Annotated in this window: 61 protein-coding genes (1 of these 61 running past the window's edge); 44 read left to right on the top strand and 17 right to left on the bottom strand. The window is 70.2% G+C overall.

Annotated features, from left to right (window positions below; genetic code table 11):
* The 3 genes from FVE25_RS51720 to FVE25_RS51730 all read right to left on the bottom strand — a co-directional run.
* Positions 1 to 689 (bottom strand): helix-turn-helix domain-containing protein (locus FVE25_RS51720; RefSeq protein ID WP_157254791.1); only part of this gene is annotated, 689 nt, incomplete at its 3' end.
* A gap of 501 nt (positions 690 to 1,190) precedes the next feature.
* Entirely contained in the window at positions 1,191 to 1,844 is a 654-nt protein-coding gene (locus tag FVE25_RS51725; protein WP_157254792.1) for a nuclease-related domain-containing protein, read from the bottom strand.
* A 44-nt stretch (positions 1,845 to 1,888) separates the two neighbouring features.
* The gene (locus FVE25_RS51730) at positions 1,889 to 2,380 is read right to left on the bottom strand and encodes a hypothetical protein (RefSeq protein ID WP_157254793.1); all 492 of its coding nucleotides are present in this window, start codon (positions 2,378 to 2,380) and stop codon (positions 1,889 to 1,891) included.
* A gap of 179 nt (positions 2,381 to 2,559) precedes the next feature.
* Between FVE25_RS51730 and FVE25_RS51735 the strand changes: the two genes are divergently transcribed.
* On the top strand, positions 2,560 to 2,946 hold the full coding sequence (locus FVE25_RS51735; RefSeq protein WP_157254794.1) for a hypothetical protein: 387 nt from the start codon (positions 2,560 to 2,562) through the stop codon (positions 2,944 to 2,946).
* Between the two features lie 357 nt (positions 2,947 to 3,303).
* On the opposite strand, the gene FVE25_RS51740 is transcribed toward FVE25_RS51735, so the two are convergent.
* Entirely contained in the window at positions 3,304 to 4,878 is a 1,575-nt protein-coding gene (locus FVE25_RS51740) for a hypothetical protein (RefSeq protein WP_157254795.1), read from the bottom strand.
* 229 nt (positions 4,879 to 5,107) lie between these two features.
* Here FVE25_RS51740 and FVE25_RS51745 point away from each other — a divergent pair, with 229 nt between their 5' ends.
* The 3 genes from FVE25_RS51745 (at position 5,108) to FVE25_RS51755 (ending at position 6,908) form a co-directional block, all read left to right on the top strand.
* Positions 5,108 to 5,323, top strand: a complete 216-nt coding sequence (locus tag FVE25_RS51745; protein WP_157254796.1) for a hypothetical protein — start codon at positions 5,108 to 5,110, stop codon at positions 5,321 to 5,323.
* Positions 5,324 to 5,404: 81 nt separating this feature from the next.
* A complete protein-coding gene (locus FVE25_RS51750; protein ID WP_157254797.1) occupies positions 5,405 to 5,911 on the top strand; it encodes an RNA polymerase sigma factor in 507 nt (168 codons plus the stop codon).
* Entirely contained in the window at positions 5,904 to 6,908 is a 1,005-nt protein-coding gene (locus tag FVE25_RS51755; protein WP_157254798.1) for a lysozyme family protein, read from the top strand. The genes FVE25_RS51750 and FVE25_RS51755 overlap by 8 nt, the downstream gene beginning before the upstream one ends.
* 61 nt (positions 6,909 to 6,969) lie before the next feature.
* On the opposite strand, the gene FVE25_RS51760 is transcribed toward FVE25_RS51755, so the two are convergent.
* Genes FVE25_RS51760 through FVE25_RS51795 form a run of 8 tightly spaced genes read right to left on the bottom strand, consistent with a single transcriptional unit; the run spans position 6,970 to position 15,147 of the window.
* Positions 6,970 to 7,404, bottom strand: a complete 435-nt coding sequence (locus tag FVE25_RS51760; RefSeq protein WP_246268813.1) for a DUF4913 domain-containing protein — start codon at positions 7,402 to 7,404, stop codon at positions 6,970 to 6,972.
* The gene (locus FVE25_RS51765) at positions 7,388 to 9,178 is read right to left on the bottom strand and encodes a type IV secretory system conjugative DNA transfer family protein (protein WP_157254799.1); all 1,791 of its coding nucleotides are present in this window, start codon (positions 9,176 to 9,178) and stop codon (positions 7,388 to 7,390) included. The genes FVE25_RS51760 and FVE25_RS51765 overlap by 17 nt, the downstream gene beginning before the upstream one ends.
* Positions 9,175 to 10,704, bottom strand: coding sequence for an ATP/GTP-binding protein (locus FVE25_RS51770; protein WP_181019988.1), 1,530 nt, complete (start codon positions 10,702 to 10,704; stop codon positions 9,175 to 9,177). The genes FVE25_RS51765 and FVE25_RS51770 overlap by 4 nt, the downstream gene beginning before the upstream one ends.
* Positions 10,701 to 12,191, bottom strand: coding sequence for an SCO6880 family protein (locus FVE25_RS51775; RefSeq protein ID WP_157254800.1), 1,491 nt, complete (start codon positions 12,189 to 12,191; stop codon positions 10,701 to 10,703). The genes FVE25_RS51770 and FVE25_RS51775 overlap by 4 nt, the downstream gene beginning before the upstream one ends.
* Positions 12,178 to 13,512: a hypothetical protein gene (locus FVE25_RS51780; protein WP_157254801.1), complete on the bottom strand. Its 1,335-nt coding sequence runs from the start codon at positions 13,510 to 13,512 to the stop codon at positions 12,178 to 12,180. The genes FVE25_RS51775 and FVE25_RS51780 overlap by 14 nt, the downstream gene beginning before the upstream one ends.
* Entirely contained in the window at positions 13,509 to 14,282 is a 774-nt protein-coding gene (locus FVE25_RS51785) for a DUF8175 domain-containg protein (protein WP_157254802.1), read from the bottom strand. The genes FVE25_RS51780 and FVE25_RS51785 overlap by 4 nt, the downstream gene beginning before the upstream one ends.
* Positions 14,279 to 14,584, bottom strand: coding sequence for a hypothetical protein (locus FVE25_RS51790; protein WP_219826026.1), 306 nt, complete (start codon positions 14,582 to 14,584; stop codon positions 14,279 to 14,281). The genes FVE25_RS51785 and FVE25_RS51790 overlap by 4 nt, the downstream gene beginning before the upstream one ends.
* Complete coding sequence (locus FVE25_RS51795) at positions 14,581 to 15,147, bottom strand: DUF6668 family protein (protein ID WP_157254803.1); 567 nt, start codon at positions 15,145 to 15,147, stop codon at positions 14,581 to 14,583. The genes FVE25_RS51790 and FVE25_RS51795 overlap by 4 nt, the downstream gene beginning before the upstream one ends.
* Before the next feature lie 310 nt (positions 15,148 to 15,457).
* On the opposite strand from FVE25_RS51795, the gene FVE25_RS51800 reads away from it, so the two are divergent.
* From FVE25_RS51800 to FVE25_RS51815, 4 genes are all read left to right on the top strand, one after another.
* Positions 15,458 to 16,444, top strand: coding sequence for a C40 family peptidase (locus FVE25_RS51800; protein ID WP_157254804.1), 987 nt, complete (start codon positions 15,458 to 15,460; stop codon positions 16,442 to 16,444).
* Positions 16,441 to 17,007, top strand: coding sequence for a hypothetical protein (locus FVE25_RS56755; RefSeq protein ID WP_157254805.1), 567 nt, complete (start codon positions 16,441 to 16,443; stop codon positions 17,005 to 17,007). The genes FVE25_RS51800 and FVE25_RS56755 overlap by 4 nt, the downstream gene beginning before the upstream one ends.
* 1,025 nt (positions 17,008 to 18,032) lie before the next feature.
* Positions 18,033 to 18,905: a ParA family protein gene (locus FVE25_RS51810; protein ID WP_246268826.1), complete on the top strand. Its 873-nt coding sequence runs from the start codon at positions 18,033 to 18,035 to the stop codon at positions 18,903 to 18,905.
* Entirely contained in the window at positions 18,902 to 19,819 is a 918-nt protein-coding gene (locus FVE25_RS51815) for a hypothetical protein (protein ID WP_157254806.1), read from the top strand. The genes FVE25_RS51810 and FVE25_RS51815 overlap by 4 nt, the downstream gene beginning before the upstream one ends.
* A gap of 124 nt (positions 19,820 to 19,943) precedes the next feature.
* Here the strand turns inward: FVE25_RS51815 and FVE25_RS57300 are convergent, their stop codons facing one another.
* From FVE25_RS57300 to FVE25_RS51830, 3 genes are read right to left on the bottom strand one after another with little or no spacing between them, the layout of a single operon-like run.
* The gene (locus FVE25_RS57300) at positions 19,944 to 20,243 is read right to left on the bottom strand and encodes a DUF4326 domain-containing protein (protein ID WP_219826027.1); all 300 of its coding nucleotides are present in this window, start codon (positions 20,241 to 20,243) and stop codon (positions 19,944 to 19,946) included.
* The gene (locus tag FVE25_RS51825; protein ID WP_157254807.1) at positions 20,191 to 20,895 is read right to left on the bottom strand and encodes a M48 family metalloprotease; all 705 of its coding nucleotides are present in this window, start codon (positions 20,893 to 20,895) and stop codon (positions 20,191 to 20,193) included. Before FVE25_RS51825 ends, FVE25_RS57300 begins: the two co-directional genes overlap by 53 nt.
* Before the next feature lie 14 nt (positions 20,896 to 20,909).
* Positions 20,910 to 24,029 (bottom strand): ParB/RepB/Spo0J family partition protein, encoded by a 3,120-nt coding sequence (locus FVE25_RS51830; RefSeq protein WP_157254808.1) that lies wholly within the window; start codon positions 24,027 to 24,029, stop codon positions 20,910 to 20,912.
* A gap of 61 nt (positions 24,030 to 24,090) precedes the next feature.
* Between FVE25_RS51830 and FVE25_RS51835 the strand changes: the two genes are divergently transcribed.
* Positions 24,091 to 24,291, top strand: coding sequence for a type II toxin-antitoxin system prevent-host-death family antitoxin (locus FVE25_RS51835; protein ID WP_157254809.1), 201 nt, complete (start codon positions 24,091 to 24,093; stop codon positions 24,289 to 24,291).
* A gap of 91 nt (positions 24,292 to 24,382) precedes the next feature.
* Here FVE25_RS51835 and FVE25_RS51840 read toward each other — a convergent pair whose 3' ends face one another.
* Complete coding sequence (locus tag FVE25_RS51840; RefSeq protein WP_157254810.1) at positions 24,383 to 24,934, bottom strand: hypothetical protein; 552 nt, start codon at positions 24,932 to 24,934, stop codon at positions 24,383 to 24,385.
* A 547-nt stretch (positions 24,935 to 25,481) separates the two neighbouring features.
* On the opposite strand from FVE25_RS51840, the gene FVE25_RS51845 reads away from it, so the two are divergent.
* From FVE25_RS51845 to FVE25_RS51855, 3 genes are read left to right on the top strand one after another with little or no spacing between them, the layout of a single operon-like run.
* On the top strand, positions 25,482 to 25,859 hold the full coding sequence (locus tag FVE25_RS51845; protein WP_157254811.1) for a hypothetical protein: 378 nt from the start codon (positions 25,482 to 25,484) through the stop codon (positions 25,857 to 25,859).
* On the top strand, positions 25,852 to 26,409 hold the full coding sequence (locus FVE25_RS51850) for a DUF6879 family protein (protein WP_157254812.1): 558 nt from the start codon (positions 25,852 to 25,854) through the stop codon (positions 26,407 to 26,409). Before FVE25_RS51845 ends, FVE25_RS51850 begins: the two co-directional genes overlap by 8 nt.
* 8 nt (positions 26,410 to 26,417) lie before the next feature.
* Positions 26,418 to 27,224, top strand: a complete 807-nt coding sequence (locus tag FVE25_RS51855) for a helix-turn-helix domain-containing protein (RefSeq protein ID WP_219826028.1) — start codon at positions 26,418 to 26,420, stop codon at positions 27,222 to 27,224.
* 213 nt (positions 27,225 to 27,437) lie between these two features.
* Here the strand turns inward: FVE25_RS51855 and FVE25_RS51860 are convergent, their stop codons facing one another.
* The gene (locus FVE25_RS51860) at positions 27,438 to 28,217 is read right to left on the bottom strand and encodes a GntR family transcriptional regulator (protein WP_157254814.1); all 780 of its coding nucleotides are present in this window, start codon (positions 28,215 to 28,217) and stop codon (positions 27,438 to 27,440) included.
* 197 nt (positions 28,218 to 28,414) lie between these two features.
* Between FVE25_RS51860 and FVE25_RS56915 the strand changes: the two genes are divergently transcribed.
* From FVE25_RS56915 to FVE25_RS52020, 32 genes are all read left to right on the top strand, one after another.
* A complete protein-coding gene (locus FVE25_RS56915) occupies positions 28,415 to 28,720 on the top strand; it encodes a helix-turn-helix domain-containing protein (RefSeq protein ID WP_343046197.1) in 306 nt (101 codons plus the stop codon).
* Positions 28,717 to 29,124: an SsgA family sporulation/cell division regulator gene (locus FVE25_RS51870; RefSeq protein ID WP_157254815.1), complete on the top strand. Its 408-nt coding sequence runs from the start codon at positions 28,717 to 28,719 to the stop codon at positions 29,122 to 29,124. Before FVE25_RS56915 ends, FVE25_RS51870 begins: the two co-directional genes overlap by 4 nt.
* Entirely contained in the window at positions 29,121 to 29,414 is a 294-nt protein-coding gene (locus tag FVE25_RS51875) for a hypothetical protein (RefSeq protein ID WP_181019989.1), read from the top strand. The genes FVE25_RS51870 and FVE25_RS51875 overlap by 4 nt, the downstream gene beginning before the upstream one ends.
* Positions 29,411 to 29,851: an ATP-binding protein gene (locus FVE25_RS51880; protein ID WP_157254816.1), complete on the top strand. Its 441-nt coding sequence runs from the start codon at positions 29,411 to 29,413 to the stop codon at positions 29,849 to 29,851. Before FVE25_RS51875 ends, FVE25_RS51880 begins: the two co-directional genes overlap by 4 nt.
* Positions 29,848 to 31,056 carry a coiled-coil domain-containing protein gene (locus tag FVE25_RS51885; protein ID WP_157254817.1) on the top strand — a complete coding sequence of 403 codons (1,209 nt, stop codon included), beginning with the start codon at positions 29,848 to 29,850 and terminating at the stop codon, positions 31,054 to 31,056. The genes FVE25_RS51880 and FVE25_RS51885 overlap by 4 nt, the downstream gene beginning before the upstream one ends.
* A gap of 214 nt (positions 31,057 to 31,270) precedes the next feature.
* Positions 31,271 to 31,516, top strand: coding sequence for a hypothetical protein (locus tag FVE25_RS51890; RefSeq protein WP_157254818.1), 246 nt, complete (start codon positions 31,271 to 31,273; stop codon positions 31,514 to 31,516).
* A 504-nt stretch (positions 31,517 to 32,020) separates the two neighbouring features.
* A complete protein-coding gene (locus FVE25_RS51895; RefSeq protein ID WP_157254819.1) occupies positions 32,021 to 32,323 on the top strand; it encodes a hypothetical protein in 303 nt (100 codons plus the stop codon).
* A 163-nt stretch (positions 32,324 to 32,486) separates the two neighbouring features.
* Positions 32,487 to 32,720 carry a hypothetical protein gene (locus FVE25_RS51900; protein WP_157254820.1) on the top strand — a complete coding sequence of 78 codons (234 nt, stop codon included), beginning with the start codon at positions 32,487 to 32,489 and terminating at the stop codon, positions 32,718 to 32,720.
* Positions 32,717 to 32,989 carry a hypothetical protein gene (locus FVE25_RS51905; RefSeq protein ID WP_157254821.1) on the top strand — a complete coding sequence of 91 codons (273 nt, stop codon included), beginning with the start codon at positions 32,717 to 32,719 and terminating at the stop codon, positions 32,987 to 32,989. Before FVE25_RS51900 ends, FVE25_RS51905 begins: the two co-directional genes overlap by 4 nt.
* Positions 32,986 to 33,366 carry a hypothetical protein gene (locus FVE25_RS51910; protein WP_157254822.1) on the top strand — a complete coding sequence of 127 codons (381 nt, stop codon included), beginning with the start codon at positions 32,986 to 32,988 and terminating at the stop codon, positions 33,364 to 33,366. The genes FVE25_RS51905 and FVE25_RS51910 overlap by 4 nt, the downstream gene beginning before the upstream one ends.
* Positions 33,363 to 33,764 carry a hypothetical protein gene (locus tag FVE25_RS51915; RefSeq protein ID WP_157254823.1) on the top strand — a complete coding sequence of 134 codons (402 nt, stop codon included), beginning with the start codon at positions 33,363 to 33,365 and terminating at the stop codon, positions 33,762 to 33,764. Before FVE25_RS51910 ends, FVE25_RS51915 begins: the two co-directional genes overlap by 4 nt.
* Before the next feature lie 2 nt (positions 33,765 to 33,766).
* Entirely contained in the window at positions 33,767 to 35,974 is a 2,208-nt protein-coding gene (locus tag FVE25_RS51920; RefSeq protein WP_157254824.1) for an FtsK/SpoIIIE domain-containing protein, read from the top strand.
* Positions 35,975 to 36,334: 360 nt separating this feature from the next.
* Positions 36,335 to 37,069 carry a hypothetical protein gene (locus FVE25_RS51925; RefSeq protein WP_157254825.1) on the top strand — a complete coding sequence of 245 codons (735 nt, stop codon included), beginning with the start codon at positions 36,335 to 36,337 and terminating at the stop codon, positions 37,067 to 37,069.
* A gap of 75 nt (positions 37,070 to 37,144) precedes the next feature.
* On the top strand, positions 37,145 to 39,682 hold the full coding sequence (locus FVE25_RS51930; RefSeq protein ID WP_157254826.1) for a DNA translocase FtsK: 2,538 nt from the start codon (positions 37,145 to 37,147) through the stop codon (positions 39,680 to 39,682).
* 167 nt (positions 39,683 to 39,849) lie between these two features.
* The gene (locus FVE25_RS51935; protein WP_157254827.1) at positions 39,850 to 40,914 is read left to right on the top strand and encodes a hypothetical protein; all 1,065 of its coding nucleotides are present in this window, start codon (positions 39,850 to 39,852) and stop codon (positions 40,912 to 40,914) included.
* 95 nt (positions 40,915 to 41,009) lie between these two features.
* Positions 41,010 to 41,663, top strand: coding sequence for a Pycsar system effector family protein (locus tag FVE25_RS51940; RefSeq protein WP_157254828.1), 654 nt, complete (start codon positions 41,010 to 41,012; stop codon positions 41,661 to 41,663).
* A 16-nt stretch (positions 41,664 to 41,679) separates the two neighbouring features.
* Complete coding sequence (locus FVE25_RS51945) at positions 41,680 to 42,480, top strand: hypothetical protein (RefSeq protein ID WP_157254829.1); 801 nt, start codon at positions 41,680 to 41,682, stop codon at positions 42,478 to 42,480.
* The gene (locus FVE25_RS51950) at positions 42,477 to 43,697 is read left to right on the top strand and encodes a ParB/RepB/Spo0J family partition protein (RefSeq protein WP_157254830.1); all 1,221 of its coding nucleotides are present in this window, start codon (positions 42,477 to 42,479) and stop codon (positions 43,695 to 43,697) included. Before FVE25_RS51945 ends, FVE25_RS51950 begins: the two co-directional genes overlap by 4 nt.
* On the top strand, positions 43,694 to 44,365 hold the full coding sequence (locus FVE25_RS51955; protein WP_157254831.1) for an RNA polymerase sigma factor: 672 nt from the start codon (positions 43,694 to 43,696) through the stop codon (positions 44,363 to 44,365). Before FVE25_RS51950 ends, FVE25_RS51955 begins: the two co-directional genes overlap by 4 nt.
* Positions 44,365 to 44,841, top strand: coding sequence for an ASCH domain-containing protein (locus FVE25_RS51960; protein WP_157254832.1), 477 nt, complete (start codon positions 44,365 to 44,367; stop codon positions 44,839 to 44,841). The genes FVE25_RS51955 and FVE25_RS51960 overlap by 1 nt, the downstream gene beginning before the upstream one ends.
* On the top strand, positions 44,834 to 45,346 hold the full coding sequence (locus tag FVE25_RS51965) for a hypothetical protein (protein ID WP_157254833.1): 513 nt from the start codon (positions 44,834 to 44,836) through the stop codon (positions 45,344 to 45,346). Before FVE25_RS51960 ends, FVE25_RS51965 begins: the two co-directional genes overlap by 8 nt.
* A gap of 8 nt (positions 45,347 to 45,354) precedes the next feature.
* Entirely contained in the window at positions 45,355 to 45,813 is a 459-nt protein-coding gene (locus FVE25_RS51970) for an RRQRL motif-containing zinc-binding protein (RefSeq protein ID WP_219826029.1), read from the top strand.
* A complete protein-coding gene (locus FVE25_RS54785) occupies positions 45,813 to 46,778 on the top strand; it encodes an NUDIX domain-containing protein (protein ID WP_219826030.1) in 966 nt (321 codons plus the stop codon). The genes FVE25_RS51970 and FVE25_RS54785 overlap by 1 nt, the downstream gene beginning before the upstream one ends.
* Positions 46,779 to 46,836: 58 nt before the next feature.
* The gene (locus tag FVE25_RS51980) at positions 46,837 to 47,190 is read left to right on the top strand and encodes a hypothetical protein (RefSeq protein ID WP_157254834.1); all 354 of its coding nucleotides are present in this window, start codon (positions 46,837 to 46,839) and stop codon (positions 47,188 to 47,190) included.
* A complete protein-coding gene (locus tag FVE25_RS51985; protein WP_157254835.1) occupies positions 47,187 to 48,083 on the top strand; it encodes a DUF5131 family protein in 897 nt (298 codons plus the stop codon). Before FVE25_RS51980 ends, FVE25_RS51985 begins: the two co-directional genes overlap by 4 nt.
* 150 nt (positions 48,084 to 48,233) lie before the next feature.
* Positions 48,234 to 48,527 (top strand): hypothetical protein, encoded by a 294-nt coding sequence (locus tag FVE25_RS51990; RefSeq protein WP_157254836.1) that lies wholly within the window; start codon positions 48,234 to 48,236, stop codon positions 48,525 to 48,527.
* Positions 48,528 to 49,025: 498 nt separating this feature from the next.
* Entirely contained in the window at positions 49,026 to 50,936 is a 1,911-nt protein-coding gene (locus FVE25_RS51995; protein ID WP_157254837.1) for a hypothetical protein, read from the top strand.
* A 229-nt stretch (positions 50,937 to 51,165) separates the two neighbouring features.
* Positions 51,166 to 51,882 (top strand): type II toxin-antitoxin system Phd/YefM family antitoxin, encoded by a 717-nt coding sequence (locus tag FVE25_RS52000; protein WP_157254838.1) that lies wholly within the window; start codon positions 51,166 to 51,168, stop codon positions 51,880 to 51,882.
* Positions 51,883 to 52,651: 769 nt separating this feature from the next.
* Positions 52,652 to 53,200, top strand: a complete 549-nt coding sequence (locus FVE25_RS52005) for a hypothetical protein (RefSeq protein ID WP_157254839.1) — start codon at positions 52,652 to 52,654, stop codon at positions 53,198 to 53,200.
* Positions 53,197 to 53,817: a DUF6349 family protein gene (locus FVE25_RS52010; protein ID WP_157254840.1), complete on the top strand. Its 621-nt coding sequence runs from the start codon at positions 53,197 to 53,199 to the stop codon at positions 53,815 to 53,817. The genes FVE25_RS52005 and FVE25_RS52010 overlap by 4 nt, the downstream gene beginning before the upstream one ends.
* Before the next feature lie 94 nt (positions 53,818 to 53,911).
* A complete protein-coding gene (locus FVE25_RS52015) occupies positions 53,912 to 54,283 on the top strand; it encodes a DUF6205 family protein (protein ID WP_157254841.1) in 372 nt (123 codons plus the stop codon).
* A gap of 93 nt (positions 54,284 to 54,376) precedes the next feature.
* On the top strand, positions 54,377 to 54,800 hold the 5' portion of the coding sequence (locus tag FVE25_RS52020) for a hypothetical protein (protein ID WP_157254842.1). Its footprint extends 185 nt past the window's final position; 424 of the gene's 609 nt are visible here — the first part of the coding sequence; it begins with the start codon at positions 54,377 to 54,379; the stop codon falls past the right edge of the window.

The following is a 54,800-nucleotide window of genomic DNA, read 5'->3' on the forward strand; positions in this document are numbered from 1 at the left end:
TCGCCCAGGCTGTAGCAGCCGTGGAAGTAGCGCACGCCCTGGTCGCGCCGGTAGGTGGCCGGCCGGCGTTCGGGTCTTCCTTCGCGCGCCCAGCCCGAGCCGCCGTGTGGTCGGATCGACAGTGGCCCGAACTGGTCGAAGGCAAAACAACGGTTCGGAAAGCGGGTGGTGACCTCTTCGATCCGGTCCAGCTTGGCCTCCCGACGGGGGTCGGTGGACTCCTTCCAGGTCCGGGTGCGCTGGAAGGAGATCTTGTGCTCGCGTAAGTACTGCCGCAGCCGCTCCCGGCCGATCACCACGACGCGGGTCGGGTTGTCGGCCAGGTAGGCGGCCAGTTTGCGGATGCTCCACCGGGTGAAGGGCCGGCCCAGCTTCTCCGGCCGGGTGGCGGCCGTCGCGACGATGAAGTCCTCATCGCCCGAGGTGATGCGGCGGGGACGGCCTCCCGCCCAGTTAGGGTCCAGCGCGGCCAGGCCCCGCTCGTTGAAGGCGTGGATGACATCACGCACGGTGTCCTCATCGGCCGCGACCAACTGGGCGATCGCCGCCACCGGGGTCCCGCTGGATGACGCCATGACGATCAACGCCCGCCGTACCCGGACCGAATCGTGTTTGCCTCGCCGGACCAGCCGCTGCAGCGTCTGCCCTTCATGGTCGGACAACCGCCGCGCCCGCACAGGCTCGGCCATCGTGCTCCTCCTCCATCGATCGCTTCAGTGTCGATACGACAGTGGAGGGCACCCAGGACGGCCAGCGCAAGCAGTACAGCACCGTTCCTCAAGCCGGTGAACCTATGCGGTCACCGCACTAGCCGTGTGGATCCCCGTGATCGCCGCCGCCCTCAACCTCGCCACGACAGCCATCAGATGGGCGGCCAATCGCCGAGGCAAGCCTCGGCATCCGTTCCACATGCGGCGACGTAACCACACTTCATGACCCGTGCCGATAGCTGGCCCGGCCGGGGTTCTCGGACCTCGGGCCCGACCGAGGCGGGTGTGCCGTCCGCCACTACGGCGCCTACCCCGCGCGCCCGCTGGGCGGACGGCACACCCGCGGTGCTGAGGGTTCGGGGGCCTGCGAAATCCCCGAACCCACCAGAGGCCAACCACCAGCCCCGGACGGCCCGCAGAGAGCCCGATGGCAGGAGCGCTCCGGCGGCGCGTTGCCGCTGACCGAGCGTGTTCGGTCGGTCAGTGCTCCTTCCGGCGCGTGCTCAAATGGGCCGCCAGCTTCTCGACGTGAGCCGGGTCGGCAGCAGGCTGCGGGGCCGGAAAGTGCCCGTTGAAGTAGCCGTCGGTGATCGCCCGCATCGGCAGCACCATTCCTCCCTTCTTCATGCTGCCAGCCGCCCGGAGGTCCGGCCGGAGCGAGGGGTGAAGGGACGTGGTGTCGGGGACGATCCATGCCGTCTGACCTGGCATGGCGTCGGTGAGCCGGTAGATGATGCCGGCGCGGGAGTAGGCGCGCCCGTCATCGAGCCACCTCTGCGGCACCATGGTGCCGTCGGTCCTGACCAGGACGCCCTTGCCTGCGAGGTCGAGACCCAGCGTTCCTGCGCCGCACCCTTTGGCATCGATGATGAGCCAGGTGCCGCCGGTGAGCACCACGTGGTCGATGTTCGTGGTGCCGAGGCTGAGCGCATCCAGGTTGGCTCCACGCACCTGGTCAAAGCATTCGAGGTCGTGGAAGAGGTGGAAGTGATCTGGGCGGCTGGTCAGCCACTGCACCAAAGCGCGGGCCACCTGCCGCTCGTGGAAGGCTCCCCGTCGCGCGTTCGAGCCGTACTTGGCGGCGCCTGTGTCATTCAGGCTCCAGCCGGGCGTTCCGTGCACCGTCACGCTCATCGGCAGGCCCCCGCGCCTCGGGAGTGGGTGTGGTGGCCGCGACGCTAATGCCAGGCACCGACAGTTTCGTCGTAGGCGACCAGAGCGCTGGTGAGCAGCCCGGCTCGAGCGCATGCGGCGGCATGGTCGGCCAGCCTGTCGGTGTCGGCCAGGTGCAGCCCGGAACCCACGAGCAAGATCACGGCACCGTACTTGCGGGCATGCTCCCGCCAGCCGAGCGGGGTCGGCAGGTGCAGGTCCCAGACGAATGACTGATTCGGTGGGTCACGGGGCGATCGCACGGTCAGCATGGAGTCGGCGTCGAGTGCGACCCGCCAGGAATGGACGGTCGGCGCGGGAGGCTGCTGAGGATCGAAGACCAGCTCGAAGCCGTCTCGGAGAGTCAACGCGATGATCACGTTGATCTGGTCGCCGACGGTAACGGGAGCGGTGACAGGGGCGGGATCGTCCACCCACAGGAGGGGGAGTTTCCCGGCCGGATATCGGGCGAGCGCGGCCCTCGCCATGATCGTGCGAGGGGCATCGCGTTCCGCCATGGCGCCCATCGTGGCAGCCTGGCCGTCGTCGGGTTGACCAGTCCACCAGATTGGCCGACTGTCGTGGGCATGGCCTGGGGGCTGACCCCCTGGATAGTGTGCGCCGTGGGGTCAGCGTCGGAACTCTGTTCGGGGAGGCGGACATCGTGGGGCATCCGCGAGACGAACAGGATGGATACGTGCCGAGCCTGCACGAGCACTTTCACCTGGTCGGACATGAGGACCGGACGTTCTCCTTCGAGGAGGTCATCGCCGTCCGGAATCGTCTGGCCGGCTGCGCTGTCACCGACCTTGTACGGAGCACCGGTGCCGAGGTGGTCGATTGGACGAAGGTCTCCGTCCTCGCCGCGGCCCTGGCCGAACAGGACCTGCGGTACGGCGATCTGGGCCCGGCGTTCTTGGTTGCGCTCAGCCGTACCAACGGTTCGATCGCCGACGCACGCGAGCAGATGATCACGGCGTTCGGTCGCGCGCCATCACGCTCCTACGCCACCCAGCTGCGCAGAGCCTGGCAGGACGCGGCCGCGCAACGGCGAGACGCGGCAGTCCGCCGGCACCGGCCGTAAATCAGGGATGGCGAGTAGCCGCGGGGGCAGTCTCGGCGGTGACGCGACGAAGGCCTGCCTGCGGATGAAGCTCGTGGGAATTTGTGGTAGCTCACGTAATTCCCCCACGCTTCGCTCGTCATGGACCAGCTTCGGCAAGGCCATGCGGAGATCTGGGAGGCCTGCTGGGAGAGCCCGCAGGGGTACGCGCCGCCCAGCCCCCGTCCCATCCTCGCTGCGGCTTTTCAACCACTCGCTCATCGCACGCATCGCGGAGACCGCGAGCGTTCACCCCGGTGGTCGATAACCGGAGGTGGGGGACGATGATCGCCCAGCGGAAGAATTACGTGAGCGTCGACAGGATTGCGCCGGCAGCCCTCAGCCGGGGTGTCTCCGGGTCGGAAGGAAGCGCCGGAGCGCCGGCCAGCGCGACAGGGCTCGCGCGATCGAGTGCGTCAGCCGACGCTCGCCCACATGAGCGCGCACGTAACTGATCCAGAAGGACGCTACGGTGCGTTCGGCATGTTCCCGGGCGGGCACCGTCGCAGGGTACGGCTCAGCGGCGAGATAACGCCCGCGAACCGGACACATCGCGACACCCGCTGCTCGCAACGCGCAGCTTCGATGCTGCCCATTGGTAAACGTGCCGTCGCCGTCATCCCACTTGATCGGGTCGGCGAACAGGTACTCCAGGTATCCCTGCTCCTCGGGCGACAGCGCAACGGCGGTGCCGGCCAGGGCGGCCCGCCAGTCACCTGCGTGATCCCGCACAGCGGCCGCGGCGATTTCTCCGATCAGCGCCCAGTTCGCCTGATGGTAGCGGCACTCGGCGAAATCCTGTCCCGTCAGGCGAGCGAATACCTCCGCGTGGGCGGCGGGGCCGGGAGCGTCGTAGCGTCTGCCGTCCGGGTAGGTCTCCAGGAGCGCCTTCACACGGGGCAGGTGCGGGCATCTGGACAGATGGTGAGGCCACGGTAGAGACGAGAGCGGAACCAAGCGCAGGCCGTTGATGCCCTCCAACAGCAGACGCCGCTCCTCAGGATCGGTAAAGCGGCGTGGGTACAGCTCGGCCTCGCCGCAGGGCGGCTTCCAGGAGTTCAATACGGCACGGGCCCCGGCCGCCTCACCTGGTGCGTCTGCCGGTTGTGTAGTCGGCTCGATCAGGGGATCCCACGGCGGCTCATTGCCTTCGACATCGACGCTGCCCTCGATCGCAGCCCGCTCCGGGTTGACATAGCCCAGAACGTTGACCGGCTGATCGGCGCGCAGCAGCAACAGCCCGACCATGCCGCGCGTGCGCACCACCATCAGCGAGGTCGCGGCCCAGGCACGATCGGCTATGAGGCTCGGCACGTGCTGCCGGTCGAGCACGCCCACCCATTGCACGCGAGCGAATCCCTCGTCGGCCGTGCGGTCACCTTCCGGAAAGCGCGCGGCCATGATCTCCAAGTAGTCGCCTTCCCGAAGCGCATGTGCGGTCAGCACCACGGCGGCGGCGCGGCGAGATGCCCGCGCCGGGTTGCTCGGATCAGGCCAGGTAATTGGCTGCCGCGCTCCTGCCGACGGGGTCCGTAACCAGGACTCGACCTCCAGCGGCTCCGCGCCACGGAAGAACGAGGCACCCGCGCCCGGCGGCCACCACGGATGCGTGCGGTCGTAGGCATCTCGCTCCGGATCGACCTGGGCGAGGGTGGCTTGATCGCCGCTGTAGAGCACCAGGGGACCCGGCACGCCGTGACACCAGACCGCCACCGGGCCGCGACCATCCCATCGATCAGTGCGGGCCACCCCCTGCGGCAGACACACGCAGGCCTCGACCCGGGCGCTGAAGGCATCATCACCAGCCGCTTGGGCGCCCCATTGATCACAAGCAATCCGTAGGTAGTCACCGGGCTGGAGAGCGTGAGAGTCCTGGCGAGTGATCGGAATCCTTCGGGCCATCAGATCTTCCATGATGCGAGCCATCGCCTCTCGCGTCTACCAACAAAGCCCGAGCCTGCTTCTCAGTGCCTACGTTTGCGCCCACCGTGTTTGGGCGCGCAAGGATCGTCAACCCAACACCCGCCGTACCTGCGCGGTTAACGCCTGGGCGGGCGATCAACTCCTAGTTGATGCACGAGGGGGACATCTCCTCGATGGCCCGAGGCAGGTAGCTGCCCGGCCGACGATGACAGGAGATCGGATGGAAGCGGTTGTGCTCGGCGCCGCGCTTACGGTCGCCGGATATCTGGCGCGATTGCTGTCCGCCTGGCTGCGGGAGCGCGCGATCCAGCAGCGGGTGCAGACAATCGCGGCACTGCCACCTGGCAGCCACTACTCCGACATCCGCGCCGGGGTCAAGATCCAGATCGGGCCGGACCAATCGCTCTCCTCACCAGCCGATCCGGGTGGACGATGAGCAATGCCATCTTGGCTGGCTGGACAGCCCATCAACCATCCAGATGGGCCCGTCCAGCAGACCACGCCGCCCGAGGACACCATGCACTCTGCCGACCCGATACGAGAGGCGCTTGCCGCCTGGTATATAGGCAACCTCGGCGGGCTGGTGCTGTTTGCGATGATGCTGGGCGCCTCGCGGCATGAAGCCGACGATCTGGTGCACAGCGCCTTCGTTGAGGCCCTGCCGTGTTGGGCCGATATCAGCCATCCCGGCGCCTACCTCCGTACCTGTATATCGCGCGCCTATCGGCATGGCCGCAGTCGGTTGCGAGAAGAGCCGGTGGCCCAGCTCCCCAACCTGGCCGCCGAGCCGGATAGCGCCTGGGACGCGGTTGAATTCGACGATCAACAGCGACGGGTCCTGAACGTGATCAGGCAACTGCCCGCCCGGCAACGACAAGTGCTGGCCTGGACACTGGACGGTTACGATCCGCACGAGATCGCCGAGCGACTGGGCATGCGGCCGGGAGCTGTGCGCGCCAACCTGTTCAAGGCCCGCCGAAACCTGGCTACTGCAGTGGCAACCTGGGGAGGCTCCCATGCCTAAGCGCCGACGACCGGCCTCCCGCCCCAACTCCTCCCTTGAGGAACACGACCTGAACCGGCTTCTGGCCGACTTCCACAACAGCGCCCGTGCCGCCATCGAAGTGAACCTCAACCATCAGGAGGGACTACGCGCCCTATTTGAGGCACCGCAGGCCGACCGCGCTCCGGCACCCCGGCTCCGCCCCACCCGCAGCCGGACAGCGGGTGCGTGGTTGCATAAGGTCACCGAGCGCGCTCGCGCCCAGCTACGCCGAATCCCAGTACACCTGCAGCTCAGCCGTCCCCACGAGTCCGACGAGGACGACGTGCTGGTGGTGACCTTGACCCCGGCTGCCATGGACATGCCGCGCTCATCCCGACGCTCTCCGTCATCGGCCCGATGCCGCACCTGGCTGATCGGAGCCGCCGCGGCAAGCCTGATCGCTACCGCGACCGCGATCGTGCTATTGGGGTTGTCTGCCCTGCTGGGGTCGTTCGCCGAACGAGGCACGAAGGTCACCGACCCAGGCACGAAGGTCACCGACCCAGGCACGAAGGTCTGGCTACGAGCTGACGCTGGTATCCCCGACCAGTACCACAATGCGATCATCCGGGCCGGGACCTGGTGTGATATCGATGGGCTCAGCCCCGCCCTGATCGCGGCGATGCTCAAGGCGGAGAGCAACTTCGACCCGGGCCTGAAAGATCCGGGGAAGGACGAGTACGGCATCGCCCGCTGGACCCCGTCGACCCTCATGGCCTATCTCCCCGAAGGAGAACGAAACACGGCGCGTGCCCGCCAGGTCGCCATGATCCCCGATCGAGCCATCCCCGCGATGGGCCAGCTGATGTGCACCTGGGGCAAGCAAGTAAAGGACGTCCCGGGCGATCCCGCGCTGAAACTCGCCGCCGTCTACCGCACCAGTACGGACGTGGTACGACGCGAGAACGGCATTCCACCCGCGCTGGACTCCTACATGAACACCGTGCGGCACTACCTCGCCGCTTACCGCGCATGACTTGTGATCGCAGTGGCGTAGGTGGGACGGAGGTCCAGCCCCGCGCGGCATCTCCTGTAAATCAGGCCTCGCTGAACGCCTCCCCCGCCCACAGTCCCTGGGGAGCGGGCTCGCAGGGCAACGGTGCGATCTCAGTGTGCCGATCAGGCTTGCAGCTGGCGAACGGACCGGCGTCCTTGGACAGCAGGACGGCCAGGTGCGGGTCGGCGTGGTAGATCCACCATTGGGACATGCCGAGGGCGCCCTGGGTGCGCTGGTGCTCCCAGGCGGTCCACAGCGCGGTCAGCCGGGAGATCGCTTCGGCGTGCCGCCACCACCAGGGGCACCAGGTGGCCGCGCCGCCGAGCCGGCGGCAGATGTGCGGGGCCAGGTACCTCGTCACCCAGTCCTCGACGTTGCGGTAGACCAGTGGCGGCGGCTCGGCTGAGGCATCGGCACCGGGGATCCAGCCGTCCTCGTCCTCGATGTCGTTGAGCGGGTCATCCAGCATCGGCATCCCAGTCCTCGAGCTCGTGGCGGGGCAGCTCCTCGGGCGGGGCGTAGCGCTCCAGCGAGGCCCGGATGCGCTCGGCGTGCGGGCCGTGCTGCCAGGGCTGGGTGCGCACCAGGACGGGCCGGGTGCCGGAGGCGAAGACGAGGGCGCGGCCCCGGGACAGCGCGGCCAGGTCGGCCACGTCCAGCACGCGCTCGCTGCGGGTGGCGGCGGTCAGCGAGCGGCCGACGCCCATTCCGCTGCTGCGCTGGACGCTGAGGGAGGTGGTGTCGGCCTCGAAGTCGCCGAGCAGTGCGGCCAGGTCGCCGAGAAACTTGGTGTCGCTGGCGCCGCCGCCGTAGACGCGCACGTTGGCCGCGCTCCACAGCTTGTTCATGCCGTGCTCGCCCCACACCTCCACGCCCTGGGCCCAGGACTGCAGGATGGTCATCAGCACGATGCCGCGGCTGCCGTAGTGGGAGTACAGGTCGGGCAGGTCGCGCCAGCGGCAGACGTTGGCGGCCTCGTCCAGGCAGCCAAGCATCGGCACGCGCAGCCGGCCGCCGGGCGAGCGGCCAGCCTGGTGCTCGGCGGCCTCGAGGGTGGCCATGGTCAGCGCGGTGACCAAGGGTCCGGCGGTCCCCTGGCCTTCACGCGAAAGCAGGTACAAAGTGTCGGTGGAGGTCGCGAAGGCGTGCGGGTCGAACTGCGGACGCCCGCCCCCGCCGGTTCCGGCGCGGTCGTCGGCGTCGGGGGTGACCCAGCGGGTCACCGCCGGGTTGACCAGGCAGCCGATCGCGTTCTTGGCGGTGGCGAAGATCCCGGCCCGCTGCTTGTCCGGGTAGTTGATGGTGCCGGCGACGCTTTCGGCGGGCAGCTCGTGGCCGCCGGCGCGCAGCAGGTCGACCGGGACGGTGTCGGTGGGGTCGGAGGCCCACCGGTACACCGTGGTGATGGGCTCGTTCCCGGACGCGGCCGCCAGCAGCAGGAAGGCCAGCAGCTCCTGGCCAGCGGCGTCGAAGTAGGCATCGGCCCGGCTGCCGGCGGTGCGGGAGTAGGCGGCGAACACCGCGGCCAGCCGTACCGCCTTGTCGACGTCGGTGACGTACGACAGCGGGTTCCACCACCAGGTCGGCGGCTCGCCGGTCAGGTCCTGGGGGTCGAAGACCAGGATGCGCCCGCCGTCGGCGCGCACGCCGCGGGTGGCGTCGACCACGTCGCGCTTGTTGGAGGTCACCACGACCGGGCCCGGGGCGGTCACGATGGCCGGGATAGCGCGCGCCGTGGTCTTGCCAGTCCTGGGTCCCCACACATCGACATGTAGATCTTCCCAAGATCCATACAAGGGCTGGCCGGTGGAGATGGCGGCGCCGATGGCGATTCCGGGGGAATCACCGGCCACCTTCAGTCGGGTGGCGGTGGCCGCGGCGCCTTGCTCGGTGAGCGCGCTGAGCTCGGCACGGCCTGCCAGGTGACGGGCGGCCGCGTCGACCCGGCTGCGGCTGCTCCGGCTCCGCCGCAGCAGCCAGACAATACATCCCGCGATGACCACCAAAACGGCCGTTTCGGCATATGCCCACCAGGTTGCGGCCGGACCTGGCCAGCGGGTCTTTCCGGTCAGCAGGGCAAGGGTGAAGGTGAACGGGTTGGCCGGTGGCGCGGCGGTGCCGCCGGTGGCCGCGGCCAGCTGCGCGGCGCTCCACAGCAGGCCGACCAGCAGGCACCAGACGGTGGTGAGTGCCAGGGCGATCCACGGGGCGAAGTCGCTCGGGCCGCGGTACTTGCGGGTGCTGCTCACCAGTCCCCCTCGATCCGCGCCGCCTCGATGCCTGCGGCGGAGCCTGTCGGCGCGTTCGCGCCGGCGATGGCCGGTGAGGCCGTGGTCGTGCTCCAGCGCTTGTTGGTGTCGTTGACGGCGAGCTCGGCGTGGGTGAGATCGACGTGGAAGGGGATGCCCGGGCGCCCGCCCACCTTCACCAGGAACTTGCCTCTGCCCGGCGGGTCGCCGTCACGGTCGCGGGCGCTGTCCCAGCTGGGCGGGGTGGACCAGTCCACGATCATGCGTTGCTCGTGCGCGGACATGCGCACTACCTGGGTGAGGGAGGCCATTTCGGCTTCGGGCAGGCCGGCGCAGATGACCATGCCGGCGCGTTCGGCGAAGCCGCGGGCCTTGAGCCGGTCGGCTTCATCCGCCAGGGCGAGCAGGTCGCTCATGGTGTGGGTGATCATTGCCTGGCCGACGCCTCGTTGCCGGTTGAGCCGGGTGAGCGCGTCGACCCGGTCGACCAGGCCGCGCCCGGCCCGCAGCACCCGCCACAGCTCATCCAGGACGACCCAGAAGCGGCGCTGCGGCGCCAGCCCGGCATCGGCCAGGGCGTGGGCGGCCTCGATCGCGCCGAACCCCTCCGACCAGCAGGCGAGCAGGACCGCGGCCTGCAGCTCGGCGTCGGATTCGTCGATGCCGGAGATGTCGATGCAGGATCCGGCGGGGGTGTCGAGGTGGATCGGGGTCGTGGTGGCGCGGGCGAAGGCGTCGCCCAGCGGGCCGTCGAGCAGCCCGAGCAGGGAGGCGTGCAGGGGGTCGACGACCTGCCGGTAGCGCTCGTCGCTGCCGCGGGCCAGGGTGACCGCGCGCACCGGGTCGGGCCCGGCGTCGATCACGTTGATCAGGTCGGGCAGGATCGGCACGCCGTGGTGGCGTTCGTCCAGCACGCGCAGGGCGGCCGACAACACGGTGCGCTCGGTGTCGGCCAGCGGCTGCCCGCGCACGATGGTGACGAGCGCGGAGACGGCGTTGAGGCGGCGGCCGTGGGCGTCGGCCAGCAGCCGGGCACGGTCATGGCCGGACAGGCGGGCGGCGGCGGCGCCGATCTCACCGGGGTCGAGCACGTTGAGCGAGCCGAGGCCGCGGCCGAGTTTGACGATCTGGCCGCCCATCGCGGCGATCAGGTCGGCGTAGTCGGGCTTGAGATCGCCCAGGATGAGCGGGATCACGCCGTATCCGGCCAGGCCGACGACCTGCCGCCGCACCAGGGTGCTCTTCCCCAAGCCCGGACGGCCGAGAACTAGCTCGGATGGATTGTGGATCAGCCTGGCGCGCTGGAACCAGCTGATCGGGTCGCAGCACAGCGCGGTGCCGCTGGTCAGGTCACGGCCGACCGGGACGCCGATCATCGGGGTGCCGGCGCCGACGCCGAACGGCCACATCCCGCAGACTTGCACGCTGGTGCCGCGCCACTCCGGGGGTGCTTCGACGTAGGAGGCGCGGCCGCCGCCGCGGCCGGGGTAGCCGCGCGGGCCGGGCTGGCGCAGGTGCAGGCTCACATCGCCTCCCGGATGGTCTGGGGCACCTGCAGATGGTCGGGCAGCACCAGGCCGAGCGGCAGCGCCGCGGCGAAGGCGGGAGCCTGGGCGCCGTACATGCGGCGCAGCCGGATGCGGGCCGGTGGGGCGAGCACGTCGATCGCGGCGGCGGCCGCGGGCAGGTCCTCAAGGGTGGGGACGGTGGCGGTCACCAGCATCGCGAAGCGGACCAGGCCGGCGCCCTTGGCCTCTTCGCGGGCGGACTGGTCGGCGGCGGCCACCGCGACGCTGTCGCGGGCGGCGGCGTGGGCGCCGCCCAGCCGGAAGCGCGCGTCGCGCCGGTCGCGTTCGACCAGCCGGGCCGCGCTGGCTGGATCGTAGGGGCGATACAGCAGGGCGACGCGTTTGCGGGTGATGTCGCGGTGGGGTGCCAGCAGCTCGGTGAGCACGCCGGACAGCACCTCGCCGCGGGGGGCTTCGGACATGCCCCAGGTGACGGAGATGCCGGAGTCGTGCCGGTAGTGGTCCCAGCTCTCCTGGGCGGCGGCCGGGCCGACCTGTTCCCAGGCCAGGCCGATCGGGTGGCCAGCCGAGCGGGCCGACTCCAGCATCTGGTGGCAGGCCGGGTCGTAGGCGATGCGGATGGCTTCGGCCAGCTCGCTGCTGGTCATCGGGCGGACCGCGCCGGCGCCGGTCATGCTCAGCCCTGCGGTCAGGCCGGGCAGGCGGGTGCCGACCTCGCGGGCCATCGCCTCGGTGCTGCGGCGCCGGCCGCCGCGCGGGGCGGCCGCGTAGGTGACCGCGATCCGGGTGGAGACCTGGGCCGAGCCGGCCGGGTAGGTGCGCACCACGTCGGACAGCACCGCCGCGGCCAGCTCGGGGGCGTCCGGCGACAGGTTGCCGTGGACCTCCCGCTCCAGCCGGGTGCCCAGATCAGGCGCGGTCTCGATGACGACGCTGGCGGCCACCAGCGCCGGCTCGTAGGCCAGCGCCGCCAGCCATTGCCCCCAGTAAGCGACCCAGGTGTCGACCTGGTCGGCGTCGACCAGGGCCGCACCGTCCGCGCTGGCTTCGAACACGGCCGTGTAGTGGCCGGTTGCCGGGACGACGATGAGGCCGAAGTCGCGGCCGTAGCTGTCGGTGGCGTTCACCATGGTGGAGGCGGCGGCAAGGCCGGGCAGCTGGAACTGGCCGGCGTAGCTCAGCCCGAGCGGCCCGGAGCGGTACAGGTGCTGGCCGGCCCGTCGGCCGCGCAGCCACGACAGCCAGGTGGTCACCGTCTGCAGGCCAGTGCGGCCGTTGCGGTCGCGCAGCAGCATCGGCAACAGCGCACACGCGATGCACGCGGCCAGGATCAGGGCGGCCAGCAGCGAGAACATCATGGTGATCACGCACGCCACCAGGCCGCCGAGCAGCAGCAGCGTGCCCACCAGGCCCAGCTGACCGATTCCCGGCGAGGTGGGCTTGCGCCAGTTGCCGTAGGTGCGATCACTGTCAGCGGGAGCCATCGGGTCCTCCTGGGGGCTCGGTGCTGCGGGCGGCTCGCCGGCGCGCGGCGCCGGTGGCCTTGACGGCCGCCTGGCCGGCGGCGATGACCGGCCCGGCGGCCGCGCCCGCCGCGCTGGCGGACGCGGCGCTCTTGCCGGCCGCGCCCGCCGTACCGGCCGTGCCAGAGGCGGTTGGGGTTGGGCGGCGTGAGGCGGCCGCGGAGGGCGCGGTGCCGGAGGCCTGTCCGGTGCCGGGCCCGGACGGTTGCGGGCTGGCGGTGCGCGCGCCGCGGGGCCCGTGGCCCGGGCCGCCTCCACCGGACGGCGGGCCGGAGCCGTGGCGGCCGCCGAGCATGGGCAGCGCACGGGCTCCGGTCGCCACCCCGGCACCCACCGTGGCCGCGCCGCCGCCCCCGCCACCGGTGCCGGCCGCAGTGACCGCCGGGGTCAAAAAGCGCATCAGCGCGGGCAGCGCCACCACCGCCAGCGCGATCATGACCAGGCCGGACATCTGCGCCAGCGCGCTGTTGGGCGTGCCCATCGCGACGAACGCGTAGGCGTAGATGGTCGAGGCGGCCGGCTTGTACAGATCGAAGGCCACCCCCCACACCACCACCCGCACCAGCCAGGTCCGGCCCGAGGCGCTGGTGGCCAGCGCGGCCGCCAGCGGCAACGCTCCGGCCAGCAGCCCGAGCAGGGCGATGCGGGCCAACATCAGCACGATCTGCAGGAGGCACGAGAGGATCGACAGCAACGCCAGGATGATCATGAGGCCGGGGGTGAGGGTCAGCGCCTGGAAGGACGCCAGCCGGGTGATCGCTCCGCTGAAATCGGCGTCGTCCAGCGCCTGGTGAATGATCCAGTGCGAGTAGGCGTCGCCGGCCTCGGTCAGCAGCGACAGCACCGCGGTGCCGCAGCCGGTCACCACCGCCAGCGTCAGCAGCCCGGTGGCGGCCTGCGCGGCCGGCTCGGCGCGCCGCTGGATGGCGAGCTTTCCGGCGGCCAGCAGCAGCCCGAGCACCGCCAGCAGGGCGACATACCAGTGGGTGCGCTCCTGCAGCCAGGCCACCGGACCGGAGCTGTCGGACAGGGTGGGCGTGGGGGTAGTGGCCCAGAAGGTGGCCATCATCCCCAAGGCCTTGATCTGTGCCTGCTGGAAAGCTTCGGCCAGCTCGTTGATGACGCTGCCGGCGACGCTGCCGACCGCGCCGCTGATGCCGGCGCAGATCGCGTCCGCGCCCGGCAGGTCGCAGACACCGCCTCCGCCGGGGGTCTGCGGCGGGGGCGGCGTCGGGGTGAGCGCCAGCACACCCCAGGCCGGGGCGGGCAACGGCGTGCTCATACGCCCGCCCAGGGGACGAACCCGGCCAGCGAGCTCAACGCCTGCAGGCTGGGGCTGATGCTGCCGTCCGGCTGCAGCTGCAGCCGCCAATCGGCGCCGTCCCACACCACCGTGACCGTGTTGACCTGCAGGTGCCCGGTGGCCGCGAAGCGGCTGACCAGCTGGATGGTGGCGACCTGCGGGGTGTAGGAGGCGATCGCGTATCCGGCGAGCTGGCCGTAGCCGCCGCCCGTCCGGCTGGTGTCGGCGCGGATGCGCGCCCGCTGGGCCACGTACGCATCCCGGCCGGGTCCGGGGACCACCTGCAGCTCGACCACCTGCCGCCAGTCGTCGGCCAGGACGAAGCGCGTGCACAGCTGCCAGGCGGCGATCAGGGCGCCGGGCGGCGTGTGCGCGAAGCAGCGGGCCACCTCGCCCTCGACACGGTGCGGGCCGTGCAGGCGCGAGGCGGGCTGGGCGACCCCGTGGAACACGCTCCAGGTGACGTCGGCCGGAGGCTGGGCCGGCAACGCTTGCGCCCCGGGGGCGGCGATCGGGCACCGGCCGCCATCAGGCTCGGAGCCAGCCGCCGCAGCAGGGGATGCCGGGGAGGCCGTCGAGGTCGGGCGGGCAGACGGCCGGTTGGCTTCGGAAGCGCGATCGGGCAGCACGAGGGCGACCACGGCCAGGACGACCAGCAGCGCGACGAAGGCCGCGGCCCACCAAAATCCCGGGCTACGCCAGGGCGAGCGCGGCGCGCCGGGCGCGGGATGCCGGACGGACGGGGTCACGTGAGTAGCGCCCCCACCAGGCCGGAGGCCGAGCCGACCAGCACGCAGGAGGCCATCACCCAGGCCAGCCCGGCCGCGTGCTGGCCGCCTTCGCCGCGGTGATGCACGATCGCCATCCGACCCGCTACGCCGAGCACGCCGGCCACACACGCGCCGGTCACGATCCAGGCCGCCCAGCCGAGCGCCGTCAGCAGCTTCTCCGAGCCGGGCGGAGGAGTGCCGGTGCCGGGGTCGGGGATGGCGGGCGCCAGCATCGCGTGGACGTCGCCGAGCAGGGGCAGATGCGCCACTAGGTGGGTCACGAGGATCCTCCGGTGCGGTGGTGGTCGGTGATGTGATTCAGGTCGGTGGCCAGCTGGGCGTAGGCGGCGGGCAGCCGTACCTGGCCAGGTGGGTCGCCGCGGCGCAGTGCCTCGACCCAGGGCAGCTGCCACACGCGGGGCAGGCCGCCGGAGACCAGGGCCAGCAGTTCGCGCAGCGGGCGGGGCAGTCGTCCGGGCGCGTCCGCCACCGCCACCAGCCCGATCAGCTGGACGTCGGGGGGCAGGGACCCGGAGGCCCACTGCCGCGCGGCCACCTGGGCAGCACGCAGGCCCCCGGCGTGCGTGCGCGCGATCAGCACCACCTGGCAGCGCTCCCCGGCGGGCGGGACCGGCCAGTAGCGGCCGGCGTTCCCGCCGCGGCGCACGACATTCGCCAGCGTGCTGCAGCCGGCGCCGCCGTGGCAGCCCAGCCACCACCACGGCGCGAGCCCCACCCCGTCCGGTGTGGGCTGCAGCGGTCGTACCGGCAGTCCCCCGGGGAGATCCGGTACGGCTCCCGGCTGTGGCTGCGAGGGCAACCCGGAGCGCGGTAGCGGGCTCATCGGCCGCTCCGCGGCCGGTCACGCATTTCGCTTCTCAAAAGCATGCCCATGGGAATTTACCGAGCCCGCCTGTTTGGTCCGAATATGTAATTGCCCAGGGCGGTCGGATTACTGGCTAACCTGATCGCTGGGCTGTTGGAGAGGTTAAACCTTACTGCGGGCCGAATCGCACATCCATGCGTCCTGCCAGGAGAAACAGTGCGGCAACAACGCCCGGAAGAATCCCGGTACGGGTGAATGGCGGGGCTGGCGGAATAGCTCTCGCGACGTAGGCGGGACGGGGTAGAAAAAGGGCAAGTCGGAACGATTTATGAAGAGCGCCAAGAAAATCGCGCTGATCGCGGCGGCCGCGTTCATGGCGCTCGTGCTCGCCCTCGTGCTCCTGGCGGGCCTGGGCGGCGGCGGAAACGCTCCCGCCCAGCTGCGCCCAGGCAGCGTGCCTGCCGCCTACCAGATGTGGATCAGCCTGGCCGGGCAGATGTGCCCCCAGGTCAGCGCCCCCCTCATCGCCGCCCAACTGGAGACCGAAAGCGGCTGGCGCCCGAACGCCCGCTCCACCTCCGTCCCTCCGGCGCAGGGCCTGGCACAGTTTCTGCCCTCCACCTGGCGCAGTTACGGCCGCGACGACGACGGCGACGGCCTGCTCAGCCCCGATGACCCCCAGGACGCCATCATGGCCATGGGCCGCTACGACTGCGCCCTGGCCCGCACCGTCGCTCGGGTCCCGGGCGACGTGACCTCGAACATGCTGGCCGCCTACAACGCCGGGCCCGGAGCGGTCCTGCACTATCAGGGCATCCCGCCCTACCCCGAGACCCAGGACTACGTCCGCCGTGTCCTGGCCCGAATCCCGCACTACACCGACACCTCACTCACTGCGGCCGGTGCCACGCGCTTCGGCGGCGCCGTGGTAGCCGCCGCCCAACGCTGGCTCGGTACGCCCTACTCCTGGGGCGGCGGCGGCCCGCACGGCCCCACCCGCGGTGCCACCGGCATCGGCTTCGATTGCAGCGGCCTGGTCCTGCACGCCGTCTGGGTCGCCTCCGGCGGCCGCATCCAACTGCCCCACTTCGCCGCCAGCCAGGTCACCCAGTACGGCACGGCGATCCCCCGCACCCAGCTGCTGCCCGGCGACGTCATCGGCATCGACTGGCGCGACGGCCGCGGCATCGGCCACATCGTCATCTACGCCGGCAGCAGCCAGGTCATCCACGCCCCCCGCACCGGCGACGTCGTCCGCATCGCCCCGCTCACCAACTTCGCCTCGGCCACGTGGACCATCCGGAGATACGCATGAGTCCCTTCGCCTTCCGCACTGCCATGGCCAGGTGGCTGCTCTCTTTCGCCTTGCTCGCCGCCACCGGATGCGCCCAGCACACCTCCCCGGCCCCCGCCGCTTCCCCCACCCGGCCCATTCCCCTGCCGCTGCCCTCAAGCAGACCCGCTGCGGCCGGCACCGACGACACGGCCCCCGACGCCGTCAGCGCCGCAGCCCTCACCGCCATGTGGTCCATCGACACCGCCACAGACCACGACCCTCGCGCCGCCGCCCTGCGCGCCAGCCCCTGGCTCAGCCCTGCGTACTTGGCCGCCCTGCGCTCAGATCCATCCCCAGGTACCGACGCCACCTGGACCACCTGGGCCGCACACCGAGCACGCACCCAGGTGAACCTCGCCCCTGGCCACGACCAGCGCCCCGCCGACACCGCCACCACGGCCTACCGGCAATGGAGCCTCACCATCACACCGGTGGGCCGCGACGGCTGGCGCGGCCCACCAAGCGACCTCACCGCCTTCGCCACCCTGACACGCGAGCACCACGGCGCAACCTGGAAGGTGGCAGCGATCACCGTGTCCTGAACAGCCCCGGGCCCGGCCCCTTAGCGAACCATGGCGTGACAGGTCCTATTGCGCAGCGCGAACTCCGGGCTGCTTGGAGGGAACAACTGATCGCACCGGTCCTGCAGAAGTGACCCGCTCCCCGAGCCGCCCGTCTGGTTGGGCACGGATCGCCGCTTCGAGGCCGATGGGCTCTGCTTGGGCGGCGTCTCCGATCGCGAGCCCGTCGTGCGAGGACGCGTCCTTTCCACCACCGGTTGGGCCCGATCTCGATCCGCCCCGGCCGGCCTGCCGGATGCCCGGCGGCTTCCGGGGCCCGTCCGCCGAGCCGCCGGCGTCGGCATCCGGGCACTCGGTGCGGTGCGAACTGTCGGCGTCGGGGACAACGGACCGGGTGACCAACCCCGGGAAACCGGGGGCGCGGACGACTGGCGCGTTTTGACGGCAGCCTCAACCGGCCTGCTTTCCGGTTTACGCCGATCCTGATCCTGCCCGGCGATCAAAGACACAATCACCCCAGCAGAACACGCGATCGCCGCGATGGTTGCCACCACCAGTCGACCGGCTGGCCGGCGCTGATCGCTCAGACTCGGGGCCAGAGGCGGCGTGCTCATGCCGATCGTCGTGGCCATGGTGTCTGCGAGCGGTGGCGTCTCAGGCGGTGGTGGAATGTCCCTGCTGGAAGTGACATCTCCATTTCCCGGCTGGCTACCTCGGCTACCGCCCATGACCACCCCTCATTCCATTGTGTAGTTGATTCGAAGCAGTGTGTCATGGTCGGTAGCCGGCTGCCGAAGGCATGGAACGCAAAGAATCTGGCCGACAGCGAGAAAGCGCAGGCCGAGCAGTGCGCGCTAGCAGCCGATATGCTTGGAGCTGCCAAGAGTTACAGCAGGGGCCGCCATCAGAATGGCGGCCCCTGCTGCTGTTTGCACCGGGGAGTCGCACCGGCGTATCTCTAGGATTGGGTCGCACGTGCCCGTACGGCACGCCCGACTCTTGGCAGGAGACGTGATGTTGAGATCCCACCTGGGCGGGTGGTCGGCGTGAGCCTTGCCGACGCGACCCTTCCCCCTCCCCCTCCCAAAGGGACGGAACTTCCCACCTGGATGGAGCCGCGGATCCCTGACGGATTCGAGCCGCTGGCGACCCCGGCCCGGTTCTGCTGCGTCATGCAGAAGGGCGGCACCAGCAAGACGACCACCACGGTGTGCCTGGGCTGCGAGCTCGCCCTCCTGGGCCTCCGGGTGCGCATCTGGGACCTGGACCCGCAAGAAGGCAGCGCAACCTCCTGGATGCCGCCCCAGACCAACGTCCAAGGAACGCCGCCCAACCTGCTCCACATGTTCGAGGGCAAAGCGGGACCCGATGAGGTGACGTACCCCACCTCGGTGCCGAACCTGCACATCGTCCCCTCCTACACCAGCCTCAAGCAGGCAGAGATCAACCCAGAGATCGTAGGAGTTGAGCACGCCGTCAACTGGGGGATCGAGAACAGCAGCGAACCGTTCGACGTCGAGATCGCCGACTGCGGACCGAGCCTGGGCAAGCTCACGATCGCCGGCATGATCGCCTGCCCCGAGCTGATCATTCCGTTCAAGCCGTCCGGCCTCGACATGAGGTCCCTCGTCGCGCTGAACCGGACCATCGAGCTGACCAAGCGAGTACAGCCCAACCTGAATCGACGAGCTGTCATCCTCGGCGCAGTGCTGAAGTCCAACCTCACCGACGCCATGTACAAGCGAGTCTGCCTGGACTATCCCGAGTCGCTGGTGATGGGCGTCCGGTCGTCGGTGGCTGCGATGGAAGCACCCACTCCGCAGATCCTGCAGCCCCTCCACGTCTACGCCCCGGAAGCAACAGTCCGACAGGACTACAAGTACCTTGCCCAGATGCTCGTCAGGAGGAAGGCCGCATGAGCGGCAAGAACTTCAATCTGGAATCCACCCTCGGCGACACCGCGGGCCTGATGGACGACCTCCTGCGGGACGAGCTGGACTCCCCGCCGATAGTGCCCGCGCAACCGTCCGCCCAGGCGCCCGCTGGCCAAACGGTGGTCCTCTCCCTGCCCGGCGGAGACCTGACCGCCGCGCCGATGTTCACCGAGGCGACTTCAACTGACCCAGCCGAGCGGCTTTCGCACTACGAGGCGATCATCGATGGGGCGCAGGAAGCAGTGGAGCGGGGCGGCCAGATGCTGCGCCGGTACCTGTCGCTGGCGGCCGGCCAGGCCCTATACCGCATCCACAGCGATCGGCTGGTGACGAACTTCGAAGAGCACGCCAAGCTCCGCTGGGGCTGGTCACGCCAGCACGCCTACCGGGTCATGTACGTCGGGCTGTGCTGCGCGACCTGGCCGGACCTGCAGGTGGATTGGACCACCAAGCAAGCCCTGGTACTCGGCCCGCTTATCCGGGAACACGGCGGCGATCTCGCACGTGCGGTATGGGACAAGGCCGTAGAACTGGACGACATCTCCGAACGCGGCCTGCGCACTGCGAGGGCAATGGTAGGTCTCGGTGCCGACGGGGCCAAGGAGCTCCCGGCCAATGGCGGCGGAGCTGCCACAGCGTCCCCCGCGACCGTGAGGTTGCTGTCCCGGTTCGAGGGTGCCCTGGCGGGCCCGGAGAAGGAATTCGACCTGTCGCGCAAGACGCGACTGCGGGAGATGCGCGATCTCGCGAAGGAGCATCCCGAGGGCGCGGCCCGCCTGGTGCTACGCATGCGCGGCCTCGCCGCGAGGTTGCAGGAAGCCGAGCACGAACTGGCGTCGGACGTCGGCGAGGAGCTGATTGAGGAGATCGCTGCCCGCCTCAAGGACCAAAAGAGTTGATCTTGTCACCCCGGGGTGACAAGATCAACAACAGGTGGGCAGGCTCGGCGAAGATCAATACGGCCACGGTGCGGGCGCGCGAGAGTCGGATCAGTCGCTCCAGCCAGATGTCTCCGTGGCAGTCCTAGCCTGGCTGGCAGCAGCAGGCGAGGTCGCGGCCAGTCAGCTCGCGCCGAGCGGGGGCGACCAGCTCAGGATGCTCATGCAGATAGCACCGGAACACCTCCAGAGCCTCATCTCGGCTGTGGTCCTGAACATGGAAGGGATTGTCCAGGGGCGGATCTGGTGATGCGGCCGGGCGGGATTTGCGGGTGGCGCAAATCTCAGCGATCGTGACTCGCCGGGGCCTGCCCCCGAGCCCGCCGCCAGCGTCATCGACGAGCCTCGACAGCCTGGTCGAGGCTGGAGGCGGTTGCGACGGCACGCAGGCGGGTGTGGCGAGAGGGGTAGCGACTGATGATCCAGCTTGAGATCTTGACCCACACCGGATCGGCGGCTTTGGCCTGCAGCGTGGCGGTGGTGATCGCGTAGCCGTCGGCGCCGATGTGGTTCAGCAGCTGGCACGCCAGCACGTCGGCGCTGATCTCCTCCTGGCGCGCTTGGGCGGCCTCCATCAGAGACGCCAGCGTGGCCAGGCCAGCGAGCGTAGCCCATGGCCACCACCAGGCGAAGGTGATGGCGGTGGGCAGGCTCAGCGCCGCCAAGGCGGCCAGGCATTGGGCGGCGCGCAGCCAAGGCCGCGGCCGGGTCGAGTGTCCGAGGACCTGATGGGCGACCTCGTGCGCCAGCACGCCGTACAGCTCGGGAGCCTCCAGGTCGGCCAGCATGCCGCTGTCGAGCTGAATTCGGGTGGCGCCCGAGCAACGATCGATGTATGAGATGCCGCCCTCGGGCAGCTCAGAGTGCAAAGTGATCAGGACGGGGCCGGCGTGGGCGGCGCCAGGGGCCCGAAGCAGCAACCTGGTCAGCGCGGCTACGCCCTGCAGCTCGGGAGTGCCCGGCCGCGCCGCACCACGGCCGTTGCCCCTTCGGACGGCTGATGCAGGCGGCGAGATGATGATCGACAGGTCGCTCATGCGAGGCTCCCTTCTTAAGCGTCAGGAGGGATGTCCGAGTCGCCGGGCACGGCCGCCGTGCATCGTGGGGCGCACTCATAGACCCAACCCCCGTCGGCGGTCTCGTCGCGTCTGACGTCGCACGACCAGTGGTTGTTGGTGCGGGCGCTGTAGCTGCAGGCGCAGCTCGGGCAGCTCAATCGCGCGCGGGCTTCGAGCCGTTCGCGACTGTCCTTCAGTCGCTGCTGCTCCCACTCGGTGGGCTGGTAGTCGACCTCGTCCATCAGGCGGTCGTAGTAGTCGACGACCTCCTGGTCCCATTGATGGTGCTGGTAGCGCACGTGTTGTTCGCTTGCGGCCACAGTCATCACCAGGGCCAGCCGCAGATGCAGCGCCGGGTCCTTGCGGGCCTGGGCCGCGTACTCGTAGGCGTCGGCGTCTTTGGCGGCCAACTCGATGTAGGGATCGCCCGTCGCCTCGCCCTCGCCGAGCTCTCGGAGCCAGCGGGTGGCCAGTTTGAGGGTGGAGGCGTCGGTGTTGCGCCGCACGACGGAGTCGGCCAGCAGCGACGCGGCCTGGGCCGCGGTGAGCGCGGTCTTCCCGAGCGCGATCTTGGCGGCGAGCCGCATGCCGGCCTCGGTGCGTTGGCGCTGGGCGAGCTTTTGGTCCTTGCTATCGTCGGCTGGGGCGTCGCCGCGTTCGTTGGCCAGCCGGAAGCTCCGCGGCTGATGCTCGGGATCGCTGTGGGCCTGCGGCGTACGGCAGTAGTACTCCGGCCGCCCGCGCCAGCTGACGGTGGCGACCAGGCAACCGGCCTCCTGGTGAGGAATGAGGTACTCCTCGTCGCCGCCCTCGTCGGCGGGGTGAAGCGCGTGCAGGTAGGACCCCTTGGGGAAGGCCGTCAACGGGTCAACGACCTTCAAGCCGGCACCTTCCAGGTGGGCGCGAACCTGCGCGCGCTTCTCCTCCTCTTGCCGCTCCTCGAGGTGGCGGTTGACCACCTGCTTGGCCCGGTAGCCGCCGGTGACCTGCTTGAGAGCTGCTGTGACGCGGTCGGCGTCGTCACCGAGCCGGCTCAGCTCGACCGCATCCGCAGTGGAGATGGCCCCCGCGCTGAGCGCCTCCTGCGCGCGGTCGGGCAACCGCAGCAGAGCCAGGCGCTTGGACACCTGTCCCTGGGCGCAGCCGAGCCGTTGCGCGATCTTGCGCTGCGACCAGCCGCGGCCGGCCAGCTCCTGCATCGCGCGCGCCTCGGCGAGCGGCTCAAGGCCCTGCCGGATTCCGTCGCCGTTCTCCGAGAGCATGACGATCAAGGCCTCATCGCCCGCCAGGTCGTCGCGGATAACGGCCGGCACCCGGGTGAGACCAGCCTCCACCGCGGCTCGGTGGCGCCGGTGTCCGGCCAGGATCACGTGCGTCGCGGCGGCGTCAACAGACGGCCAGTCCGCGGCTGCGTGCGCGGCCGCGGTGACGACCACCAGGGGTTCCAGGACGCCGACCTCGCCGATGGACGCCTGGAGCTCCTCCAGATTGCCCAGACCAGTGCGTGGATTGGCGGGATGGGGGGCGAGGTCAGCCAGCGTCAGCTCGGCCGCGATCATCATTGCGGCGGCAGGAGGGGGTTGATCCTCTCCATCGGTGGCGGCCGTCGGCGCCATGGCGTCGGTCGACGTCTCGGACAAGGAAGCCTCCTGAGATGTTCGCTTGCGGTGGCCGGCGGGCGAGTAGGGCGCCGGGCCGGGTGCTTCGTGAGTGAGCGGTTCGTCGGGCGGGTCCAGGGCGTTGGCGAGATACAGCCGTGAAGGAGGGCGCGGGCTATCCCGCAGGGCGGGCTGAACGGCGCCGGGCTCGGCGGCCGGGTGGCCCAGCCGGATCGAGGTCGCAGCTTCGATCCGGGCGGCCGCGGCGCTCGCCTCGGCCTCGTCATCGAAGGGGCCACACAGCACGACGTCGCCGCTCAGCGTCCACCAGCGGCGCCTGGCCCTCTCGACGGGCAGCAGGATGGGGAAGAACAAGCTGGGGTTGATCGTCTGAATCTCGCCCCCGGGGCGACGAATGCGCAGCCCGTACAACATGGAGTTGCCGGGCACGCCGGCCAGCAACTCGATCGCGTTGACCACCACGCCCTCGCTGCGGACGATCTCGGTGGCGCCGCCGCCGTAGTCGATGAGCAGCTCGTCACCGACAGTGCCGCATTCTGCGAGCTTGCGGACGTGGCGGGTTTCGTGCTCCCAGCCAGCGTCGCTCACCAGCTGGTGGGTCAGGCTGTCTGACGCAGGCAACTCGGCCAGCTGATAGCGGTAGTCGTCTGGGGCGGGGTGCGTGAAGACCTTGTGCCGGACCGCCAGGCGCGCCGCGAGGGCGTCATAGTCGGCGCTGATCGGCACCTCACCCTGCCACAGCCATCCGGCAAGACCGCGCTGCAGGCCCAGGTAGCGAGCAATGGCCCGGCCGGCGACCTGCCCGTCATCAAAGACACGACCAAGCTCCAGGGGCCCGCCGGCCGCTCGCTGCAGGCGCTGCTCGCGGCGTTCCGCCTGGCGGCGCTCCTTGAGGTAGGCCCGATCCTGCGCCACGTCGTACGCGGTCTTGAGAACCTGCTCGCGAGGTATCGGCGCGACGCAGACCTCGACACGGGCACGGCCCTCACGTACGGCTGCGGTAACCGCAGGCAGGTTAAGGTCTGGGTCGCTCATGCCAGCGTGCCTACGGGCCTGGTCTATGGCCTCCAGCGTGACGTACACGACGGTGACCGGGTCGTCGTGCTCGCCGCTATCGACGACGCCACGGCGTACACGGTCACCCTGGATGATCCAAACGACATCGCCGGGCCGGACCAGCGGAGCACGCTCCAGACCCACTGTGCCAACATCGGCGCACAGGCTCATGCTGAGAGAGGCCGCCCGCAGTTCCCGCTCGGCCACCTGCCGACCGGCTCGGTCGGCAGGCCGGCCAGGCGCTGTCGGAGTGCAGTCGTCGTGATGATCTGGCTGGTGCGGCGGCGCGGCCAGAAGGGCGATTCCGGCGGAATCGGCGATGTCCGCGCCGACGGTCCTCTCCCGCCCGAGGGAAGGCTCGCCCTGATCGACCGCCTGGCGGTGAGCAGGCGGCGGCTCTCCGGCGGCCATGCCGCTGCCGATCTTCTCTCGCTCCATCAAAGCTCCCGTTCTTGTGTACACTAATGTACACATGTGAACGCGGGTTAGCATAGGTGTCATGACGGACCGGGAAGGACGCGAGCCCAACGAGATGAGCGTGCGCGACTTGCGTTCTGAGCTAGCGGATGTGCTTAATGACGCCGCCGTGTATGGCCGAATCACCTACGTGACGAATCGAGGACGACGAATCGCAGCGGTGGTTCCCGTTCCGATCGCAGACCAGGCGATTGAGCCCGCTGTGGAGGGCGCTGAAATCTAGTGCGAAGGCGAGCCGGCCAGCAGCTCAGCGGCCTCGCGCACTTGGCGAATCTGGTCGGCCAATGCCTGTTCGGTGTAGTGCGCCTGTGACGTCAAGTCCTCAAGCGCCCTGGCGGAGGTGCTGTCGGCCGCCGCCGACAGGCTATAGGCAACGTCGGCGCCTTCACCTGTTCTGCATACCGCTCCAACGCTCGGACCCGGTCGCTGACGGTCTCAAGCGCCTCCCTGAACGTCCGTGCTGCCGGACTCAGCGCGCCCTCATCAGGCCCGCCCGTAGGAATCGAGAGGTCAGGGTGACGTTGCCGCAGCTGTGACAGTCCGCGAAGCGCTTGGGCGATCTCCCACTCCTGGCGAGGCAGCACGACTTGGTTGTGGATGCTGTCGAGCAGACCGGCCTGGTGAACCTCCGACCCAAAGACTAGGTCGACGGCGGCTTGGGCACGGGCAAGAAGATCGCGCGAACCTGTGTCCAACTCGTCCGGGCCGATGTAGCGGCCGTACGTCCGCCGCAGCAGCTTCTCCTGGGAGCCCTCGCCGATCCGCAGCGCCAAGAGCAGCGAAATCAGCATGGGCAAGAAGGGAACGATCACCAACAGGTAGGCACCCACCAGGGCTGCGTCATGGAGCCAGCCCAACACCTGCATGAACCCATCGAGCCGAGGCGTGAGCCACAGAGCGAAGGGATTCACTGTCCGGTGCGCGACCATGAAGCCAGCGACGCCAGCAACACCACTCAAGATGAATCGGCGAGACCGCCGTCCCGCGGGACCTACTTCCACGTGACCCCGCCATCGCACGCGGCGAACCACCGGTGGACTGGCTGGCGCGGAGCGTGGATTGATTCTCAGTAGGAATCGCCGTTGCGCCTCAGGGAGGTCAGGGTCCACGGCTACCCGAGGAGGTGCAGGAAGGGCTGTCCGGCGGATGTCGGCCATTGCGACTGTCCTCCTTGTCCAGCGCTTGTAAGCAAGGTAACCGCGCCTGAGGTTCGGAGCGAGAGCTTGTTGCTGTGGATGTCGGATCATGCGCGCTCATGCTCTGGCTTTTGCGTGATCCCTTTGGCTAGGAGTTGGGTTCCTAGAGGTGCCTTTGGCATGTTTCAAGATCAACCCAGATCCTATTCAAATTGATCTTGACTGAAAGTGAAAGGGTGCTAATACTCGCAAGTGGAGAAAGGCCTCATCGGAGGGAGTGAGTCCGCTGAACCTGCGCCTGCTTCGCAAGAGCGACTGCGACATCGGCCGCGAGTGCCCGAGTATCAACGCCACCGATCAGAACACACTCATTGTCCAGGGCTACGTCGTCGGTGTGAACGACGTAGCCGCCGCCGGCTTCCTCGTTCGACAAGGGTGGACAGCGGTCGATGTACCGTTGTCGCTCGTTCCTGAGCTCCGCGATGTTGCTGGCTGGCCTCACCTGCATGTCACTGGCCGCGATACCGTCCTGGTCTATGGACCTGAGCTGACCGACGCCGAGGCGTTGGCCGAGCTTTCTATTCCTCCGGGCGAGGCCGCTGTGGAGCTCCCCGTATCCTCGCTGCCGCTGAAGGAGGCGCTGAACCGTGCTTGACGGCAAGGAACTTGCCGCCTACATCGATGAGCGTTTCACCAGCACGCTGTTCCGGTTGGAACAATTGCCGGTGTACGACGTGGCGGCCAACGGCGACGATCTTGCTCGTTACCTGGCGGGTGAGCCTGGCCCTGATATGGGTCGTAAGGGCCCCTGGCTGGACGTTATCCGTGACGAGGTCTCCCGCGGCCTGAACACCTACCGCGTCCACGTGGTGAAGGGCCCGCTGACCGACTACGAGCGGTTCGAGTTCGAGTGGGGTTTCGCCCTCAACGCAGAAGCTGGCGAACACATCCGTATCCTCGACCTGACCGAGGTTGCCCGCCCGGCCCAGCTGATCGATGAGGACTTTTGGCTGATAGGGGAGGATCACGGCGTCCGCATGTACTACAACGACGTCGGGAACTTCGTCGGTGCCAACCCCGTGGTGGACCGCGAAACCATCAGGGCTTACAGAGCCGCTCGGACGGCAGCCTGGAACACGGGCGTCCCGTTCGCCCGATACTGGCGCGACCATCCTCACTATTGGCGGGAGCGCCCAGCAGCATGACCTCGCCCATGTCATTGCCGGATGCCTTGCGGAATCTTCGCCAGGCATCCGGCCTATCCCAGACCGCCGCGGCGGAACGGTCCGGGGTCAACCAGACGAAAATCTCCCGTGCTGAGACAGGCCGGGGGCTCGTCGACAAGGACGAGGTCGCGGCTCTCTGCCGCGTCTATAACGCCTCACCCGGCACTCGCCGCCAGCTGATCGCTATGACCGAGGCACTTGCCGCCAGCCGTACCCCGCGGCGGATGGTGCTGCAACGTGGTGGCTGGGCGATGCAGGAACGTATCGGCAAGCTGGAGAACGCCGCCAAGACGATCCGAAACTTCGCGCCCTCTGCGATCCACGGCCTTCTCCAGATCCCCGCCTACATCGAGGCCCTTTTTGGAGCTTCGCTAAGTCCTGAAAACCTCACGCGCACCGTCCAGGCACGCCTCAACCGACAGCGCGTTCTGGAAAGTGACCGGGAGTTCCACCTCGTGATGGGCGAGGGAGCCCTGCGCTGGTGCATGGGTAGCGCCGCCATCATGGTCGACCAACTTGAGCACCTAATCCATCAATCCGAGCGACCGAACGTTCACGTCGGGATCATCACCTGGACTACACCCACAACCATCCCTGGCCTGCATCCCTTCACCCTCTACGACGACCAGGCCGCCCTGGTGGCCACACAGAACGCCACAGCGGTTATCACTGACCCTCGCGACATCGCCGACTATCGAGGCTATTGGGACGAGCTTCAGCCCTTCGTCTCGTGGGATGACGAGGCCCGCGACGCGGTCCACCACGCAGCTGAGGACTACCGAAGGATCATGTGAACGGAGCATGCCCGTGCATACTCGTTCGACCTCCAAACTATTCATTGTGATCATGAATAAGTGCTGGCGATGAGGTCCTGCAACGATCAAAGATCGTCGACGCTTGCAATCTGCGAGATCGCGTCAACCTGGATCTGCTGTGGTTCGCAACGGAACGGGACCACGGCCAATGGGTGGTCCCGTATCTCCGTTGCACCACAGTTCGAGGTGGAGTTAGTCCGGGATCTCGAAGGTGTAGGACCAGGCGAAGCGGCTGGAGGCGTGAACGCCTCTGGCGTACTCGATTGGGCGACCTTCTGCCGTACGGGTGACCCGGTGAAGCTCGACCACCGGCTCGCCAGCGGGAAGGTCAAGTTTCAGGGCTTCGTCGATCGTGGGCATGCGGGCGAACAGGTCTTCTGTGATCTCGTGAGGCGGGAGGCCCTGGTCGGTGAGCACTTGGAAACCCCCGGAACGGCCGGCAATGCCGGGGCGCGGATCGGTCAGCGGCGTGCCCTCAACATCGGCTTGACGGTAGTACGACGTGATGCTGTGAGTCGGAGCGCCGTCCCTGAATACCACCCGGTCGCGCTCGTACACAAGATCGCCGACCTCAATTTGCAGAGTTGCTGCGGTGCGCTCATCGGCCTCGACCAGGGCAACATCCTGTGTCTGGCTTCCCTGCTGCATGACGGTGGGGCTGTCGACGCGATCGTCGGGATGTGCCTCCACGGTCGTTGTCTGCCAGCGGTGGCGGGCGTAGCGGTCGGGGCCGAGCCGCCGTACGGGGTTGGCCTGGCGAACGTAGGCGCCGGAACCGTGGATGGCGATCACCAGGCCCTCGGCCTTCAGCGCGGCCAGAGCCTTCAGAACGGGGCTCTGAGTAACCCCGTACCGCTCGGCGAGGACGCGGACGGCCGGCAGTTTGAAACCGGGCGGAAGCTGGCCGGACTGAATCTCGGCTCGCAGGTCGTCGGCAATCCGCCGGGAGGGCGGGGTCTGGCTTTGCTTCATGGATCCACCATACGCCATTTGCTGTACAGCACTTCCTTGACGGTGCTCCGAGCGCCGTCTACGGTGAGAAGTGCCATACAGCATCTGCTGTTTAGCACATCACTGCAAGTGTCGAATGTCCGAATCACAAAGAACGGCCTCGGTGCTGCAACACCGAGGCCGTGAACGAGTCGCCTACCTGGAAGGACACACGACTCATGTCCATCATGGACGAACTGGCCGCCTCCGGCGACCGGCTGCTGACCACTGCGGAGGTCGCCGGGGTCTACCGCGTCACGCCGGCCACGATCAACCGCTGGGCGCGGGAGGAACGGCTGAAGGCCGTCCCCACGCCCGGTGGTCACCTGCGCCGCTTCCGTGAGCGCGACATTCGTGCCCTACTTGCCGAAGACGCGCTGAGCGAGATCACCACTGGGTCGGTGTCCGAGGCCGCTCTCACCCTGTTTCCTGAGGGTCTGTCGAGTGACCAGCAAGCCGCCTCCGACAAGGCGATGGTCGTATGAAGACCATCACTCGTGGGTTGGTCCTGTGGACCGAAGACCAGCAGCGACTCAGGGCGATCATCGCCTACCAACCGACGGACCCGTACGCGGTCCGTTTGGCCTTCGTCGAGGGCGGCCCGAACCGGGAGACCGTGGTCTACCGGTTTGCGCGGGACTTGCTCGCTGAGGGCCTGGACCAGGCGGCCGGTGAGTGCGATGTGCTGGTCGCGCCTCACGTGGTGCCGGGCTGGCAGGTGATCACGCTGCGTCCGGGTCCTGACGCGCGGATGACCGTGTACACCGAGACCGGCCCGGTCGAGGAGTTCGTCACCGACATCTACCGGCTCATCCCGATGGGGCGCGAGCGTGAGCTGGTCGATGTCGACCAGGCGCTTGCGACGATTCTCCGGGGGGTGGCGCTGTGACCGCCGTCGTCACCTCCGCGATCAGAAGGCTCGGGCTGAACCGGGACGAGGTCGTGCTGCTCGTGGCCCAGTACGCCGAGCTCGTGGCCGCGGCGCGGGCGAGCGTGGCCGCCGAGGACAGGGGAGAGCCCAATCCGCTGGTGCACGTCAGGCACGCGCTGGCCGGCCACGGCCAGTTGCCGCCGGACGGCATGGCGCCGCTCACGCTGCTGGCTCACCCGGAGGTTCCGGTCCTGGCCGCCTGCCTGTGCGCGGATGGGTGCCCTGGCTGCGAGTGGACGGGGAGATGACGCTCATCGCCGCCGCCCCCGCGGCCGACTCCTTGCAGGCCGACCTCCTGCAGGCCGACGTCCAGCGTGGCTTCACCGGCACGCCGGACCAGGTGGGAGAGGCCCGCGCGTGGGTGCTGGGCCTGCTGCAGGGATGCGACCGGCGCGATGACGTGGCGCTGGCCTTCACCGAGCTCGGCGCCAACGCGGTCCTTCACAGCGCCTCCGGCCGGGACGGCGGCATGTTCACGGTACGGCTGGCGCTGAGCTCGACCGAGGTGGAGCTCAGCGTGGTCGACCAGGGCCCGCTCAGCGTCCCGGCGCAGCGCGAAGCGGATGAGTCCGGCCGCGGCCTGAGCATCGTGCACCAACTGGCCGACGAGTACCGGGAGGAGATCGCCGCCACGGGCCGCACCGCCACGTGCCGGTTCGTGATCACGAGCGGAGAAACGGCATGAGCAGCGCCGATGCCGCCCCGGCGAAGGGGACGAGTGACACCCACGGCCTGGGCGTCTGGGTGGCGATCCTGGTCGCCGGCGCCCTGTCCAGCCTGTTCTTCAACATCCGTGACGCCTTCCTGACCGCCGGGAAGGGGGCAAGGGTCGCGGCTGCAGCCGCCGAGCGGGCCGGCGCGAGCCAGGAGCACATCGACCAGCTCCTGAAGGCCGGCCCGAGGTTCTGGGACTTGGCGGTCCCGCTGATGGTCGCCGTGGTCCCGATCCTGTTCGCCGCGCTGTTGTCGCACACCTTCGGCGACCCGGTGGCAGGGCCCAAGGCCAAGAAGCTGGTCGTCGCGATCTTCATCGCCGCGATGCTGATGTCGCTCAAGGCGCACCTTGAGGTCATCACCCCGTCCGCGGGGCCGGTGGCCGCGCTGGGCATCTGGTTGATCGCCGACACGTCGGCGCTGATCGCCCTCAACATGATCACCAAGACCATCGCCCAGCGCCGCCGGGATGCGACCATCGCCGCCCTGTCGTCGGACATCGAGCGCCAGCGCGCGGCGATGGAAGCGGACATGATCGCCCGCCTGCAGGCGGACATGGCCGAGCGGCGATCGGACATGGCATCGGCCATGCGCTCGGACATCGAGTCGGCCATCGCATCGGACATGGCCGCTCTCCGCTCGGACATGGAGTTGGCCGTGCGCTCGGACATCGCCGCCCTGCGCGCGGACATGGAGGCGGAGCTCCAATCGGACATGGAGGACCGGCAGAGGGACTTGGACCTCCAGGCGGCCCGCCGCGAGCAAGCGCTCGAGGAAGCGTTCGGGCGTCGCCAAGCCGAACTGGAGGAGCAGTTCCAGCGCCGCCGTACCGCCGTTCAGGAAGAGCTGCAGATCCTGAGGCAGGCCGCGAGCCGGCCCCGCCTCAACGGCGGCGGTCCGGGCCGCGCCCACCTGGAGATCGAGGCCGGTGCGGGCGCGGGAAGCGGCTCTGACCTGGGGCCGCCGACCGCGGAGGAGAAGCGGCTCGCCGCGATCGCGCTGCTGAAGGTCGACCCGAGCCTGAGCGGCGCCGAGATCGCCCGGCTGCTGTCGGAGAAGTGGCGGGACCGGCTGGAGAGCCCGCTCGCGGCCAAGACGGGGCAGCGGCTCAGGGCCGCCGCCGAGGAGGCGCTGAGCGACGAGGGCGAGCGCTCCCTGGCAGGTGCCGATGCCTAGCCCCGGCCGACCCGCACATGGGTGCGCGCCCGCCGATTCCGCCGGAATCTGCGGCCCGCGCGCCAGGCATGTGCACCGCACACCCCCTCGCACACCCGCCCGCACACGCACCGCGCACCGCCGAAGGCCCTGATGGTGAGTCTCCCCTGCCAGCGCAGGCGCGGCCCTGGCAGGGGTCCTGACCAGCAGAACCTCATCGAAAAGGGAGACCCAGATGAAGCATTCGAACCATCCGTCCGGCAGTGACGATGCGGCGGGGCCGACGGGGCACGGCCAGACCAGCGTCGCCGACCTGGTGCGCGCGCACCTGCCGGCCGTCGGCGTGAGCGGCTCGGGCAAGCGCGCCGATATCGCCCGCCACGTGTTCACACGCATCGCCGAGCTGGAGGCCGCCGGGGTGCCGTACGAGCTGTTCGTGGGCGACCCCAAGGCCTTCCCGGCCGCGCCCACGACGGCCTGATCTTCCCGATTCCTTCCGCGATTCCTTCCGATGGAGAGCTTCACGATGGCAACGCTGACCTCATCCAGCCCCGGCTGTGAACGCGGCCCGTGTGAACGCGCCGTGGAGCTCGTGGATGCCCGAAGGGATTGCGCCGGCGGTGGGGATCGAGCGCTGCGTGTGGCCGCCGACCGCAGGCACCCCGGCCCGGATGGCGACCCGGATGTCCGCCTGGTGACCGCTCGGCGGAGCGGACAGCACCGGCGGTTGAGCCGCCTCGCTGTCCGGCTGGCTGTCCGACAGGTGGCCCGCCAGATGTCCGCTTGGCTGTCCGGCTCCACGTCCGCCGGACGCCCGCCCGAAGGCTGGCGGGTGTCCGCCCGACCCCAGTCCGGTGTCCGCCCAGGCGCCGGTCCGATGTCCGTCCTTCCTGTCCGTTCTGACGTGTCCGCCCGGCCCCGGTTCCACCCGACGCGGGCGGCACCCATCCATCCCCCGATCAACCCGACCCAAGGAGACACCGCAATGGAGCATCGGAGATTCCGCATCGTCACTGTCGCGCTGGATGACAAAGAGGAGGTGCGCGAGATCACGGCGATCGTCCGCAGCGACACCCACAAGGTGATCACGGAGCTGGTCGGCGACGTCGCCGCCGTGCCGCGGGGCAGCGACGGCGCCGAGCTGACGGTCGCGCTGCCCGTGGAGACCGCGATCAAGCTGTTTCGCACCTGCGGGCAGATGACCGGCCGGGACCCACACCACGAGCACAGCAGCGCGATCTACGACAGCCTCGGCCACATCTACTTCGGCCTGATCGAGGTGGAGTAGAGCCGCGATGCGCCGCCTCAGCCAGGCAAACACCACCGCACATGCACGAGGCGCAGCCGCGCACCGGCCGCACATGCCCGCACATCAACCGACGGTCACCGCACACCGGTACCGCACACCCGTCGCCCACCACCGCACCCGATCCGGAAGGGGGACCACGCGGATGAGAACACCTCAGTTCCTGCCCCTGCTGGCGGCAGCCGCCGCTGCCGGTTTCGCCGGCTGGGTGGTCTTGCTGACCACCACCGAGGGACCGGCAACCGCCATCGCCGCGGTGGCCCTGCTCTGCGCGGCCACCGTCAAAGGGCACTCCTGGTGGTCGAGCCGCCACAACGACCGGCCGGTCGCCAGCCGGGTCGACGCCGGGCTGACGAGCGAGGAGGGGTGGTGGCGATGAGTCGGCTGCTGGCCCCCGGCTGGCCCGAGCGGCTGCTGGAGCACCTGGCCGTCGTGCTGCTGGCGCTGGCGGCCGTGGTGCTGGAGTTCGCCCTGGCTGAGTCGGCGACGCTGAGCGGCCGCGGGCGCGCCGTGCGGCGGCGCTGGCGGCGGGCCGCGAGCGAAGTCACCACGGTGGAGCGTCACCGCGACGGCCGCACCGTCGTCCGTACGGCCACCCAGCAGATCGCCCTGCGCCTGCTGCGCGACGCGATGGGAGAACTGGCATGAACCGGGCCGGCAGAAGCCTGCGCACGCAGGTCAAGGCCTTCGACACGGCCCAGGTCACGGGCAGCCACGAAGGGATGGCCACCTACCTGGACAACACCGAGTCCCTGTCGCGCACGCTCGCCACGATGCTCTCCATGGACGCCGAGCTCGCGGCCACCTGGCTCCGCCACCGCAAGCCCAGCCAGGGCAAACGGCTGGGCTTTCGCGAGCGCTGGCAGCTGTCCAGGAGGATCCGCGGCCACGGCAAGAACGGCGCCGACGCGCTGCTGGAGGCCGCCAAGCACGTGCGCCGGATGAAGGAGCTCCACGAGGACTTCGTGGCCGCCTCCGCACTCGGCAGCGGCGGCGGCAAGCACCGAGGAGAGGAGAGGCCGTGAGCAAGGACATCGACCTGGTCAAGCAGGCCAACACCTTTCAGGAGGCCGAGCTGACCGGCTCTCACCAGGCCTTTCGCGACTACACCGAGGCCGGCCGGGCGATGCTGGCCGACGTCGCCCGGACCATCTTCGAAGACGCCAACGAGATGGCCCGGTGGATGCGCAGGCGCGACGGCAAGGACGGCCGGGCGTACGTGCCCTGGCTGAAGCGCATGTATCTGAGCTACCGCCTGCGGGCCAACGGCCACAACAGCGCCGAGGCGGTGTTGGAGGCCGCCAAAGCCGTCGTGCGGATGGCGGCGGTGCATCAGGAGTTCATGGTGGGCGAGCGTCGCGTCAACGGCCGCGGCCGGCGCGCGGGCCGCTACGACAACGGCGAGCGCAAGGGTGGTGTCTGAGGATGGCACGCAACGAGACTCCCAACCTGCCGGCCGAGACCGAGCCGGTGGTGTCCACGGGCGGCGGCTGGCTGCTGGTGCACGGATTGCCGCTGGTCACGCCCGCCATCTTGGCGATCGTGTACGCGGGACTGATCGAATGGGCGCACCACGCCTGGGGCGGTCGGCCGGTGCTGACGCCGCTGATGGCCATCGTGTTGCTGCTCATCGGGGCGGGATGCACGGTGTTCGGCTGGCTGGCGGCCGGGCGCCGGTTGCTGTTGCGGGTCCTGACCGTGGTCAGCGGCGGGGCCGCGACTCTCACGCTGGTGGTGGGCTTGATCGTCGGCATGGGGGTGATCTGGCCCGGCTACGTGGTCGCCAGCCTAGTGGTCTGGGTCCTGTGGACGATCTGGCGAGGCGGCAAGTACGCCCGCACCCTCGGGCACGGGGAGCAGGCATCCAACCCGCTCATGGAGGCGATCCGGGCCTCCAAGGTGCAGTTCAGCGGTGCCAAGGTGGACGAGCGCGGCGTGATCAGAGCCAAGGTGCGCACCACCGACGGCGCCACCCTGGACGATGCCCGCGCGCTCATGCCGGCCCTGGCCGCCGCGGCCCGGGCGGTGCCGGGCGGCTCGGCCCTCAACGGCGACCCCAAGGCCGAGGGCCTGGGCGAGATCGAGATCGCCACCCGCGACAACCTGGCCGTTCCCGGCGGTATCCGCTGGCCGGGCCCGGCCGAGGTGGGCGCCAACCCCACCGTGCCGTTCGCGGTCGGGGAATACCAGACCGGCCCGTGCATGGTGTCGCTGGTGGGCGACTTCGACAGCGACCCCGACGCCGAGGACATCGGCCACCTCAAGATCGGCGGCGTCACGGGTTCCGGTAAGTCCTCCGGCGCCCGGATGATCCTGGCCAACCTGGTCATGCGCCGCCGGCTGAACATCGTCGGCATCGACCTGGCCAAGGAACTGCAGACCTTCGGCCCGGTGGCACACGGCCTGACCTGGGTCATCAACGACGCCAGCGAGGCCCGCAGGTTCATGAAGCGCATGCGCCTGGTGGTCGAGGGCCGTACCAAGCACCTGGCCCGGGAAGGTCTGATGCGCTGGTCCCTGCGCAGCTCGCTGAACCTGCTGCTGATCTGGATCGAGGAGTCGGACGAGTTCATGGCCTTCGAGTCCGACTACGTCTTCCTGCTGGGCAAGGCCCGAAGCGCCGGGATCATGGTGGCCTCCAGCCTGCGCCGGGCCACCTACCGGTCCATGCCGACCGACGCCCGCGCCGACCACACCGCCGGCATGGCCTTCGGCTGCGACAGCGCCGAGGACGTGGAGTACATCCTGCCCGTCCCGGCCCTGCAGGCCCTGGGCAAGAACCTGCCGACCTGGGGAACCACCCGGCGCGGCTACTGCTACATCGCCGGCCTGGGCATCCCGGCCCAGCGCTGGGCCCGGATGCTGCGCATCTACAACCCCCACGACGAGCAGTTGATCGAGGCCGCCAACCTGGGCGCACGCTACCGCGATCCGATGGACCCGGTGACCGCCGGCCTGTTCGGCGAGCTGTATGAGCACCGCACCTTCTACACCGGCCCGGTCTGGGGCCCCGCCGCGGCGCCGCCGAACACCGCGCCGCATGCCGCGCCGGCCGCCCCTGCACGGCCCGCCCCGGTGCCTTCCACGCGGCCCGAGGCGGCGAGCACCATCACCGCGAACGGCGCCCCGGCCGCGAGCCGGAGCAGCCGCTACCCCGACGACGACCAGGAGAGGGAAATGGGGATCGAGGAGACGACCACCGCAGAAGCACAACAAGCGCTTGCTTGGATGAGGAAAGATCTCGCCGAGTCGCGGCGCAAGCACCTGGGCGAGGACGCGCAACCGGTCGACTTCGACGAGAACGTCGACCCGCACGCGCCGATCGACGGCGACATCGACCCGGACCTCAACGAGGACGACCCCGCCGGCGAGGACGGCCAGTCCCGGCCCAAGCTGAGCACCGAGGCCGCCCAGCGCGTCTTCGACGAGAAGCTGGATGCCCTGTACCGCAGCGGACAGGAGGCGATCTTCACCCAGGACCTGGTGGCCTGGACGAACGAGGTCGGCCGCGAGCGCCGCTTCCTGTACCGCCAGCGGGATCGATGGGCCGAACTCGGGTGCATCGCCGACCGCGGCGACGCCGAGGGCTGGGACATCATCGCCTCACCGATGGAGAAGACGACCGTCGGCTGATTCCGGGGCGCGGGGCCACCGCCGTGACGGCCGGTGACCGGCCCCCGCCCCCGTGAACGCTCCGTAACCGCACCTCTGTGCGCTGTGCGGGGTGTGCGCGGCGGTGACTGTCTATAGGGAAGACGCCATGTGCGTAAGCAGCGCACATGATCCGCGCACCTTACGCACATGCCTTCGCGCATCATCCGCACAACCGCCGCACACCCACCGTCCATCACGCAGAGTAACCGCGCATTCGGGGAGACGCCTCCCGCGCACCGCCGCAGCATCCACCGCACACCCGCACACGGTGCCAGGGGCAGCGCACAGCCCCACCGCACCACCCCAAACCGGCGATCGCACGGAACAAACGGAGAGACCATGACGAACACTCCCACAACGCCGCTCAACGGACATCGGTATCTCGACAGGGACACCCATCTGACCAGCGCCGAGCAGCGGCTGCTGGCCGAGCTGTCGCACATCACCGCGCCGCAGGAGCGCGCCCAGCTGCTCGGCGCGCTCGCCGACGTCGAGGACGACGCCGGCTACCCGGCCCGCGCCCGGCTGCTGTGCCTGGTGGCCGAAAGCGAAGAGCTGTTGGCCGATGAGGAGGCCGACCCGGTCGACCCGGCCTTCGAGCACGAGATCTGGTACCGGCTCGCCGTCACCGCCGACCGCAGCAGCCGCGCCGCCCTCCTGGAGGAGATCTTCTTCGAGTGGGCACAGCCGCAGTTCGGCGTCGAGGCGGGAATCCTGCTGGCGATCGCGCAGACCGAACGGGCCACCTGCACCGGCCAGGCGCCCACCACCGCCGAGGCCACCACCCTGGCGCACCCGGGCGACCGGCACGAGCCCACCCTGCGCCCCGCCCCGGCAGACCCGCCAGCCGTACCGGACGCCGAGCCGGACACGGCCACGCCGGCAGAGCAACTGCGCGCGCTGCTGCGCGCCGCCGCCCCCGCGCTGAAGCGGGCGCTCGGTGTGGGTGCCGCCCTGCTGCTGGTGGCGCTCGTGCTCCTGCACCCCTCCCTGGAGGTCAAGCTCGCCGCCGCCGCCGCGCTGCCGATCGGGCTGCTGGTCCTGGTCTGCATCTCCTTTTGCCGAAGCCTGTAGCGCGCCCGCCCCGCGGCCGACGGCCGCCTCGTCATAACCAACCGTCTTGATCGCCCGTGTGGAGGAGATGACCTCATGGTCACCCGTCGCAGAACCACCACTCGCACCACCCGCCGTGCCCCCGCCGCCAGCCGCCCCGTCGCCCGCCGTACCAAGAGCCCCGGCGTCCTGGACGAGCTGTGGGAGTTCACCTGGAGCCTGCTCAAGCTGGCCTGGAACCTGCTGGGACTCATCGCCCGGGGGACCGGCAACCTGGTCCGCGCCGCCGGCGGCGGACAGACGCACAAGGTCGACCCCGCTCAGCGCCGCGACGGGACCGGCCTGGCCGCGCTGGCCACCGCCATCGTCTTGGCCATCGTCGGCACCCACCCGACCGTCGGCGTCTTGGACCTCCTGGTCCTGCCGATCGCGGTCGTGTTCGGCATGCTCACCCGCTTCGGCCTGCCGCTGATCCTCATCTGGCTGGCCCTGCGACTGTGGCGCCATCCGGACCAGCACACCGCAACCATGCGCCGAGCCACCGGCCTGATCGCCCTGGCCGCAGCGGTCAACGGAGTGGCCCACCTGGCCAGCGGCACCCCCATGCCCGGCACCAGCCGGGCCAGCTGGACCACGATGAGCGACACGGGCGGGCTGCTGGGCCTGGCCGCCTCCTTTCCCGCCCGCTGGCACGTCCTGGCCGCCATCCCGCTGCTGGGCCTGCTCATCTGGTGCGGCCTGCGGCTGACCGCCGGTCGGCCGCTGCTGCCCCTGCAGCTGCAGCTGCGGCTGCCGGCGGCAGCCGGACAGCAGAGCACCCAAGTAAGGCGCGGTGCCGACCGCTACGCCGGCGATGCCACGCAGGCCGCGACGGCCGACACCCCTACGGTGATCAACACCGGCACCGTGATCGCCGAGGCGGCCACCCCGGCCGCGGGTGCGGCGGCCGCGCCCGCCACCGGGCCGGTCGTCGACTTCAGCACCGTGGTCCAGGGGCCGGCCCCCTTCGACAACGCCGTGATCACGCAAGACGGCGCTCCCGACCCGAGCGGACCCACCGGCGTGCCTCCGGCCTCCGCCGTCGACCAGGCCGGGCCGGGCGAACAGGGCCCGGCCGGGCCCGGCTACCTCCTGCCATCGCTCAACCTGCTGCGGCCGGGCAGCGCCGTGCGCGCGCACACCGCCGCCAACGACCAGGTCGCCGCCGCGCTCAACAGCGTTTTCGAACAGTTCACCGTCGCCGCCGAGGTCACCGGTTTCGTCCGCGCCCCGCAGGTGACCCGCTATGAAGTGGTGCTCGGCAAGGGGGTGAGCGTCAAGAAGATCACCAATCTGAGCGAGAACATCGCCTACGCCGTCGCCAGCGGCCAGGTGCGCATCCTCAACCCGATCCCCGGCAAGTCGGCCGTCGGCATCGAGATCGCCAACACCGACCGCGACCTGGTCAGCCTCGGCGACGTGCTGCGCTCACCGGCCGCCCAGCAAGACCGGCACCCCCTGGTGGTCGGCCTGGGCAAGGACATCGACGGCCGCACCATCATGGCCAACCTCGCCAAAATGCCGCACCTGCTCATCGCCGGCGCCACCGGCTCGGGCAAATCCGTCTGCATCAACGAGATCATCACCTCGGTCCTGACCCGGGCCACGCCCGAGCAGGTCCGTCTGCTGCTGATCGACCCCAAACGGGTAGAGCTGGCGATCTACGCGGGAGTCCCGCACCTGACCACGCCGATCATCACCGACGCCAAGAAGGCCAGCACCGCGCTGGAGAGCGTGGTGGTGGAGATGAACAGCCGCTACGACGACCTGGCCGCCTACGGCTTCCGCCACATCGACGACTTCAACGCCGCGGTGCGCGCCGGCAAGATCACCGCCCCGCCCGGCAGCAAGCCACTCCAGCCGCGCCCCTACCTGCTGGCCATCATCGACGAGCTGGCCGAACTGATGATGATCGCCCCCAAAGAGATCGAAGACACCATCGTGCGGATCACCCAGCTCGCCCGCGCGGCCGGCATCCACCTCGTCGTGGCCACCCAACGGCCCAGCGTCGACGTGGTGACCGGACTGATCAAGGCGAACATCCCCTCGCGGCTCGCCTTCGCCACCGCCAGCCTCGCCGACTCACGGGTGATCCTGGACCAGCCCGGCGCCGAGAAGCTGATCGGTCAGGGCGATGCCCTCTACCTCCCGATGGGCGCCAGCCTGCCGATCCGGCTGCAGAACGCCTTCGTCTCGGAACAGGAGATCGCCGCAGTCGTCTTGCACTGCAAGCGCCAGGGCCGCACCGGCTCAAGCCCGGCGCCCACCAGCCCGGCGCCAGCACCGGCAGCGGCCACGGACCAGGCCCCGCCGGCCGACCCCGGCCCCAGCGCCGCCGACAGCCAGGCCCAGCAGGTCGACGACCTCGACCTGCTGATCAAGGCCACCGAGATGATCGTGTCGACCCAGTTCGGCTCGACCGCGATGCTGCAGCGCAAGCTGCGCTTGGGCCACCAGGCCGCCGTCGCCGTGATGAACCAGCTGCAAAGCCGCAACGTGGTCGGCCCCGATCAAGGCAGCAAGGCGCGCGAGGTGCTCGTGGCCCCCGACGGCCTGAACCAGCTGATCACCGCCTGGAAGCGGGCGGCGGCCTGATCGACGGTGCGAGCGGCCGCCCCACGGGAAGCGAGCACCTCGCTCACCGACAGCCGCCCCCGCCCCTTCCACCCTCGGGTGGCCAAGGCCGCCATGACCTGACTCGCATCACCCCGGCCACACCCAGCCAGATCCAACCGATCACACGATGAGGAGTGCAGCCAACGATGACCTTCACCACCAACATCACCACCACGATTCCACGGAATCGCCCGAGCACCCCGCCCCCGCGAGTCCCTCTGCTCAACCTGCTGTGGGGGAGCGCCGGCGGAGGCATCCTGGCGGTGGCCATCGTCGCGGCGGCGCTGGCCCTTGCCGGCCACGGCAGCACGCCCGCAGCTGTGGCGGGCACCGTCCTGGCGGCCGCGCTGTGCCTGCTCACCACCGCCACGATCGCCACCCGGGCGCTGGGGCGGCCCGCCGCACCGGCCCAGCTGCCCGCGGACGACGCCGACCCGGCCCAGATCCGCGCCCTGTACCGCGAGCGGGCCGCTCTGATCGCGGCCGTGGCCGCCACCTGCCCGGCGGTCCTGTGCGACAACGACCCCGCCGCCGGGCGGCCGGTCGTCTACCTGACAACGCCCTACGGCCAGCTGTCCTGGCACATCGACGCCGCCGACCTGGACCTGTTCGCGAACGTTCGCATCGCCGCCCCCGGCGATGCCGACGCCCCCGTATGGGACGGCCACAGCACCACGCTCAAGCATGGGCGGCTGGCCGCCTACACCCGGCTGCTGACCATGCTCGCGCCGCTGGCCGGCGAGCGCGCCACGGCAATATGCCAGGCGGGCCGGCCGGGCGAGCGGCCCTTCGCGGGCCGGTGGAGCGGCCTGCTGCTGACCTTCGGCGAGCCCACCGTCGAAGGCCACCGGATGCTGGAGCCCACCCTCCAGTCCAGCGACCCCTGGATGGCCGACGCCGAGCTGTTCGACGAGAACGGCATCGTGATCGGCAGCGTCGAGGAGGCCTGGATCCTCAACGGCGCCCTATACGGCTCGGGCAGCATCTTCGCCACGCCGGCCGGGCGCGCGGCCATCGACCGCCTCGGCGGCCCGGTCGAGGTGCAGCTGTCGGCCGCCGACGTCGCCCCGGTGCAGGAGGGGGAGCAGCGGCTGGTGCTCGAGCACCGGCTCCATGAGCCCTGGCACGTGCAATCGGTACGGCTGCGCGACAGCCAGACCCAGCCCGCCGCGCGGATCGCCATCGTCGCCGCCGCGCACCAGCACCCCTAGCAGCAAGGGCGCATTCCAGGCGGGCCAGTCGCCAAACCAATCCCACCGCGGAACGCGCCCTCGATCCCCGCTCGCAGGAACGGAGTACACCCATCATGACTGACGATCTCGGCACCCGGCACCGCCCGAGCCCCCCACGGCGGACGATGACCTACCTCACGCCGGTCCCCGACAGCCCGGAACCCAGAGACACCGCCGCCCCGGACTCCGGCAGCCACCTGCCCACCGCCTTCCCCTCCTCCATGACCGACCCCGACCGTCAACGGGAGCTGTGGCACATGGACAACGACAGCGCGGCCCAGCTTGCGGACGAGGTCGACGCCGTGCGCGGCGAGCTCGGCCGTGCCGACGCCAAAGCCGGGATGCTGCTGCAACTGGCCGCCGGCGCGGCGGCCCTGGTCGGCGCGCTGACCACGGCCGCCGCCAGCCACCTGCCCGCCGCCGCCCAGGCCGGATGCTGGCTGGGCACCGCGCTGCTGGCCGCCGCCGTCGCCGTGCTGCTCGGCGTGGTCGGGCCTGACCTGCCGCGCCGCGGCCAGCTCGGCTACGGCTTTTGCGCCTACGCCACCGCGACCGGCCCTGAGGAGTTGCTCGGCATGGTCGCCAGCGGCGAGGACCGCCTGGCCACCACGCTGATCAGCCTGTCGCAGCTCGCCTGGATCAAGTACCGGCGCGTGCGCTGGGCGGTGCGGCTGCTGCACGCGGCCCTGGCCATCTTGATCCTCGCCGTCGCGCTGGCCGCGCTGTAGCCACCCGGAGGCAGCCATGACCACGACCACGACCACGGCCGCTGACCTGAGCGGGGCCACGAGCTGGGCGACGACCTCGCTCGGCCGACAGGGCGTCAGCGCCGTCAACGGCCTGCCCGGCCACCGCAACGACGCCGAACGTGAGCGGCTGCAGCGCAGCGCCACCCACCTGGCCGCCGCGGCGCGCGGACTAGCCCAGGCCCAGCAGGGGCTCGCCACCACCCGGCAGCACCTGCTGCCGCTGCTTCAGGCAGGCTGGGAACGCGCCGGTAACTCTGAGCGGGTCGGCGAGCTGGCCGTCCACGACCAAGAGGACCTGCAGCACGAGATGGACGGCGCCGCGCGAGCCCTGCGGCACATCGAGCGGATCTGCGCCACCCTCGACCGGGAGATCGTCGCCGCCCGGCTCCTTTCGGACCACCCCCGCCACGCCGGGCTTCCCGACGCCGACGAGGCGCAGGCCAACGGAGGCCTGGCGGCCGCGATGCACGCCGCGGCGGTCGGTGGCCACCAGCCGCCCTTCCGCGGGCTGATCGAGGACGTCGCCGACCTGCGCGAGGCCGTCGTGACCGCCGGGCTCACGCTCGACGACATCGCCGGCCTCCACCAGCGCACCCGACGCACCAGGTGGGAGCGCTGCCCCGCGCACGAGTACGAGGCCGACGAGAGCCTGCTGCACAGCTGTGACGCCTGCATCCTCCAGGCCAGCGCCGAATGCGCGCATTGCGGCCCGCCCTGGCCCTGCCGCACCCGGGCGCTGGTCGACGCGTGCCCGATCGCCCCCACCTTCGCCACGGCACCGGAGGTCACCCCATGACCGCCACCACCAGCACCGTGACCACCCCTGCGACCAGCACCGCCACCGTCACGGCACCCGCCGCGCCGGGCACCCTGCATCCGGAGCTGGCCAAGGCGTTGGCGTTGCTGGCCACCCAGCACACCGTGCAAGAGACGGCGCAGCTGCTGGACTGGCCCGCCGGCGCGATCCGGGCCCTGATCGCCCACCAAAAGGGCTGGCTGATCAACGAGCAGGGCCACGTCCACGACCCCAGCCGGCCGGGCCACCGCGTACGGCTGCCCGCCGGATTCCCGACGGCGGCACTGGCCTGGGCCAAGCACGTGCGCCAGGGACAGCCCCACCCCGAAGCGCCGAGGCCGATCGCGGCGCCCATCGTCGCCGCGCCCGTCGATGCCGCGACGGCGGATCTTCGTGGACTACGGGTGGCCTGCCTGCCCGTCGACCGCATCCACCCCGACCCCGGCAACGTGCGCGAGAACGTCGGCGACGTCGCCGAGCTGAGCGCCAGCATCCGCGAGCACGGGGTGCTGCAGCCGGTGACCGTGCAGCCCCTGCCCGGACAACCCGGCCATTACCAGCTGGTGATGGGGGAGCGGCGTCACACCGGCGCGCTGCAGGCGGGCGAGCGCGAGCTGGTAGCGATCATCTCGCCCGAGCTCAGCCGGGCCGTCACGCTGGAGCGCATGCTGGTGGAGAACTGCCAGCGAGCCGAGCTCAGCCCGATCGACAAGGCCGAAGCCTTCGGCGAGCTGCGCGACGTGCACCACTACTCCGTCACCCTGATCGCCCAGCGCGTCGGGCTGAGCCCGTCCACCGTCTCCTACTTCCTGTCCCTGCTTGACCTGGACGTCACCACCCGGGAGCGGGTGCGCTCGGGTGAGTTGCCCGTGGGCGAGGCCGTCGCGCTGGTGCGCCGCTTCCGCGCCGGCGAACGTCAGAAGGAAGGCCGGCAAGACAGCAAGACGGCCAGCCAGAACGTCGGCCGCAAGAGCAACCGCAGGCCGGGTCAGGCGTCCTGGGAGCCCGACCACTTCACCACCCGGCACCCACTGGCCAAGCAGGCCCAGCAGCGATGCCGAGAGCAGGAGCACAGCTCTCGCCGGCAGGTCGGACAGGTGGCCTGCGGCCAGTGCTGGGAGCAGACGATCCGCGCGGACGAGCGACACGCCGATACCGCTGCGCGCGACACGCGCCCCTGCCCGGACGGCTCCATTGGGCGGGAGGCCACAGCATGATCCCCACACCGGCATCCGCCCCGACCACGGCGTCGGTGACGGGCTCCGCGACGGGCGCGGACGTCCTCACCGAGCCGCACCCGCCGCACGAGGACCTCGCCGCCCGCTACGCCGAACACCGCAGCGTCCTGCACGGCATCGCGCTGCAGCTCCTGGCCGACCCGGCCGCCGCCGAGGACGTGATCGCCGACGTGATCACGCACCTGCTGGCCACCGGCCGCCGGCCGCGCAAGCCCGAGGGCTGGCGCGCCTACCTGAGCTGGGCCGTGACCCACCGGGCGATCAGCGTGCTGCGCACGCGCGCCGTGGCCAGCCGGGCCACCGACGCGCTCGCCCGGGCCCGCGAGCAGGTGGCCCCTAGCGCCGAAGAACTCGCCCTGGCCCATATCGCCAGCGTGCCGATCCGGCAGGCGCTGAGGCGGCTACCCGAACGGCAGCGGCAGGTGACGATCCTGCGCTACTGGGGCGGCCTGCAGGAAGCCCAGATCGCCACCCGGTTGAGCATCAGCCGCGGCGCGGTGAAATCCCACAGCGCCCGCGCCCGCGCCGAACTGCGGCGCCTGCTGTCCGGCCAAGACGAGCCGCAGGCCCGCCGACCGGCCCCGGGCAGGCGATCGGTGTGTTCGCGACCCGGCGGCAGCCCCGCAGCGGCAAGGCGGGCCGCCTGATGGACACGCCGATCGAGCTGTGGGCGCTAACCGTACGCCAGCCCTGGGCCTGGGCCCTGGCCCGGGCCGACATCGAAAACCGCAGCTGGACCACCACCTATCGGGGCTGGCTGGCCATCCATGCCGGCCGCGCCCTGGTCGACGACGTCGCCTGCGCCCAGGGCTTCATCGCGGCCCGGCTGGGGCCGCGCTGGCGCCCGCACCACCCCCGTCAGTCGCTGCGCGCCCGGGGACAGGTGCTGGCCCTGGCGCGGCTGGACGCCGTATGCGACGGCCCGGCCCAAGGGTGCCGATGTCGCTCGCCATGGGCGACACCCGGCCAGTTTCACTGGCACTTCGGCGCCTGGCACGCCCTGCGCCAGACGGTGGCTGCCGTAGGCGCACAAGGCCTGTGGCGACTGCCGGCGACGGCCACCGCCACCGTGCTCACCTACCTGGACGACCCGGCCCGGCACGAGGTGATGGCCCATGCCTGAGCAGCAGCCCGGCCCGGCCGGGCCCGGCCCGCAGGACCTGGAGGAGCTCATCGCGCGGATGGCGCCCCCGGCCGATGCGCTGACCTGGTTCGTGCACACCTACCAGCCCGCCGCCGTGCACCGGCTGCTGGCCGGGCTGAACGTGCTGGAGTTGCGGGCGCTGGCGGTGGTGCTGGCCAAGCTGCGCCGCCCGCGCTGGAGCCTGCCCGAGGACGGCATCGTCGATGAGCTCGCGGTGGAGATTGCCGCCCGCGGTGAGCAGGTCGCGCTGACCAAGACCGAGCGCCGCCGAGCAGCCGAACGCATCGTCGCCGCCGGCCACAGCGCGGCGGAGCTGGGCACGCGGCTGCACCTGAGCGGAAGCACCGCGCTGGCCCTGTACGAGGAGATCCAGGCCGCCCAGCAGGCCGGCGCCAAAGAGGCCGATCCGGCCGCCGCGCCGCAGGACCGGGACCCGATCGCGGCACCGACCTGCCACGGCCGATCCAGCGGGAGGGCCGCCTGATGGGCCCCGTGCCGTTCTACGATCCCGAGGGCAGCCGCTTCGGCATCGCAACCTTCCCTTACGGCCTGGCGCCGCAGGGTCTGGCCACCCGCCGCCAGCTGCGCCGTCAGCAGCTGCGACCGGCCGGGCAGCAGCCCGTCGCCCAGCTCATGTGGCGATCGCGGCGTACCTCCTCCGCCAAGGGCGTACCCCGCGGCATCCAGGTCGCCTACCTGTACGAGATCGCCAAAGCGCGGCCGTACCGGCCGCCGTCCCCCAAGCAGCTGGCGGCGCTGGCCGCCGCGTTACGCGCCCGCCGTATCTGCCCCACGTGCGGGGTGGAGCAGCCCTACTGCCTGCCCCGCCGCTACGGCCAGTGCCAGGCCTGCCACGGCTGGGACCTGCCCAGCCCCGAGCACACCCCCACCCCGTCAACCGAGTCCATGCTGCCAGCTGCGGTGCAGCCAAGTACCGACCGGAGGCCATAATGCACACCCACCAGACTCACGCGCCCGCGCTCTGCGGTGACCACCACGACCTGGTCCGCGACTTCTGCGGGCCCCGGCCCGAGGTCGTGGTGCTGTGCGGATCGACCCGCTTCACCGTGGCCTACGCCGACGCCGAGCTGGCCGAGACCCTCGCCGGCCGCATCGTGCTGTCGATCGGCTGCAACACCAAGTCCGACCACGAACTGTTCGCCGACCTCAGCTCCGGCGAGCTGGAGGCGATCAAGCGGGAACTCGACGAACTGCACCTGCGCAAGATCGACCTGGCGGACCAGGTGCTCATCCTCAACCAGGACGGCTACCTCGGGGCCTCCACCCGCGCCGAGCTGGCCTACGCCCGCCTGCTGCGCAAGCCGGTCCGCTGGCTGGAGCCGGTCTGCGACCGCACCAGCGTCGGCGTGCTGATCACCGATCCTCAGGGCCGGTACCTGATGTTCGAGCGCGCGAGCGCGCCGATCGGCGTGGCCCCCGCCGCCGGGCACGCCGCCGAACACGGCACCTTCGAAGAGGCGGCACACGCTGAGGTCGCCGAGGAACTGGGCCTGACCGTCACCAGCCTGACCCCGCTGATCCACGGCTGGCGGGACAACGTCTGCGGACGTCACCCCGCGCCCGAGGCCGACGGGCGCCGCGGCCACCACTGGGAGATCTTCCAGGCCAAGGTCACCGGGACGCCGGCGCCCAGCCCGCGCGAGACGCGCCAGGCCCGCTGGCTGAGCGTCGAGGAACTGCAGCAGTTCGCCCGCCGTACCGCCGAGCACGCGCTCGGCCTGATCGACGCCGCAACGTTCGCCGCCGCCCCGGGCATCGAGCCGGTCTGGGTCGGCTGGCTGGCCGAGGCCGGACTCATCGCGCTTGACCGGGAGTTGCTGGCGGTGATCGACCGTCTGGCCTCGCGCCCTCCCGCCCGCGGGCGCCTCACGCCGAAGGCTGTAACCGGATCATGAGTGTCACCAGCACGATCGACTCGACCGATGTCTTCTGCACCATCGGTGGTGAGGCTCGATGACCACCATGGCGAACGCACGCACTGCCCGTATCCCCCACCTGTGTGCCAGCTGCCACGGGACTCCGAACCTGCGGGGTGTGCCCACCATTGCCCCCGGTCACCGCTACGTGCGGCACGTCGCCTTCCCCGGCGACGAGGTCAATCAGGCGAAGCGCCCGGTCAGCCACAACGAGTGCATCGCCTGCGCCGAAGAGCGAGACCCGTCGGCGGGCCTTGTGGTCGTCGGAGCTTGCTCCACCTTCTGCTGCGGCGACACGCCGTGCGCGCTGCCGTTCCGCCACGACAGCAATCACTCCTGCCGACGCTGCATCAACCTCGCAGACGGCTCACTCCGGGAGTATGCGTCATGAACACGACGACGAGTATCGAGTGGACAGAGATCACGTGGAATCCGACCACCGGATGTGACCGGATCTCTCCTGGATGCGACAACTGCTATGCGCTGACGCTGGCCAAGCGACTGAAGGCGATGGGGCAGTCGAAGTACCAGCGCGACGGCGACCCGCGGACGAGCGGGCCCGGGTTCGGCGTGAGCATCCACGAAGACGCCTTGGTCGAGCCCCTGCGGTGGCGGAAGCCCCGCAAAGTGTTCGTGAATTCGATGAGCGACGTCGGCCATGCTCGTGTCCCCGCGACCTTCGCCGCTCGCATCTTCGCGACCATGGCCCTGGCCCCGCAGCACCAGTTCCAGGTGCTCACCAAGCGACCGCGGCGGCTCCGCCATCTCCTGAACTCCCAGGAGTTCATCGACGTCGTCTGGTCAGAGATGGAACGGATGTCGACCGATCCCACCGTTCCGCTGGCCCGGCTCGTGCGCGAGAACGTGCGCACTCGCGTGGCCAACTGGAATGCATTGAGCGCGTGGCCGCTGCGCAACGCCTGGATCGGGACGTCGATCGAGACCGATGAGTATTGCTGGCGAGCCGAGGAGATCCGTCAGACATCTGCTGCGGTCAGGTTCTTGTCGTTGGAGCCGCTACTCGGCCCACTGCCGTCCTTGGACCTGACCGGGATCGATTGGGTAATCGTGGGCGGGGAGAGCGGCCCCAACCATCGACTACTCGATCTCGACTGGGTTCGCGACCTGCGCGATCGTTGTCTCGGCCTTCATGTTCCGCTGTTCTTCAAGCAGGTTGGAGGGCTGACCCCGAAGGCGGGCGGACGGCTGCTGGATGGCCGGACCTGGGACGAGTTTCCGCCTGCCTCCCGCACGCTCACCACCATCCAGGAAGGCGTGCGGTGAGCGTGCTGGTGGGCTCAGGCGCGGCTCGGCGGGATCGATTTGTGCAGATCATGACCGGCGTCCGAATTGCCGCACTATCCGATGGGCACGGAGAGCAGTTTTTTGGCGACACACCGCGCGTTGGGAATGCATCCAAAACCCGGATGCGCAATGATCGTCGCCATGCCATCAGTAGCAGGACAAGCACGACGGGTCTACGGGACGGGCGGCACGGTGCCGCTGCAGACCAAGGTTCCGCAGTGGCTCAGGGATCGCTATCACGCCGCCGCCAAGCGGCGGAGCGTCTCCTTGTCGCGCTATTTGGAAGAGCTCAGCCAGCTCGATCATCTGCTGGAGCTGCGCGAGCAGCTGCAGAAGCTGCATCCGGTGGAGCTGCAGGCGCTGCTGAGCCGGCACGAGGCCGACAGCCAGTCGGTCGATCCGGTCGATCGATTGAGCGCCTAAAACGCGTAGGCCCCGGTTTGCCAACCGGGGCGCTTGCCTACGACCTCAGAGACTCCGCCGCCCGGCTACCAACCAATGGCGGAAATCTCGACTCCCGACAGGTGAGAGAACCCGGCTGCCAACCGGTTTTCCCTCTCGCCTCCACCTCGCCCAACCAAAAGGAACACCCGGAGAGCGTGCCGACCTCTCTGGGAGAGAGGAGCCGCGTCCGACAAGGGCTTAAAGCACGACGCTGACGCCGGTCGCGAACCGGCCCCTTTGTCATGCCTCGATTAAGCAGAGACGGAGACCACGATACCTCATGGTCATCCGGCTAGCCCAGCGCGCCCAAAAACGGGCGTGTCGCCTGATTCTGTCGGAATCACGGGCGATGCCGATCATGCGAGTGCCGCCTTTCACGCGGCGCTGTACCGCCTTGCCCCGCGCGGCCGCGCACGTGTTGACGTGCGCACTTCGCCGGAGGGCGGGTGGGCGCATGCGTATGAGCGGACGTGCACATTGGGGCCTACCCGACCCGATGGGCCGTATGCGTGGTTCCTGACCAATTCTCGGCAGGAGTTCGAGTTCCTGGGGTTCGACTTCGACGCCGGCCGGTTCGGGCGGGCGGCGGTGCAGCGTGACGTGGCGGAGCTGCGGGAGCGGCTGGATGCGGCCGACCTGCGGTACGTGGAGTGCGCCTCAGGCCCCGGTGGCGGGGCGCACGTGTGGGTGCCGGTGGAGCCGACGGCCGCTGCGGTGGTGCGCCAGCTCGCCTACGCCGCTGGCCGGTTGCTGCCGACGTTGGACAAGAGCCCGCTGACCAACCCGGCCACGGGGTGCCTACGGCCGCCCGGCGCGCCGCATCGCGCCGGTGGCATCTCCACGCCGATGCACGAGGGAGTGCCGATCACGCCGCAGGCCGTCGACGCGATGTTGTCGGTGCCCAACGACGGCGATGCGCTGGCGCGGCTGGCGATCGCGCTGGAGGCCGGCGAGGCCGATCCGGCGCAGATCGAGGCCGAGCGGGTGCGCACGGTGGAGCTGACGCCGGACGGGCCGAAGCTGGCCGGCCGCTACCGGCCGTGCGATGTGGCCGGGCTGGTGGCTACCGCGCCGGCGGCGGGGCAAGGGCACGCCGTGCTGATGCGCATCCTGGTACGGCTGGCGCTGGCGCGCTGGTCCCGGGGCCAGGCCGTCGACCTGGTCGAGGCGCACCTGTCGGCTCCCGGGCTGGTGCACGTACGCAGGCAGGATGGCGCGGCCGGGGCGCGGGCGCGGGATGCGGCCGCGCGGCGCCGGCTGCTGGAGCGGCAGTGGGATCGCGCGGTGGCCTACGCGGCCACCCTGCGCCGCGACAACCCCGACCCCGGGCCCACGGGCGAGGACGGGGGCTGGCAGGACGCCGAGGCCGATTGGGTGCGCCGGGTGGCCGCCGTGGTGGAGGTGGTCGACGGCGTGGAGCATGCCATCGAGGCCGCCACCGCCACCGGGCGCTGGTCGCGCCAGTCCGGCCCCAGCGACCGCAAAACCCTGGAGTACGTGCTGGAGCTCGCCTTGGACGCGGTCAGTGAGGAGATCGAGCTGGATTGCCGGCGGTTGGCGCTGGCCACCGGGATGGGCAAGAGCACCGCGGCGCGGTCCCTGCACCGGCTGTGCCTGGACGAGTGGCTGGTTCTGGTCACCCCGGGGGAAGGCCAGCGCAGCCACCGCTACCGGCTCATGCCTCGCCCCGCCCCGGACGGCACCGTCGGCCCGACCATCTCCACGGCTGTGACGTTTGTGACTCAAGCGCCTTCAGGGGGGGGTGGGACACAAGCGAACCCGCGCCCCCGGGCAGAGGTCCGACCAGCGCTCGCGCTGCGTAAGCAGCGGCTTGCTGCTCTGCGCCAACGACGGGAAATCTGGGCCCACGACCTATTCACGCACCCCAACACCGGCCACCAGCAACCCGGACTGGGACGACACGTCGGCGCCACCGTGGCCGCGGCCCTCCACACCGGCCTTTACAAAGTAGATCAAATCTCCGAGATCACTGGATACCACCCTGCCACCACCCGTCGGCACCTCACCCTCCTGCGCCGCCACCACCTCACCCCCGGCCGCACCCCCCAGGCCGCCGAACGCCTGCACGCCCGCCTCGACCGAGCCGCCCGCCGCATCGGCGCCCACGGCACCCACGAGCGCCGCCACCGCACCTACGCCATCGAACGCGCCGCCTGGGCCTGGTGGCTGGCCGAACACGCCTGGATGCGCACCCGCGGCAAACCCCGCAAGGGCCAACCCCTCATCCCCGGCCAACGCCAGCTCATCCTCGCCGGCGCACCCGCCCACGCCAACCGCCAGCGCTACCCACGCGACCGTCGCGGCCGCGCCGACCACCGCGCCGCCCGAGCCCACCTGACCGCCACCCACGCCGAAAACGTCGCCTGAAGCCCGGCTCAACCGGCCCGAACGTCGATCGAGCACCGAGCCAGACCGGACGAGGCGACCCGCACGAACCCCGGCTCGCCGGGGCCGCTTAACGCCAACCGATCAAGAACCCGGTTCGGTTGTGTACACAAACAGGCTCACGATCGACGCCAAGCCCCAACCGAGTCGATCGACGCGGTTCGAGCGAACGCCCTCCCACTCGCCCCAACTTGTGTACACAATGCGTTTCGTGAAAAGGATCGGCATCCGTCAGGCCCGCGCCCAGCTCGCCGAACTGATCGAAGAAGCCGGTAACGGCACCCCCGTCGCCCTGACCCGGCGCGGCCCCGGCCGCCAAGAAGCCGTCCTCCTGCCGATCGAGGCCGCCGAGGTATGGCGACGCCACCTCGCCGAGCAACAGGCCCACCGGGCCGAGCGCGAACAGGAGAAGACCCTCGGCCAACGGCGACCGGCCACCCGGCGCGTGCCGGTCTGCCCCGGCTGCAAATCGTCGCTGTTCTACGTCACCCACACCGGCCCACTGATCAACGCACTCGTCAACACCGCCGACCCCGCCGGCGGCGTGTACGACGTGGCCGTCGACACCGACCCCGGCCAGCTCGACCGCGTGGTCTGGGTCCGGTGCGCCTCCTGCTGGGAACCCCTAAACGGCCGGCCCCGCCAGCACGGCTCGCCCGCCCACCGTGCGGCCACCGAAATCGCCGACGAAGCATCCTGGAAGGACGTGCCCTGGGAAGCCACCGACCCATGGGTGGTCCAAGAAGAGCAGATGGGCCGCGCCTCCCGCATCGTCCTGCAGCACGACCGGGCCCGCGGCAAGGTGCAACGCGTCAGCCTGTGGGAGTACATCACCGGCATCACCGACGCCGAACGCGAGCGGATGCGCGCCGAACGACTGGCCCGCGGCGAACCCAACGACTACGACCTGTGGGACGACGAAGCCTGACCCACCGACAGTCCCGTGCGCACACGAGGCAGCTCATCGTCGCGGACACGCTTGTCCGCTGGGACCGCCGACCACTCTCCGGATCACCCGCGTCCTGACCGACACCCGCAGCGAGACTTCCTCGCCCGCCACGCCGATCTCCTCCAATGCCAAAACGGCCGTTTTAGCACTTGTGATCTACCAAGTAAAGGGAGGTGATTTGTCGAAATAGACTTGTGGCCGGCAGGGGCCAAGCAGGATGGGGCAGCCGAGAGAGGCAAGCACACCGAGCACGCTGTCGCGTGTGAAGGCTTCCGGCAACCCCCGAGGGCGGGGGTCCGGGAGCGAGGAACGGGCAAGGCTTCAACCTATGCCCTCGCCGGGCAGGCAGGCCTCCGGGATGGCGGCGGCCCGGCGATCTTGTGCGGGGTGCGATGTGGTGCCGGGGGTTCGTGATCATCATCCCGACGACCTGACCGAAGGTGCCACAGAACCCCAGAACCTGCATAGCCCTCGCGCTTCGCGCGACCCTTCGGGCAAGGGGCTATGCAGAACCTGGGAACCTACGGCAGGCGGAGCCTCAGGCCGACGGGATGATGATCACGAACAGCCCCTCCCGTGAGAAGACAACCCGTTCGAGGCTGGGCTCCGGCACAGATCCTTTACCTAAAACCCCAGCTCAGAGCCTGTGTCCGGCGTTACCGTCGATCATTAATCGGGTAATATATGGAGTGTTAAGGGGGGTCGCACACCCCCGAGCCATCACCCGCATCGAAGAGGAGAGGTCCAGATGGACGACACCACGAACTCGGCGGAAGGCACCGAGCAGGACGCGGCCAGCGAGCGAATCCAAAACCTGCTGGAATGCCACTACCTGCCCGGCGGCTGGGCCACCCTCGATCCGGACGAGATCGAGACGGCGCTCAGCGACCTGTTCGCCGACCTGGCCCACTACTTCCGGCATCGTGGCATCGACCCGCTGGAGCCGATCACCCGAGGGCTGTGGCACGCCGAGGAGGAGGTGGCCGGGTGGAACACCGCCCAGCGCCACACCTACTTCTCGCTCCGGGTCGCGCCGCTCGATGGCCGCTACAGCAGGAAGAGCCGGGAGACTACCGACCTGGAGGTCGCCATCGTCCGTCACCAGGAGGTGTCCACCAAGACCGCGCTGCGCACCGTGGTGCGCGACGAGCGCCGCCTGGCAGCCGCCGCGATCCACGAGCTGGAGGAACTCGACGACGGCCCGGTCGGCGCGGCCGCGCGCCAGCTCTGGCAGGACCTGGAGGACACGCCGCTCGAGGAGATTCGCCCGGCCGGGCAGCTGGGTGGGCAGCAGTGAGCCTCGACGACCTGCGCGGCGCGCGCCATCGCCAGGCCCACTACCGCCACCTGGCCGCCGACCCGGTCCGGGCGATGCGGAAGCGCACCGCCTGGCACCTGGCCCCGGCACCCCGCGAGGACGAGCGCGCTTGCGGGCGGCTGCTGCCGCGCGCCGACCGCTGTCGCATCGCCGTGCTCACGGCCGACCACCGGCCCCGCGGCCCCTGGCGCATCGAACGGGATCTGCTCGGCCCCGGCGCCCTGTATTACCGGGCCGCCTGCCTGCGCTGCGACGACTTCGAAGGGCCGGCGCGCGAGCGGGAAAACGACGCCGTCGAAGACGCCCATGACCACGTCTTCCCCGGCTGGCGAAAGCTACCCGTCCTGGAGCCACTGCCCTACGACGCCACCGACCGAGCCCGGTCGCGCTGGATCGAGCAGGCCGTCCGCGCCTACCCGGCCGGATGGTTTGACCAGGGCGGCCCCATTCTCACCTACCGCAACCCCGGCGGCACCCGGCACGTTCCCGGCCGCGCCCCGGGCGGTGGCTACGACATGGCCCGCCCCCGCCCGCTGGCGCTGAGCCAGCGCCAGCGGCCCGGCCGCACCGGCCCGACCCAAGACGAACTGTTCTGACCCGCAGCACGGCCATGCGCAGCCGTACCGGCTGGCCCCCGGGACGCACCCGGGAGCCAGCCGACCTCACCCGCACCCAAAGCAAGGAGAGAACATGAGCGCGGACAGCTTCATCGACGGCCAGATCGACATCGAGCCGCCCATCCCGCTGAGCGACATCCCGGCCAACAGCCCGCACCTGGCCAGCAACCACCACGGCTTCTACGCCCTCAACCCGCTGGTCGAGGTCGTCTTCGAGCTCGACACCGACCCGGACACCGGCCAGCGCGCCGCCATCGCCCTGGTGCCCGCCGTGACCTACGGCAGGAAGCTCGGCAACCCGGCGGCCGAGATCCAGGACATCATCGACGCCCACGGCAGCGGGCGCATCTTCTCCGGCGAACTGGACGTGGAAACCGTCGGAGGTGGGCGTCCCGACTACTGCCGGGTCATCATCCGCGACGGCCGCGCCGTCTGGGACGACTGACCAGCCCCGCCCTGATCGGCCGCCGACCGGGCACGCACACCCGGTCGGCGGCCCCTCACCCGCACCTGCACCTGGCTCAAGGGAGACACGATCATGACCACCAACCCGACCTGGCGCCCCGCCCACGTGATCATCGACGGCGGCCAGCGGCACACCTTCGGCCCCTACCCGGCCGAGGTCCGCACCGACGAGCACTGGAACGGCGCCGCCATCCCCCGCTTCCACCGACACGTGGCCGACCGGATCGCCGCCGACTGCGAGGTCCAGTACCTCGACGCGCTGCACCAGCAGATCGCCGACTACCGGCTGGCCGCCGCCATGGACGGGCACCCGGGCGACCACCCCGCCTTGCGCGAACCCGACGCCGTAGCGCGGCTGGTACCGGTCGGGGACGCCTACGTGCTGGTCAGCACGGCATGCCCGGACCAGCCCGAACTGATCGATCCCGACGCCGAGGGCATGTACGCAATCGGCGCCCGCAGCTGGGCCTGGCAAGAGCTTCCCCTCCCGGACCGGG

Origin of the sequence: Nonomuraea typhae (assembly GCF_009760925.1) — a bacterium.
Classification (GTDB): domain Bacteria; phylum Actinomycetota; class Actinomycetes; order Streptosporangiales; family Streptosporangiaceae; genus Nonomuraea; species Nonomuraea typhae.

Bases quoted from the DNA above. Each gene is read 5' to 3' on its own strand.
- FVE25_RS51725 (WP_157254792.1), bottom strand. From the start codon at position 1,844: ATGAGCGTGACGGTGCACGGAACGCCCGGCTGGAGCCTGAATGACACA.
- FVE25_RS51730 (WP_157254793.1), bottom strand. From the start codon at position 2,380: ATGGCGGAACGCGATGCCCCTCGCACGATCATGGCGAGGGCCGCGCTC.
- FVE25_RS51740 (WP_157254795.1), bottom strand. From the start codon at position 4,878: ATGGAAGATCTGATGGCCCGAAGGATTCCGATCACTCGCCAGGACTCT.
- FVE25_RS51745 (WP_157254796.1), top strand. From the start codon at position 5,108: ATGGAAGCGGTTGTGCTCGGCGCCGCGCTTACGGTCGCCGGATATCTG.
- FVE25_RS51750 (WP_157254797.1), top strand. From the start codon at position 5,405: ATGCACTCTGCCGACCCGATACGAGAGGCGCTTGCCGCCTGGTATATA.
- FVE25_RS51755 (WP_157254798.1), top strand. From the start codon at position 5,904: ATGCCTAAGCGCCGACGACCGGCCTCCCGCCCCAACTCCTCCCTTGAG.
- FVE25_RS51760 (WP_246268813.1), bottom strand. From the start codon at position 7,404: ATGCCGATGCTGGATGACCCGCTCAACGACATCGAGGACGAGGACGGC.
- FVE25_RS51775 (WP_157254800.1), bottom strand. From the start codon at position 12,191: ATGGCTCCCGCTGACAGTGATCGCACCTACGGCAACTGGCGCAAGCCC.
- FVE25_RS51780 (WP_157254801.1), bottom strand. From the start codon at position 13,512: ATGAGCACGCCGTTGCCCGCCCCGGCCTGGGGTGTGCTGGCGCTCACC.
- FVE25_RS51795 (WP_157254803.1), bottom strand. From the start codon at position 15,147: ATGAGCCCGCTACCGCGCTCCGGGTTGCCCTCGCAGCCACAGCCGGGA.
- FVE25_RS51800 (WP_157254804.1), top strand. From the start codon at position 15,458: ATGAAGAGCGCCAAGAAAATCGCGCTGATCGCGGCGGCCGCGTTCATG.
- FVE25_RS56755 (WP_157254805.1), top strand. From the start codon at position 16,441: ATGAGTCCCTTCGCCTTCCGCACTGCCATGGCCAGGTGGCTGCTCTCT.
- FVE25_RS51815 (WP_157254806.1), top strand. From the start codon at position 18,902: ATGAGCGGCAAGAACTTCAATCTGGAATCCACCCTCGGCGACACCGCG.
- FVE25_RS51825 (WP_157254807.1), bottom strand. From the start codon at position 20,895: ATGAGCGACCTGTCGATCATCATCTCGCCGCCTGCATCAGCCGTCCGA.
- FVE25_RS51830 (WP_157254808.1), bottom strand. From the start codon at position 24,029: ATGGAGCGAGAGAAGATCGGCAGCGGCATGGCCGCCGGAGAGCCGCCG.
- FVE25_RS51835 (WP_157254809.1), top strand. From the start codon at position 24,091: ATGACGGACCGGGAAGGACGCGAGCCCAACGAGATGAGCGTGCGCGAC.
- FVE25_RS51840 (WP_157254810.1), bottom strand. From the start codon at position 24,934: ATGCAGGTGTTGGGCTGGCTCCATGACGCAGCCCTGGTGGGTGCCTAC.
- FVE25_RS51855 (WP_219826028.1), top strand. From the start codon at position 26,418: ATGTCATTGCCGGATGCCTTGCGGAATCTTCGCCAGGCATCCGGCCTA.
- FVE25_RS51860 (WP_157254814.1), bottom strand. From the start codon at position 28,217: ATGAAGCAAAGCCAGACCCCGCCCTCCCGGCGGATTGCCGACGACCTG.
- FVE25_RS56915 (WP_343046197.1), top strand. From the start codon at position 28,415: ATGTCCATCATGGACGAACTGGCCGCCTCCGGCGACCGGCTGCTGACC.
- FVE25_RS51870 (WP_157254815.1), top strand. From the start codon at position 28,717: ATGAAGACCATCACTCGTGGGTTGGTCCTGTGGACCGAAGACCAGCAG.
- FVE25_RS51880 (WP_157254816.1), top strand. From the start codon at position 29,411: ATGACGCTCATCGCCGCCGCCCCCGCGGCCGACTCCTTGCAGGCCGAC.
- FVE25_RS51885 (WP_157254817.1), top strand. From the start codon at position 29,848: ATGAGCAGCGCCGATGCCGCCCCGGCGAAGGGGACGAGTGACACCCAC.
- FVE25_RS51890 (WP_157254818.1), top strand. From the start codon at position 31,271: ATGAAGCATTCGAACCATCCGTCCGGCAGTGACGATGCGGCGGGGCCG.
- FVE25_RS51895 (WP_157254819.1), top strand. From the start codon at position 32,021: ATGGAGCATCGGAGATTCCGCATCGTCACTGTCGCGCTGGATGACAAA.
- FVE25_RS51900 (WP_157254820.1), top strand. From the start codon at position 32,487: ATGAGAACACCTCAGTTCCTGCCCCTGCTGGCGGCAGCCGCCGCTGCC.
- FVE25_RS51905 (WP_157254821.1), top strand. From the start codon at position 32,717: ATGAGTCGGCTGCTGGCCCCCGGCTGGCCCGAGCGGCTGCTGGAGCAC.
- FVE25_RS51910 (WP_157254822.1), top strand. From the start codon at position 32,986: ATGAACCGGGCCGGCAGAAGCCTGCGCACGCAGGTCAAGGCCTTCGAC.
- FVE25_RS51920 (WP_157254824.1), top strand. From the start codon at position 33,767: ATGGCACGCAACGAGACTCCCAACCTGCCGGCCGAGACCGAGCCGGTG.
- FVE25_RS51925 (WP_157254825.1), top strand. From the start codon at position 36,335: ATGACGAACACTCCCACAACGCCGCTCAACGGACATCGGTATCTCGAC.
- FVE25_RS51930 (WP_157254826.1), top strand. From the start codon at position 37,145: ATGGTCACCCGTCGCAGAACCACCACTCGCACCACCCGCCGTGCCCCC.
- FVE25_RS51935 (WP_157254827.1), top strand. From the start codon at position 39,850: ATGACCTTCACCACCAACATCACCACCACGATTCCACGGAATCGCCCG.
- FVE25_RS51940 (WP_157254828.1), top strand. From the start codon at position 41,010: ATGACTGACGATCTCGGCACCCGGCACCGCCCGAGCCCCCCACGGCGG.
- FVE25_RS51945 (WP_157254829.1), top strand. From the start codon at position 41,680: ATGACCACGACCACGACCACGGCCGCTGACCTGAGCGGGGCCACGAGC.
- FVE25_RS51950 (WP_157254830.1), top strand. From the start codon at position 42,477: ATGACCGCCACCACCAGCACCGTGACCACCCCTGCGACCAGCACCGCC.
- FVE25_RS51955 (WP_157254831.1), top strand. From the start codon at position 43,694: ATGATCCCCACACCGGCATCCGCCCCGACCACGGCGTCGGTGACGGGC.
- FVE25_RS51960 (WP_157254832.1), top strand. From the start codon at position 44,365: ATGGACACGCCGATCGAGCTGTGGGCGCTAACCGTACGCCAGCCCTGG.
- FVE25_RS51965 (WP_157254833.1), top strand. From the start codon at position 44,834: ATGCCTGAGCAGCAGCCCGGCCCGGCCGGGCCCGGCCCGCAGGACCTG.
- FVE25_RS54785 (WP_219826030.1), top strand. From the start codon at position 45,813: ATGCACACCCACCAGACTCACGCGCCCGCGCTCTGCGGTGACCACCAC.
- FVE25_RS51980 (WP_157254834.1), top strand. From the start codon at position 46,837: ATGACCACCATGGCGAACGCACGCACTGCCCGTATCCCCCACCTGTGT.
- FVE25_RS51985 (WP_157254835.1), top strand. From the start codon at position 47,187: ATGAACACGACGACGAGTATCGAGTGGACAGAGATCACGTGGAATCCG.
- FVE25_RS51990 (WP_157254836.1), top strand. From the start codon at position 48,234: ATGATCGTCGCCATGCCATCAGTAGCAGGACAAGCACGACGGGTCTAC.
- FVE25_RS52005 (WP_157254839.1), top strand. From the start codon at position 52,652: ATGGACGACACCACGAACTCGGCGGAAGGCACCGAGCAGGACGCGGCC.
- FVE25_RS52015 (WP_157254841.1), top strand. From the start codon at position 53,912: ATGAGCGCGGACAGCTTCATCGACGGCCAGATCGACATCGAGCCGCCC.